Source organism: Acidocella sp. (assembly GCF_036489515.1).
Taxonomy (GTDB): Bacteria; Pseudomonadota; Alphaproteobacteria; order Acetobacterales; family Acetobacteraceae; genus Acidocella.
On the sequence record NZ_DASXFO010000068.1, the window covers coordinates 1 to 55,919 of the forward strand.

Consider the following 55,919-nt stretch of genomic DNA (forward strand, 5'->3'; position numbering starts at 1 on the left):
CCAAACCTCAACCAGACCATCATCAACATCCCGAAACCCAAACCAAAGCCCAGATCCCGAAACCAGCCCCACAGGTCACCCCGCAAAACCGGAAACGCCACCAACGTATCCCTTCCCAGCCTATTCAATTGTCAAACAGCAATTCCGTCCGCCCCAACCATCAGCCAATTAAAAAGGCACCGTTTCCGGTACCTCAAAGCAGCCGACGCTCAAAGCGTGGAGCGCCTTCTACAGCCCACCAACCCACACTGTCAACGACGGCTCATCCGCTGATGAGAGAGCCGTTTTTTGTTAGAAATCCAGGCCACAGCAACCAATCAACCCGGCGCAAAGGATTTTCTTCGCCGGCAAGCCGGCCATGCGTCCATCGCATGGCCGGCCGCCCATCCCCTCAAAATCCTCAAGGGTTACCTTGGCAACAGGCGCTTACGCCGCCTCCGCCAAATGTCCGTCAATGACCAAGCCCGCGTCGGATGCCGTCACCTGGACGGTGTCACCATCCTTCACCGCCCCCTCCAGAATGAGCCCGGCCAGCGGATTCTGCAGGTTGCGCTGGATGACGCGTTTCAACGGCCGGGCGCCGTAGACCGGATCATACCCCGCCTCCGCCAACCAGGCTCTCGCGCTTTCATCCAAGGCGATGCGAATGTTCCGATCGGCCAGCAAACGTTCCAGATGCTTCAGCTGGATCGACACAATGGTCGCCATGTCGGCCCGCTGCAGGCGGCGGAACAGCACGATCTCGTCCAGCCGGTTCAAGAATTCCGGCCGGAAATGCTCGCGCACCCGCGCCATTACCGCCGCCTCTGCCATACGCACATCCTCGCCCTCGGCCTGCGCTGCCAGAATGTCGCTGCCCAGATTCGAGGTCAGCACGATGATCGTGTTGCGGAAATCCACCGTCCGCCCCTGCCCGTCGGTCAGCCGCCCGTCATCGAGCACCTGGAGCAGGATGTTGAAGACATCCTCATGGGCCTTCTCGACCTCATCGAACAGGATCACCTGATAGGGCCTGCGGCGAACGGCCTCGGTCAGCACGCCGCCCTCATCATAGCCCACATAGCCCGGCGGCGCGCCGATCAGGCGGGAGACGGCGTGCTTCTCCATGAACTCGCTCATGTCGATGCGCACCATCGCCCGCTCATCGTCGAACAAGAACTCCGCCAACGCCTTCGTCAGCTCGGTCTTGCCCACGCCGGTCGGGCCGAGGAACAGGAAACTGCCGATCGGCCGGCTTGGGTCGTGCAGACCCGCCCGCGCCCGCCGCACGGCGTTGGAGACCGCCAGCAACGCCGCCTCCTGGCCAACCACGCGCTGCCGCAGATTATCCTCCATCTGCAGCAGCTTCGCCCGCTCGCCCTCCAGCATCTTTTCCACCGGCACACCGGTCCAGCGTGAGACAATGGCGGCGATGCTCTCCTCGGTCACCGCGTCATCGACCATCCGCTCATCGCTGTGCACCGAGAGTTTCTTCTCCAGCTCTGGAATTTTGCCGTAGAGCAGTTCCGAGGCTCGGGCGAGGTCACCCTTGCGCTGCGCCAGCTCGACATCATTGCGCGCCTGGTCGAGCTGTTCCTTCAGTCTCTGCGTCTCGGTCAGCTGGTCTTTTTCCGCCATCCATTTCGCGGTCAGCGTGTTGGATTTCTCCTCCAGCCCGGCCAGCTCCAGCTCCAGCTTCGCCAACCGCTCGGCGGAAGCCGGATCATCCTCTTTGCGCAGCGCCTCGCGTTCGATCTTCAGCTGGATCAGCCGGCGGTCCAGCTCGTCCAGCTCTTCCGGCTTGCTGTCCACCTGCATGCGCAGGCGCGACCCCGCCTCATCCACCAGGTCGATCGCCTTATCGGGCAAGAAGCGATCTGTGATGTAGCGATTCGACAAGGTCGCGGCCGCGACCAGCGCGGCATCGGTAATCCTCACGCCGTGATGCAGCTCGTATTTCTCCTTGATGCCGCGCAGGATCGAAATCGTGTCGGCGACACTCGGCTCGGCCACATAAACCGGCTGGAAGCGCCGGGCCAAAGCCGCGTCCTTCTCCACATGCTTGCGATACTCATCCAGCGTGGTGGCACCGACGCAATGCAGCGCGCCGCGCGCCAGCTCCGGCTTCAGCAGGTTGGAAGCGTCCATCGCCCCGTCCGCCTTGCCGGCGCCGATCAGCGTGTGCATCTCATCGATGAACAGAATCACCTCGCCTTGCGCGCTCTCGATCTCCTTGAGCACGGCTTTCAGCCGTTCTTCGAACTCGCCGCGGAATTTCGCACCGGCCACCAGCGCGCCCAGGTCAAGCGCCAGGACCCGCTTGTTCTTCAGCGATTCCGGCACGTCGCCATTGGCGATGCGCAGCGCCAGCCCTTCGACGATGGCGGTCTTGCCCACGCCGGGCTCGCCGATCAGCACCGGATTGTTCTTGGTCCGCCGCGCCAGCACCTGGATGGTGCGGCGGATCTCCTCGTCACGGCCGATCACCGGGTCGAGCTTCTGGTCGCGGGCCAGCTGCGTCACGTCGCGTGCGTATTTTTTTAGCGCGTCGAACTGCTGTTCCGCGGTGGCGCTGTCCACCTTGCGGCCCTTGCGCAACTCGTTCACCGCCTGCTCGAGCGCCTTGGGCGTGGCCCCCGCGGTCTTCAGGGCCCGTCCCGCCGGCGTGTCGCTGGCGGCGAGCGCCACCAGCAGCCGGTCCTGCGCCACATACTCGTCGCCCGCCTTGGCAGCACCTTGCTGTGCCGCATCGAGCACCCGCACCAGGTCCGGCGTGATCATCGGCTGGCCGGCCCCGGCCCCCTGCACTTTGGGGATGCGCGCCACCGCCGCGTCCACCGCCAGTTTTGCGCCGGCCGAGTCGCCACCCGCCATGCGGATCAGCCCGCTGGCGGCGCCCTCCTCATCGTCCAGGAACGCCTTCAGCAGATGCTCGGGCGTGATCTGCTGATTATATTCGCGCACGGCAATGGTCTGCGCTGCCTGCACAAAACCACGGGCCCGTTCCGTAAACTTCTCAAAATCCATGTCTGGTTCCTCGTTCTCAGGCAACCGCCCCGACCGCCCCTCACTAGGCAACGGCCAAAGCTTGCCAACCCGATATGGGCGAGGCCATGATTTGCCTCAAGAGGTTAGGACGTAATGCATATAGACTCCCTGTACCGCTATCCCGTGAAGGGCCTGACGCCGGAGCAGCTGAACCGCGCCCGCCTCACGCCGGGCCGCTGCCTGCCCTGGGACCGCGCTTTCTCCCTGGCGCAGGGCGATGCCGCATTCGACCCGAAGAACCCGGCCTGGGTGAAAAAAACGCATTTCATGTGCCTGGCGCGCAACGCCAAAGTCGCCGGGCTGAGCAGCCGCTTCGACGAGGCGACCGGGATTCTGGCCATAACCACGCCGGAGGGACAGCGCCTGAACGCGGACCCTCTCACCGCGGCCGGCCAGGACGCGCTGACCTCGTTCCTGACGGACTATCTGGGCGCGGAAGCGCGTTATGGCGCGGACGGCAAAGCCCCGCGCTTTCATCATTTCCCGAACCACAGCTTCTGCGACCACAAAACGCAGGTGATCAGCCTCATCGGCCTGGGCTCGCTGGCCGCGTTGGAGGCGGCCGCCGAGGCCCCGCGGGACAAAAGGCGCTTCCGCGCCAACATCTATATCGAAGATATCGAACCCTGGGCCGAATTCGCCTGGATGGGACGGCGCCTTCGCGTCGGCGAGACGGTCATGCAAGTGCAGGAGACAATCGACCGCTGCGCCGCCACCACGGTGAACCCCGACACGGCAGAGCGCGACGCCAACCCGGTCAAGGAACTGCAACAGCATTTCGGCCATATCGAACTCGGCGTGTTCGCCGAGGTTGTTCAGGGTGGCGAGATCAAGCCAGGGGATGAAATCACCCTGCTCGATTGAAAAAGAAAGTAGCCGCTTTTTGAAAAAAGCGGCGCAAAAACTTCTTTTATGCTGGGCCATGGGCGTTGTCGGCGACAACGCCCATGGCCCAAATTAATAAAGTTTTTTTGCTACTTTTTGTTCACAAAAAGTAGCCTTCCCTTCCTAAATCTCCGCCACCCGGCGCTCGCCGGGCGGATAGAATTTCAGGATCACCAGCATCAGCGCCATTGCCGGCAAGGCCGCGAAACTGGTGGCGATGAAGAACGGAATAAAGCCCAGGCCCGCCGCCATCACCCCGGACAGGCCGCCGATTGTGTGCAGAGCGAGCGGCGAGAGCGAGGACAGCAGCGCGTATTGCGTCGCCGTGTATTCCGGATTGCACAGCCCGGAGAGGTAGGTCAGGAACCCGGCATAGGCGAGCGCGCCGGCGAAGGACTCCACGACCGAGGTTGCCACCAGCATGGCGGGATGCCCGGGAAACAGCCCAAGCGCCGGATACATCAGCAAGGCCACGGTCTGGAACAAGGCGGTGACCAGCAGGGCCCGCCCGACGCCGAGGCGCGCCACCAAAACCCCGCCCAAAGCAGCACCGGCCAGGGTCGCGAGCAACGAGACCGGGCCATTCGCCACCGCGATCGCCGCCCTGTTGAAGCCGAGCGACGTGTAATACGGGGCGAGCATGCCGCCCGCCAGCGCCTCACCCAGGCGGAACGAGACGATGAAGGCGATCACCACCACCGCCCCCCGCCGCGACAGGAATTCCGCGAGCGGCACGCGCACCGCGGCGGTAAAGCGGGCGGCAAATCCCGCCGGCCCGCTCTGCCGCGTCACTTCCGGCTCCGCCGCCAAAAGCGTCGCCAGGGGGCCGATGAGCGCCAGGCAGGCCACCAGCAGAATCGCCACATGCCAACCGGTCCGCGCCGAAAGGGCGATGACGCCCGCACCCGAGACCAGCATCGCCCCGCGATAGCCCCAGATATAAGCGGCCAGCGCCGCGCCCTGCCGGCGCGGTGCAAAACTCTCGATCCGCCAGGCGTCGATCAGAATGTCCTGGCTGGCCGAGACGAACGCCACCACCGCGCCGATCGCCAGCGTCAGTCCGGCATGCCCCACCGGGTTGGACAGCGCCAGCGCCGCGATGCCGGCGACCAGCAGCACCTGCACGGTCAGCAGCCAGCCGCGCCGCCGCCCCAGCCACAATGGCGGCACCTCGTCAAAAACCGGCGCCCACAAAAATTTCAGCGTGTAGGCGAGGCCGATATTCGCCGTCAGCCCGATCACGCCCAGCGCCAGATGCGCCGAGGTCAGCCACATCGACAGCGTAAAGCCCGACAGCGCCAGCGGCAGGCCGGAGGCAAAGCCCAGGGCCGTCATCAAGCCAAGTTGCTTCATCCTGCTACTGGTTGGCCGGATCGTTGATATTGTCGGCCTTGCTGAACGTGCCGTTGACGATGTTGCCCTCGTCGCCCGGCATCATGCCCGGCAGGCAGGCGCCCTGCCATCGCAGCTGTGCCGCGATAGTGATCGGGCCGGACGGGAGTTTCAGCTGCGCCTGCAGCTGCACGTCCTGGGGGCTCGCATAGAACAGGGTTTCGTGGATCGTCATGTACTGTCCCTGGCCCCGGCAGGCGCCGTTGATGGCAAAATGCTGCCCGGCACCGGAAATGCGCAGATCCGTACAGGCACTCTCGCCGCTGGTGAAAAATTTCGCGTCATTGTCAGCATCGACACAGCTGACGGTCACGACATTGTCGGCATTGGGCAAAACCTTCCCGTCCGGGCCGCGCACGGTGGAGACGCTCTGCCACAATCCCGGTGCCCGCGCTGGCAAGGTCGCCGCACCGGCCGCCTGCGCCATGAGCGATCCCAAAACCGCCAGCCAGATTCTGCTCCGCATTTTTCTGCTCCCCGGCGTCTTCAGGCGCGGCTCACCTCTGACGCCGCACGACCACGCACTCAGTTCCGTACGCTGACATTCTCCGGCATTTCGATGTCGATCTCCAATGTCGACACCTGGCTACCACGGTCCAGTTTCACGTTCACCTTGTCGCGGTCGATCGCGATATGCTTGGCGATGACGGCCAGGATTTCCTCCTGCAGCACCGCCGCCAGATCGGCGCGACCGTTGAGCACACGTTCGTGCGCCAGCAGCAATTGCAGGCGCTCGCGCGCCACCGGCGCCGAACGCTTGCGCATAAAAAGGTCGAAAATGCTCATGCCATCGCCTTCCGTCCGAAGATCCGGCTCATCAACCCGCGGCGCTCGATCGGCGTCGTGACCTCGACCTTCTCGCCAAGCAGCCGGCGCGCCGCCTCGACATAGGCACGGGCCGGGGCTGAATCCGGATTGTTCAGCGTCACCGGGCAGCCCATGTTCGAGGCAGTCAGAACTTCCTGGCCTTCCGGCACGATGCCGAGCAGCGGAATCGCCAGAATTTCCAGCACGTCCTCCACCTTCAGCATCTCGCCGCGTGCGGCGCGGGCCGGGTCGTAGCGGGTGAGCAGCAGGTGTTTTTCCAGCTTATCGCCATTCTCGGCCTGGAGCGTCTTGGAGTCCAGCATGCCGATGATGCGGTCGGAGTCGCGCACCGAAGAGATTTCCGGGTTGGTGACGACCACCGCGATATCGGCGAAGCGCATCGCCATCATCGCGCCCTTCTCGATCCCCGCCGGGCTATCGCAGATGATCCAGTCGAATTTTTTACGCAATTCGGTGATGACCCGCTCCACGCCCTCTTCCGTCAGCGCATCCTTGTCGCGGGTCTGGGAGGCCGGCAGGATCGAGAGCGTCTCGATCCGCTTGTCGCGGATCAGCGCCTGGGCCAGCTTGGCGTCGCCCTGCACCACGTTCACCAGATCGAACACCACGCGGCGCTCAGCGCCCATGACCAGATCGAGATTGCGCAGGCCGACATCGAAATCGATGATCACCACGTTCTGCCCGGCCTTCGCCAGCGCCGCCCCCAGCGAGGCCGAACTCGTGGTTTTCCCAACGCCCCCTTTTCCGGACGTCACCACCAATACTTTAGACATTCTCTCTCCTCTTCCCGCGTGATGTACGGAACGCCCTATTCGAGCGGCGAAATTTTCAGACTATCTGTGTCGAGCTGGATCTGTACCGCGCGGCCATGGCGTTTGTCTCCCCAATGCTCGGCCATATCATAGATCCCGTCGATGGCGATCAGTTCAGCCATCAGCTTCTGGCAAAAAATCCGTGCCGCCCCCCCGGTGCGAATCCCGGCAATCGCCCGGCCCCTCAGGGAACCGTAGACATGGATCGAGCCCCCGGCAATCAATTCGGCGCCGGAGGAGACCGAACCGACGACGATGATATCTCCGTCCTCGAAGACAACCGACTGGCCCGAGCGGACCGGCCGGTCGATCAGCAGTGAGGGCAGCCTCGCCGGCGGTTCTTCCGCCACGGCAGCTTCCACCGGTTTTTCAGCGACGGCCTCGGCCGCTTCTTCTGGCTCGGAAGCGCCCGGCACAACAATTTCCCGGTCCGTCGTCGCCTGCGCCCGCATCTCGCGGCCTTGCTGCAGTTTCGGCAGGCGCTCCCACCCGGTCCCGGACAGACGTACGGGGTCGATCCCCTCCAGCCCAACGATGCGCAGATCCCGTGAGGCCAATGCATCGAGCACTTCGCCCAGATTCTGGCTCCCGTCATCAATCGCTGCCAGGTTGACGATGATCGGCCGGTCGACAAAAAAACCCGCGGAACGCAGCATCTGCTCGTCCAACGCCGCCAGCCAGGGTTCGAGCGGCGCCTCAGGGGCGACGATCAAAGCCATGAAACTACGGCCCCGAATCAGAACTTTGGGCAGTTTTAGCGTTTCGGTCGACACTCCCGAGGCCTAGCTGGAGCGGCTCCGTGGTGTCAATGACATTCGCCGCGCTTTGAAGCGTAGGAGGCGCAAAGGAAGACTTCTTTTTGTGAACAAAAAGAAGCAAAAAAACTTTGCTATGCTGGGCCACGGGCTTTGTCGCTGACATAGCCCATGGCCCAGCATAAAAGAAGTTTTTGCGCCGCTTTTTTCAAAAAGCGGCCACTTTCTTCGACGCCGGCGGATCGACCTCGACCGTCGTGGTCATGCCGGCCACCAGCTGGATCCCGGGCGGCACATGATCGAGTTGAATCCGCACCGGCACACGCTGCGCCAACCGCACCCAGGTGAAAATCGGGTTGACCGTGGCGAGCCCCAGTCGATTGGGCTGTGCATTCGGCACACCGATCGCCCGGGCGATGCTCGCCACATGCCCGCTGAGCACTTGGCGGTAGCCGAGCAGCTTGACCTTGGCCGGGTCGCCTACTTGGATCGCGTGCAGACTCGTCTCCTCGAAATACCCGTCGACCCAGTAGGAATCGGCGTCGACCACCGCGAGCTGGGAGGCGCCCACCTTGGCATAGTCCCCCAACTGGGCCTCCAGGTGCGTCACCCAGCCATTGGCCGGGGAGCGTATCTGCGTCCGCTCGAGATTGATTTGCGCCAGATCCAGCTGGACCTGCGCCTGCTGCAAGGTCGCTTCGGCCACCAGCACCGCGGTGTCGGCGCTCTGCTTCTGTTCCACCGGCACGGCCTGGTTGCTCAAATTCTGGCGCCGCGCCGCCTCGCGCTGCAGGTTCACGAGATCTGCCTGATCCTGCTGCACCACCGCCTGGGCCAGCTTGACCGCGATCTCATAATCCCTGGGGTCGATCACCATGAGCAGCTGGCCTTTATGCACATACTGATTGTCGTGCACCGGCAGAGCGACGATGATCCCGGCGACTTCCGGCGCCAACTGATCGACATAGGCCCGCACCGTGCCATCGCGGGTCCATGGCCCTTCCATATAGGCGTACCACATCGCCCAGGTCAGCGGCGCCGCAAGGAGCACTGCGATCAGGGTGATGAGCACGGGCAGGATCGCCCTGTGCCGGGGTTGCGGCTCGACATCCAGCATGCGGCGCAGATGCTCAGACGCAGCATCGCTCGCCGGCGTTGGATCGATTTTCAAGTGAGACGCGGCCATGAACCCCCTCGGGAAGCAACAAACAAAACCATCGACGACAGCACGATCATGTAGACGGCGAAGATGAACAGCCCCGGATGCCAGACGTAGCGGAGCAGGCTGAAGCGGTCGGCGATCCGGCGCAGGATGACGACGATGAGCCACGAGGCGCCGAGCATCGGCGCCATGGGCGCGACATACACGCCGAACAGGTTGATCTCGGTGAAGCTCACGGCCGTGCTCCTTGCGTAAAAAACCCACCATGCTGGGTCAGCGCCTCGGAAATCGCCAGAATGCTGGCCCGCGCCTTGAGGGATGCTTCTCCCGGACGTTCCACCGCCATCACCCCGACGCGGCGGTCGAGCACCGCCAGACGGTCGATCGCGAGCTTTGGTTTGCCGTCGATAAACGCGGCGAGGGCCGTCTCCAGCTCGGCTTGCAAGCCAAAGCGCGGCGCGGCGCGGCGTAGCCGGATGATCTCCTTGCCCACCGCCAGGGCCGCCAACAGCTGCGCGCGCTGCACCGGTTCGGCCAGATCCGGCAACACGTACAGGCGATGGAAAACGCGCCGCTCCCACCGCCCCGGGCTGGGCGCCGGCAGCACCGCCAGCCGGCGCAGATCGTGCAAGGTGAGAGACAGCAGCCGGCGCACACGCACCGCAGGCGGCACCGGCGGCACAAGCCGGCACGCCACCGTGGCGATGATCGTGCCACCGACAATGCTGACGACGTTGTTGAAAAAAATCGTGGCATCGTAAGACATGGCGTTGGCGACGCCGAGCAGGGGCAGGGACGTCAAGACCATGCCGGCGAACAGCGCGGTGTTGCGCAGCCGCGCCATGCACCAGCCGGCCGGCACCAGAAACAGCGCCAAAACCAGGCAGAGACCGCCAAATCCCGTCATATGCGGCAGCATCAGAAAATTGGCGGCGCCGGCGTAAAGGGCTGCCAGGATCGTGCCGATGGCAAATCCGTCGGCGGCGGGCCCCACCTGGTCTCCCCGTGGCGAAAACAGCAATACCGAGATCGCCCCGAACACCATCGCCTGCGGGCCGCCCGGCCAGGCGTTGAGCCCCCATAAAAATTCGATCGCCGCCAATGTGACAAACACCCGCAGCCCACTGACGAAACAAGGCAACAGGTCAGGAACACGCAAGTGCAACCATCCGGGACTTGGGCGCGACTGGCGCGGCACAGCCAGCAGCGCGAGGCCGTTCAAGGCCTGGTCCAACCCCAGAAACGCCTCGGCTGTCCAATCCGACAGCAGGCGTTGCGAGGCGGTCTCAGCCGCCCCCTTCAACTGCGCCTTTGCGCCCACCAGGCAGGATCTGCGCAACCGCACCGGATCGGCACGCCAAATTCCGGCATAGTTGGGGTGCGCCGCCGCGAACATCTCCGGGGGAATTACGTCCCGGATCAGCGCGGCCGCGCGCTCGCTTTGTTCCGGGGGCAGCACTTCAAGATGGCGGGCGACCACGCGCCATGCGGAGAGCGTCGAGAGCAACCCGCTGGTGGCGCGTTCAAGACGTGGCGAATGCGGGCGCAGATCCGACGACTCCCCCATCACCTCATCGACCGTGACATCCAGCGCGATGACACGCCGGGTCAGCTCCCGCCTTATCATCCGCGCCTCCGCCTCGCCGGGTCCCGCCAACAAAAATGCACCCAGAAAATGCCTGGAAATTTCCTGGGTAAGACCGGCCAGCTGGGTGGCCAGGCGCTGCCGCGCGCCACCGAAATCAGTGCCCGCCAGCACCACGCCGGCACTGGCGATGCCGATGCAGATCTCCGTCGCGCGCGTAACGGCGATGGTGAATGCATCGCCGTTAAAGCCTCCCGTAACGCCGATCTCACCCGCCGCGACAATGACTGCGGTATACCCCGCCAGCGCCGCCGCATACGAGGCGAAATTCCGCAATAGTCTTGAGGCAAATCCACAAGCCCCGCCCCATACCGCAAGGCCCAGCAGAAACCACAGACGCTGCTGCGGAAACAGCCCGGCGAGAACCACGACGGCGACAGCGCCGACCACCGTGCCGACCATGCGGAAATAGCCTTTGCGCAACGAGGCCCCGAGGCGCGGCTGACAAACCACGGCGGCACTCATGCCGGCCCAATAGGCGTCGTCGAGTTCCAGCTTGAAGGCGATGAACAATGCCAGGCAGACAGAAGCCCACAACCGCACGCCAAACAAAAAGCCGGGCGAGGTCAACGCTAGCGCCGCGCGACGCGGCAGGCGGATCGCCACGTTCATGCCCAGGTCATTCTCGGCGCGATAGAAAATATTTTACGTTCGATTGATTTGCCTGATGCAAAACGATCTTGGCAAAACACTCGGTCAGCGCCAATTCCGCTTTCCGAAGATAAAGGATTTCTCTTAATCAATCGACGATCAAAAAAACTGTGCAGAGGGCCGACGCAGCATAAGATTTTAAAAAGCGTCTGAGCGCCCATCGCTTTCGTCGGCATCATGCGCTCATAGCGCCTATCAGTCTGCATTTGGCCTGCAATTCAAGCATGGTTCACATGCTGGTAGCGTACGAAACGTCATTACGCAGCGGTTCTGGTAAGCGTTGGAACCTGCTCAGGCAAGGAAAGCGAAGGCTTCTTTTTGTGAACAAAAAGAAGCAAAAAAACTTTATGAATCTGGGCCATGGGCGTTGTCCCCGACAACGCCCGTGGCCCAGCATAACAAAAGTTTTTGCGCCGCTTTTTTCAAAAAACGGCCACTTCCCTCCTTTCAAGAAATTTTTCTTCTTCCGTGCAAAAAGCCTATCGCTCCCCACCATCTGCCATTAAGCTCAACGCGCTCAAGCCCGCGGTCAGCGGCATAGAAAGATAAAGAGGGAGGATTGTTCATGCCCAGGAAGGGCCCCGAGCATAGTGCCATTTTCGACTACATCATCGTCGGCGCCGGTTCGGCCGGCTGCGTGCTCGCCAACCGGCTGACGGAGTCCGGCAAGTACCGCGTGCTCCTGCTCGAAGCCGGCGGTCCCGATACCAACATGTGGATCCACATCCCCATCGGCTATGGAAAACTGTTCAAGGACCGGCGGGTCAATTGGATGTACGAGACCGAACCCGAGCCGGAGCTGAACAACCGTCGCATTTTTCAGCCCCGTGGTAAGGTGCTGGGAGGCTCGAGCTCGATCAACGGCCTCATCTATTTGCGCGGCCAGCGGCAGGATTGGGATCTTTGGCGCCAACTCGGCAATGCCGGGTGGTCGTTCGACGACGTGCTGCCCTATTTCAAGAAATCCGAGGATCACGTGCAGGGCGCCAACGGCTTTCACGGCACCGGCGGCGGCCTCGCGGTCTCCTACCCGCACCGGCACCCGTTATGCGACGCGTTCATTCAAGCCGGTGTCGAGACCGGCCTGCCGCAGCGTGAGGAGTTCAACGCCGGCGAGCAGGAGGGCGTCGGCTATTTTCCGATAACGTCGCGTAACGGTCGCCGTTGCAGCGCCGCCGTGGCGTTCCTGCATCCCGCCATGAAACGTCCCAACCTGACTGTGATCACGAACGCGCTGGCGCAAAAAATCCTGTTCGAGGGCAAACGCGCCGTCGGCGTACAGTTCAGCCATGCGGGGCAAGTCACCGCGGCTCGTGCCGCGCGTGAAGTGATTCTTTCAGGCGGCGCCATCAACTCGCCGCAGCTCCTGCAACTCTCAGGCTGGGGGCCAGCCGATCTGCTGCAACAGCACGGCATTCCGGTGATTGAAAATGCCCCAGGCGTCGGCAACAACCTGCAGGACCATTTGCAGGTGCGCATGGTTTTCAAATGCCGCCAGAAAGTCACCGTGAACGACGACTATCACCATCTCGGCCGCCGCGTCGCCGCCGGCCTTGAATACCTGTTTCACCGCCGCGGCGCGCTGACCACCGCCGCAGGATATGCCACGGCTTTTTTTAAAACAGATCCGCGTTATGAAACGCCCGATTGCGAGGTTCATTTCATTCCCTTCAGCACCGACAAGATGGGCGATGCGCTGCATCGCTTCTCCGGCTTCACCGCCTCGGTCTGCCAGCTGCGCCCCGAGAGCCGCGGCAGCATCCGCATCAAAAGCGCTGATCCTGCAATCCCCCCTGAGATCCGCATGAATTATCTGTCCGCAGAAGCCGACAGGCGCGTCAACGTAGACAGCTTGCGCATCCTGCGCGGCATCGTGAACGCGCCTTCCATGGCGGATTATCTGCTCGAGGAATACGAGCCCGGAGCCGGCATCACCGGCGATGACGACCTGCTCGCCTATTGCCGCGCCCGCGGCAGCACCATTTATCACCCCACCGGCACGTGCGCGATGGGCCCGAATTCCGGCGCGGTCGTATCGCCGGCACTGAAACTGCAAGGCGCCGAGGCCATCCGTGTCGTCGACGGTTCGATCATGCCACGTCTCATCTCCGCCAATGCCAACGCCTCGATCATCATGATCGGAGAAAAAGCGGCGGACATGATTCTGGCCGACGCGCACGGCAATTAGAGTGAAAGGAAGACTTCTTTTTGTGAACAAAAAGAAGCAAAAAAACTTTATTGATGCTGGGTCATGGGCGTTGTCGCCGACACCGCCCATGACCCAGCGTAGCAAAAGTTTTTGCGCCGCTTTTTTCAAAAAGCGGCTGCTTAAAAAACCCGCCTTGAACAGACTAAAAACATTCCAAAAGGGAGAAAAAATAACGATGAACACAACAAGATTCTCGGGTCGGACCGCGATTGTCACCGGCGGCGCGTCAGGCATCGGGCGGGGGATCGCCGAGCGGCTGCTGGCCGAAGGAGCGCGGGTGAGCCTGTGGGACGCCAACCCCGCCGTGGGAGATGTCGCGGCAGAGCTCAAGGCCCATCACAGCGTGCAGCTGGACGTGACTGATCCGCAGGCGGTGGCGGACGCCGCCGACGCGACCGCGCGGGCGCTGGACGGCATTGCCATTCTCGTCGCCAGCGCCGGCATCACCGGCCCCAACGTCCCGGCCTGGGACTATCCGATCGAAGCCTGGCAGCAGGTGATCGAAATCAACGTGAACGGGGTTTATTACTGCAACCGCGCCGTCATTGCGCATATGCGGCGCACCGGATACGGCCGCATCGTCAACATCGCCTCCATCGCCGGCAAGGAGGGCAATCCGAACGCCTCCGCCTACAGCACCTCCAAGGCAGCGGTGATCGGCCTGACCAAGTCCCTCGGCAAGGAACTGGCGGAAACGGAAATCCGCGTGAACTGCATCACCCCGGCCGCCGTCGCGACGCCGCTCTTCGAGCAAATGACCGAAGCACAGATCGCCTTCATGCTGTCGAAAATTCCGATGAAACGCTTCGGCCTGGTGCCGGAGGTCGCCGCCCTCGTAACCTGGCTGTGCAGCGAGGAATGCTCCTTCTCCACCGGCGCGGTGTTCGACATTTCCGGCGGCCGCGCCACCTATTGAAAGTAAGGCAAGCGGCCGCTTTTTGAAAAAAGCGGCGCAAAAACTTTTGGCGATGCTGGGCCATGGGCGCTGTCGGGGACAACGCCCATGGCCCAGCATGAATAAAGTTTTTTTGCTACTCTTTGTTCACAAAAAGTAGCCTTCCTTCTCTTCCCTAGGTTTTTTCCGGCTTGCCGATATGATGCTGCGTATACAGCTCAAGCCCGAGCCGGCCGATGAGGTCGAGCTGCGTCTCGAGAAAGTCGATATGGGCTTCCTCGTCCTGGATCAGGCTCTCGAACAGGTCGCGTGTCGCGTAATCCTTGACTCCGTGGCAATGAGTCGCGGCCTCCAGATAAAGAGTCCGGGCGGTGTTTTCGGCCTGAAGGTCATTCTCGACGACCTCCTTGGGGTTTTTTCCGATATGCAAGGCATCGAGCGTCTGCATGTTCGGAAAGCCGTCAAGGAAAATGATGCGGTCGATCAGCTTGTCGGCGTGATGCATTTCTTCAATCGCTTCTTCGCGCCACTTGGCAGCGAGCGCATTAACGCCCCAATTGTCGAGAATCCGGTAATGAAGCCAGTATTGATTGATTGCCGTAAGCTCATGGCGCAACGCGTCGTTGAGATATTCTATGACTTTTGTATCGCCCTTCATGCGGAAGCACTCCTGACGCGCAAGTCTTGTTTATAAAAACATTCCTCCTGGACCGCTCATCCGTCAAGCATTGTTTGGCGCGCTATGCTCCGAGAGAGGAAAGCCGCCATACAAACTTTTATGCTCCGCTGGGCTGTGGGCGTCGTCAGCGACAACGCCCACGACCCAGATGAGCAAAGTTTTTTTGCTACTTTTTGTTCACAAAAAGTAGCTTCCCTTTGCTTGGGCTCAGGCCGCCTTGACGCTCGCGCGCTCGGCGATACGGGCGCGCCAGGCCTTCAGATGCGCCAGATCGGCCGGCACTTCCACCTTGAGGAAATCAAACACGTTCAGCCCCGCGAACGCGGTGATGTCGGCCATCGAGAAGAAATCGCCCGCCAGGTACGGCTGCTTGGCCAGCACGCTGTCGAGGTAACGCGCCCCCTCGATGGCGCGCTTGCGCTGGTACTCGCCCCATTCCTTGTTCTGGTAGATCTCGATATCCGGGCCCAGGCCCGGCGTGGCGTGGTGCAGATAGGTGACGATGGCATCCAGCAGGCCGGCTTCGGCGCGGCGCTGCATCATGTGCACGATGCCGCGCTCGCGGGCGGTGCGGCCGGTCAGGCTCGGCTTGCCATCGAGATTGTCGAGATACTCGGTGATCGCGGTGCATTCCGAAATGCAGGTGCCGTCGTCGAGTTCCAGAACCGGAACCGCCGCGGTCGGGTTCTTCACCAGGAAGGCCGGCTGGCGATGCTCACCGCCGAGCACATCGACCTGGATGAACTCGGCCTTGTCCAGGATCCCTTTCTCGGCGAGCGCGATGCGCACGCGGGCGGGATTGGGGAACCCTTTATACTCATAAACCTTCATGATTAGTCCTGTCCTTAAGATCGGCGTTCTCACAAATCCCCGCGCCGGTGACCGGCGCGGGGATTTGTGCACTGCACATAAAGTGCATCCGGCAAGGTTCAAGCCACGTCTCGCCATGATTGGACGACTTCCCGCTATGCTTGCGCGGCCCTTGGCCCCGCCGCTAAAGGAACGGCGACCTTTTCGGGCCGACGGGAATGGCCTTCATTCACGCCCCCGGCAAAGCCAGCTTTGATCGGACTTTTCATGACGCCCAGCCAGACGCTGCCTACCCTCGTCACCCATAGCGGGAAGTTCCATTGCGACGAGGTGTTCGCCTATGCCGTGCTGCGCCTGGCGCTGGGCCGCGACCATATTTTGCATCGTACCCGCAAGCCTGAGCTAATCGAGAGCGGCGACATCGTCTGGGATGTGGGCAGCGTGTACGACGTGAGCGCGAACCGTTTCGACCATCACCAGCCGGGGGCCCCCACACGGGCCGACGGCACGCCTTTTTCATCCGCCGGGCTGATCTGGCAGGTTTACGGCGCCCGCGCCATCGCCACGCTACTGAATGAGGCGGACGCCCCCTTGGCTGCGGCAATCGCGGCGGAGCTCGATAACGGTCTGGTCAAGCGGATCGACGAGGTCGATAACGGCGTGTCCGTCGAGGGCCCGGTGAAGCGCGACTCCCTCGCCCTCGCGGCACTCATCGGCGACTTCAACCCAAGCTGGGACAGCCCGGAAGCGAACGGCCCGACCGCCGGCGACGCCGCCTTCCTCGAGGCGACGGATTTCGCGGAAGGCGTGCTGCGCCGCAAGGTCGACTTGTTGCGGTCACGGCTCCAGGCCGAGGCGGAGGTGCTTGCCGCGCATCAGGCCGGCGCCGACCCGCGGATTCTCGTCCTGGCGCGCGGCATGCCCTGGAAGAATGTGATTTTCAGCCACGAACTGCCCGTGCTGTTCGCGGTCTCTCCGGCCTCGAACGGCAACTGGATGGTCGATACCATGCCACCGGAACCGGGTTCGTTCGCGCAGCGCCTGCCGCTGCCGGAAGCCTGGGCCGGGTTGCAGGCCGAGGCGCTGGCCGCCGCCAGCGGCGTGGCCGATGCGGTGTTCGTGCATGTCCGGCGCTTTGTCGGTGGCGCGAAGTCACAAGCCGGGGCGATTGCGCTGGCGCAAAAGGCGATTGAAGCCGCCTAAAGAAAGCAGCCGCTTTTTGAAAAAAGCGGCGCAAAAATTTTTGCTCTGCTGGGTCATGGGCGTTGTCGCCGACAACGCCCATGACCCAGATTAATAAAGTTTTTTTGCTACTTTTTGTTCACAAAAAGTAGTCTTCCCTTAGCTACACTTGGACCAGCCGCACTGGTGGCAGGTCAGGCAGGCGCCCTCCTTTGTCACCCCCGGCTGCGCGCATTCGGGGCAGAGCATGCCGAGCGTGCCGGCGGCCGGCGCGGGGCTGTGGGCTTGGTGCGGCCCCTGCCCTTCAACGACCAGGAACCCGGTCTCGATCATGTGCTGCTCGATGATGCCGCCGAGGGCGGCGATTAGCGACGGCACGTACCGCCCGTTGCTCCACTGCCCGCCACGCGGATCAAAGATGCCCTTCAGCTCCTCGGCGACGAACGCCACCTCGCCGCCGCGGCGGAATACCGCCGAGATCATCCGGGTCAGCGCCACCACCCAAGCGAAATGCTCCATATTCGCCGAGGAGATGAACACCTCGAACGGCCGCCGTTGCCCGGCTTCCTCGATGTCGTTGATGGTGACGTACAGAGCGTGCTTGGCGTCCAGCCAACGCAGCTTGTAGGTGCTGCCGGTGAGCTTGGCCGGGCGCGGCATCGGCGCATGGTTCGGCTCCACCGGCACCGAAGTGGCCGCGGCCACCGCCTCCGCGTCATTCGCCGGCGCGGGCGTGACCGACAGAACCGAACCGGTGATCGCGTTCGGCCGATAGGTGGTGCAGCCCTTGCAGCCTTGGGCGTAGGCCTCACGATAAACTTCCTGGAACGCCTCGAAGCTGATGTCCTCGGGCACGTTCACGGTTTTCGAAATCGCGCTGTCGACATGGCGCTGCAGCGCCGCCTGCATGCGGATATGCTCGGCCGGGGTCAGGGTCTGCGCGGTCACGAAATGATCCGGCAGCGGCGCATCCGCGCCGAATCTCCGGCGGTAGGCCCGCACCGCATAATCCTCGACCAGCTCCTCCCGCTTCGACCCGTCCGGCTCGGTGACCTTGCGGACGAAACTATGCGCAAAGACCGGCTCGACGCCTGAGGAGACGTTATCGGCCAGCAGCGAGATCGTGCCGGTCGGCGCGATCGAGGTCAGCAGCGCGTTGCGGATGCCGTGTTCGCCGATCAGCGCGCGCACCTCGGCATCGAGCTCGCGCACCGTCTGACCGGCGAGATACGGCTCGGCGTCGAAGAGCGGAAACGCGCCCTTCTCCGCGGCGATCCGCGCCGAGGCCATATAGGCCGCGCGATTCACCTGCCGCGCCCAGCGTTCCGCCGCCTGCTCCGCCGCTTCCGACCCATAGCGCAGCCCCACCATCATCAGCGCATCGGCGAGGCCGGTCAGGCCCAGCCCGATCCGGCGCTTGGCCATCGCCTCCTGGTGCTGCGCCTCGAGCGGGAAGCCGGAAGCGTCGATGGTGTTGTCCATCATGCGCACCGCGACCGCGACCAGTTCCTCAAGCGCCGTTTCGTCGACATGGGCGGCGGGCGTGAACGGCTCGCGCACCAGCGTCGCCAGGTTGATCGAGCCCAACAGGCAGGCGCCATAGGGCGGCAGCGGCTGCTCGGCGCAGGGATTGGTCGAATGGATGGTCTCGCAATAATACAGGTTGTTGCGGTTGTTGATGCGGTCGATGAACAACACGCCCGGTTCGGCATAGTCGTAGGTCGCGCGCATGATGCTGTCCCACAGCGCGCGGGCGCGTAGCGTGCGGTAGGTGACGCCGCCGAACACCAGGGGCCAGTCGGCATCGGCCTCGACCGCCGTCATGAACGCATCGGTCACCAGCACCGACAGATTGAAGTTGCGCAGCCGCCCGGGCTCGCGCTTGGCGGCGATGAACGCCTCGATATCGGGATGGTCGCAGCGCATCGTCGCCATCATCGCGCCGCGCCGCGCCCCGGCCGACATGATGGTGCGGCACATCGCGTCCCACACATCCATGAACGAGAGCGGGCCGGAAGCATCGGCGCTCACCCCCTTCACCACCGCGCCTTTCGGCCGGATGGTGGAGAAATCGTAGCCGATGCCCCCGCCCTGCTGCATGGTCAGCGCGGCCTCGCGCAGATGCGCGAAAATCTCGCCGAGATCGTCCTCGATGTCGCCCATGACGAAGCAGTTGAACAAGGTGACGCGCCGGTCAGTCCCCGCGCCGGCGATGATCCGGCCGGCCGGCAGAAACTTGAAATCCTCCAGGGCGGCGTAAAACCGCTCTTCCCACAGCTCCGGCTGCGCCTCGACGGCGGCCAGCGCGCGGGCGATCCGGCGCCAGCTATCCTCGACGGTGCGATCGATCGGCGTGCCGTCGGCCTGCTTCAGGCGGTATTTGTCCGCCCAGATCTGCCGCGAGATCGAGGCGATCCGTTCATGGGCAGGAATTTTGGGCCGTTCGGCAATCACGTTCATCATACCTATCCTGTTTCTTGACCCGCCGGAGGGGCGGCCCTGGGCGATCCGCACTTACCTGCCCGCCGGAAAAGCTCGCTTATGGCATAGGAAGGAGAAGATTTCGATTCGCTCCTTTTATGCCTTTCCGGCCCAAAAATTACAACATTTTGTGTTAGTGTTCGCAACTGCACACTAAATGAAGAAATTTCCATGACACCCAGCCGCGCCGTCGGCGGTTAAGCCGCGTTTCCGGCGTCTGCAGACATATGACGTTTTCATGCCTCCCCTTGGCGTCCCGCAGCCACCGCTTTATGGGGCCGGCAGAACTGAAGGACGTTCATGATGAACCAGAGCCGGCCGAAAATCGCGGAAACCATCATCGACCCCAGCGTCTCCTTGCGCGAGGCTGTCATCGGGGTGCATTGCGAGGTTCTGGAGCGCTCCCATGTCGAGCACGCATCGCTCGGCGACTTCTCTTATCTTGGTCCGGACTGCATCGTCGCCGATGCCGAGATCGGTAAATTCTGCGCCATCGCCGCACGGGTGCGGATCGGCGCGCCGAACCATCCGATCGACCGGCCCTCACTGCACCGCTTCACCTACTGCCCGGACTATTACAGCTCGGCCCCCCGCGACACGACATTTTTCGCCGCGCGCCGGGACGATCGCGTGCGCATCGGCCATGATGTGTGGATCGGCCATGCCGTGACCGTTCTGCCGGGCGTCACCGTCGGCGACGGCGCGGTGCTGGCGGCGGGCGCCGTCGTCGCCAAGGATGTGGCACCCTACACCATCGTCGGCGGCGTGCCGGCCAAGCCGATCCGCGAGCGCTTCTCCCGCGACATCGCCGCAAGGCTCGCACGCATCGCCTGGTGGGACTGGCCGTTCGAGACGATCATGCAGCGCCTCGCCGATTTCCAGACACCGGACATCGAAGCGTTCTGCGCGCGGTGGGAAGCGTAAAGAAAGGAAGACTACTTTTTGTGAACAGAAAGCAGCAAAAAAACTTTATTACTTCTGGCCATGGGCGTTGTCGCTGACACAGCCCATGGCCCAGCACAAAAGAAGTTTTTGCGCCGCTTTTTTCAAAAAGCGGCTACTTACTTACGCCGGGCGCAGCACGTGCACCGCGCGCTTCTCGATCATGTCGCTCACCGAAGCCGCATAGGCCGCCATGTGCGGCGCTTTGGCATGCGCGCTCAGCGCCTCGGCGCTTTCCCATTTCTCCACGACCACGAACGTGTCCGGGCCGAACGCCACCTGGCCAAGCCCCTCGGCATCGACCACGGGACCATATTCGATGCAGCCGGCTTCGGCATGCACGTTGGGGATGTTTTTATGGAACGCGGCCAGCACCTCGGCGCGTTTTCCGGGCTTCGTGGTGATAAAGGCGAGCACATGGATCATTGTCATTAACTCCTATGGTTGTAGCGAGCCTATTGCAGCGCCTGCCGCAGGACAACCGGCCAACGACCGGCGCCGGTCGTCCAGCTTGCCTCACAGCATGAACTACGCTTTGAGACCGGCCGCGCGAAACCAAAGGAACAGCACATGAGCGACCAACCCGCCCTGCAAGCGGTGATCTTCGACTGGGCCGGCACGATGGTCGACCATGGCAGCCGGGCGCCCATGGGCGCCTTCGTCAAAGCCTTCGCCACCTTTGGCGTGACCATCACCATCGCCGACGCGCGCGGGCCGATGGGCATGGCCAAACGCGATCACATCCGCATGGTTGGCCAGGCACCCGCCGTCGCCGCGGCCTGGGAGCAAAAATTCGGCCGTCCCTTCGGCGAAGCGGATATCGATGCCATATTCGAGGTGTTCGAGCCGATGAACATCGCCTCGGTCCGCGATCATGCGGATTTCATCCCCGGCGCGCTCGAGACCCTCGCGCAGCTCAAGGCGCGCGGCCTGCGCATCGGCTCCACCACCGGCTACACGCGGCCGATCATGGAGGCGCTAATGCCGCTTGCCGCCGCGCGCGGCTTCGCCCCGGAAATCGTCGTCTGCGCGGGCGACCTGGCCGCCGGCCGGCCGAGCCCGCTGATGATGTGGCACGCCATGGCGCAGATGGGCATCTGGCCGGCGCAAACGGTGGTGAAGGTGGACGACACCCTGCCCGGCATCGGCGAGGGTGTGGCCGCCGGCACATGGACGGTGGGCGTCACCCTCTCGGGCAATATGGTCGGCCTCTCGGCGGAAGAACTGGCCGCCCTGCCCGAGGCGGAACGCAACGCGCTACGCGAGCAGGCCAGCGCCGCCATGCTCGCCGCCGGCGCGGACATCGTCATCGACTCGGTGGCCGACCTGCCCGGCGCCATCGAAGGGATTTCCGCCGCCCTCAAAGCGGGCAAACGCCCCGGCCACGCCTAGGAAGCAAGGCTACTTTTTGTGAACAACAAGTAGCAAAAAAACTTTATTAATGCTGGGCCATGGGCGTTGTCGGTGACAACGCCCATGGCCCAGCGGAGCAAAAATTTTTGCGCCGCTTTTTTTAAAAAGCGGCTGCTTGCCTTTAAACAGTGTTGAACAGCGCCATGAAGCCGAAATCCATATGCGACTGCATATGGCAGTGGAACAGCGTCTTGCCCGTCAGCCCCGGCGTGAAATCAATGTCCAGGGTCTGATAGCCGCCGATCATCGCGACATCCTTGCGCACGCCGGAGGTGGGGTGGCCCGCGATGTTCGTGATCTCGAACGTCGTCCGGTGCATATGGATCGGATGGGTGCTGGGGTTGGCGTTTCTCATGCGCAGGCGGTAGCGCGTGCCGCGCTTGACCGTGAACATGGTCGGCATGGTCTCCATGTCGAAGGCGACGCCATTGATGGTCCAGCGGTTGAAGCCGCCATCCGCGCCGCGGTTCCGGGCGAAGACCATCTCGAGGATTTCATCCGGCTTTTGCACCTGCCCATGGGGATCGGCAAAGTACCGGTAGTCCCAGGCGAACGAGGTGGGCGCGCGCCACACCGGCTTGCCGCTGGCGCCGGCATACTCGACGACGATGCCCATGCCGAGATTGCGCGAGCCGTCATCCGTATCGCCCATGACCCAGACGCCCGGCTGCTTCATCTCGACGATGGCGCTGACGCGCTCGGCGGTGCCAAGCCACAGCACGGGCACCTCAGCCTGCGTCGGCACCGGATTGCCGTCCAAGGCCACGACCCTGAACGTATGCCCCGGCAGATACAGGCTTCTGATTTCCGTAGCGCTGCCGTTCACGATGTGGAACATCACGCGCTCGCCGGGCTTCACCTTGATGGGGTCGCCAAAGCCAAGCTGCCGCCCGTTAATGGTATAGACATTATACGCCAGATCGTAGGGCTTCACACCCGAGGCGATAGAGGGTGCATCCGCGGCTTTGCTGGCGGTCTTGAGGGCGGGAACGATATCCGTCGGGTACAGGAAGGTCGGGCCGGGCGGGCCGTCCTGCGTGGTAAAATAAGGCGAGAATTCCTTGAGCATCAGGAACACTTCGCGGTCATAGGCGCCGGGCTCATTGCGCGGGTCGATATAGACGGTCCCGACCTCGCCCGTGTACTGGCCCATGTTCAGGTTGGCGCCGGCGGTCAGATGCGTATGGTAGAAGCGCAAACCCGCCGGGGCCGGCGTGAACACCTGGCGGCGCATGCCCTGCGCGGGGATATAGGGCGTACCTTCCTCGATCGCGCCGTCGACCACGTCGGGGAGGTACTGGCCGTGCCAGTGAAACTGTTCCGGCGTATCGGTGTTGTTGTAGATGTCGACGGTGGTTTGCTGTCCTTCCTTGAAGCGGAGCAAGGGACCGGGAAAACCACCATTGTAGCAGGTCGTCGACAAAAAGCTGTTCGGCGCGTACTCGATCAGGCCGGTGCCGATTTGGATCGTATAATCCGCTTTTCCGCCGACCGGAGAGGTCGTTGATGACGCGAACGGCCCTGATGCCGGCGCCACCTCCCGAGCGGGCGTCATGCCCGCCATCGGCGACGGATCGGGCGACATGGACATGGCGGCGTGCGTCACTTCAGGAATGGTGCTGCCCAGCGCCGCCAAGCTTCCGAACTTCAAAAAATCGCGCCGGTCTACAGACATAGACTTAAGTCCTTTTAACACAAACAGCCGACATATTCAGGCCCCTGTTTTCAAGAGACTGCGGCATCCGGAATAACGGTCTCCAGATATTGAAGTTCCAGCGGCACGACAAATAAGATGTATGCATTCCGATTATGCCGGACATTCACACCCTGTGATGTTCTGTTCTGTCTCCGCCTTCGGGGTTTGGCCACAAACGCCCCTCCGCCGTCACAGCACCCTTGCTTCATAAAAATCTCGACAATCGGCTCTTTCACAAATCCGCCGGTTTTGATAAGCCTACCTCCACGCATCAAGTTTTCACCTCACACCTGATCCGTTTTCAGGACCCACACCAATCTTCACTGATCGGGTTGGCATTGCCGAATAATCCCCCCTTGATTGCAAACAACTCTTTGATTGCAATTGTCGATGATGACGAGTCCGTTCGCGAGGCCATCAAGGGCCTTCTGCGCTCCATGAAGTTCACCGCAGAGACGTTTTCGTCCGCCGAAGACTTCCTCCGCTCCGCCCATGTTAACCGCACCACTTGCCTGATTGCCGACATTAATATGCCCGGCATGAGCGGGTTCGATCTCTATCGCCATATATCGAATCTCAGCCGGCGCATTCCGATGATTCTGATTACCGCCTACCCGAACGATGGTGTTCGCGCGTCTCCCCCGGGAGCGGGAATTTTTGGCTATCTGATCAAGCCTTTCAGTGACGATGACCTACTCAAATCCTTGAGATTTGCCTTTTCCGCCGCCCCTGATCGCGACGATGCGCCATGACCGGCCAGGCCCGCTCATTGCCAATCTCATACAAAACCATCACATCACCATCTTATACCTTCGTATCGGTGTCGCTTTATCAAACGCGGTGATATTGTTGGGTTAGATCAATCATTCTCCAGGCTGGCTTCTCGGATGGAGGGAAGCGGCTGCTTTCCTAATCATGCTCCAGCAAAAATTTTCATCAGCGTGCGCAGTCGCTGCGGTGAAGGCATGAGACGTTTGTCCGACCGGAGCCGATCAGCGTCGAAGCCGGCCTCGGTGCTGGCTTCCGATTTATTTCCACAGAGGTTCCATCCGCCACTAATCACAACGGGTCTTTATGATAATATAATCAAATATGATTAGCTTATCACTCTATGTCTTCCAGTTGAGGTATCAAGGTGAAATCTCCCCTTCCCGCCGCCGCGCCGCAGCCGGAGCCGCGCGGCGAGCGCCGGAAGCGCGAGACACGCTCCCGGCTGCTGGAAGCGGCCCTGCGGCTGATGGCGGAGAAAGGGATGGGCGGGGTGGCGATCAACGAGATCACCCAAGCCGCGGATGTCGGCTTCGGGTCGTTTTACAATCATTTCGAGTCCAAGGAGGCAATCTACGCGGCGTTGCTGGATTGGGGTTTTGAGGAGTTCGGCGAGACCCTCGCCCGCCTCGTTCGCGACGTGACCGACCCTGCCGAGGTCATTTCCGTCTGCGTCCGCCACACGCTGTTGCGGGCCCGGCGTGAACCTTCCTGGGGGCAATTCCTCGTACGCGAGGGCTTTTCGGCAAAGGGGCTCGAACGCGGCCTCGGCCTGCGGCTGCTGCAGGACATCGAGACCGGCGTGAAGACCAAGCGCTTTCCTATCGACGACCTCCTGATGATGTGCACGTCGGTGGGGGGAACGGTGCTCACCGCGGTCTCCATCGAGCTGCAATTCGGGTCTTCCCCGGGAACGCTGCCGGCGGGATTGAAACGGCGAGGTTTCAGCGTGGAGGGATTACCCGAACGCGCCGCGGCGACCGTGCTGCGCACGCTGGGCCTCGGCCAAGCCGAAGCGGAAGCCATCGCCCGCCGCAGGCTGCCTGATCTCAGCTAAGCGAAGGGAAGGCCTACTTTTTGTGAACAAAAAGTAGCAAAAAAACTTTATTTATGCTGGGCCATGGGCGTTGTCACCGACAACGCCCATGGCCCAGCATAAATAAAGTTTTTGCGCCGCTTTTTTTAAAAAGCGGCTGCTTTCCTTCACGTTTTAACGACAACCGCAAGGCGTGAAGAGGCCGTCGGGTGGCGCGTTTGTCGCATTTGTGATTACGCCCTCGCCATCGCAAGTGATACTATCATCAGCTATGATATAAATGTCACATCGATAAGCCGCAGCCAATTCTCTCGCCTTCCAACGATTAAGCCCAGTAAAGCAAATTTTACCGCATCAGGCGGCAAAATTTGTAAATTTGCCTCTTTATGCGAATAAAATACCCTCTGGAAGCGCCCGGGCTGGGACGTGCGGGCGGGAAGAACGAGAGGAGCGAGGTCTACCCGAGGAGTCAAGAATGAAGGAGACGTCAGCGAACGTTATCGTCATTGATGATGATCAGAGCGTTCGGGAAGCCCTCGGGAGCCTGCTACGATCCGTCGGCTTCCAAGTGAAACTGTTCAGCTCAGTTGACGAATTTCTGCGAACAGGGCCGCCCCAAGGACCCACTTGCCTGGTCCTCGACGTGCGCCTGCCCGGACAAAGCGGCCTCGAACTGCAACGCGAACTCGCGACGACGAGCAACCAGTTGCCGATCGTCTTCATCACCGGGCATGGAGACATTCCAATGTCTGTGCAGGCGATGAAAGGTGGGGCGATCGAGTTCTTGACGAAACCGTTCCGGGACCAGGATCTGCTGGACGCCATTCAACTTGGGCTGGCCCAGCATCAGGCATGGTTCGAGACTGAACAAGCGCTCGCAGCCCTGCAGAAGCGCTTCCTGACTCTAACGCCCCGTGAGCGCGAGGTCATGGCCCTGGTCGTGGAGGGCCGGCTCAACAAGCAGATCGCCGCGGCGCTCGGGGTCAGTGAAATCACCGTGAAAGTCCATCGCGGCCAGGCGATGCGGAAAATGGGCGCGCCGTCGTTGGTCGATCTCACCAGGATGGCAGACAAACTGACGCTCCGGCCGGAAAAGGTCAAAACCCATTAAAAGGTAAGCGGACGCTTTTTGAAAAAAGCGGCGCAAAAATTTTTGTTATGATGGGCCATGGGCGTTGTCGGCGACGAAGCCCATGGCCCAGCATAACAAAGTTTTTTTGCTACTTTTTGTTCACAAAAAGTAGCCTTCCCTTCACTTGCCTCCGACACGGTTTACACAAAAGCTGGTGCCCTTATGAAGCATACACTGTCACACCCCGGAGGCGCTTGCCATGGACACGTCGTCGACAATCCCCTCGCCTCTTGCGGCCCATATTGCCTCCGTCATCGAATCCATGCTGCGCCGGGCCCGGGCTTGCACCGACGACAAGGCCGCGATGCGCGTGTATCTCGAAATCCTGCGCATCGATGCGACGCATCACCCCGCCTTGCGCGAAATTGGCCTTCTTGCCCTGATGAACGGCCACCGCACGGCGGCCAGGACGGCCTTTCAGCAAGCCGCTCAATATTATCCGGATGACCTCACCGCGCGGGTCACGCTCGGCAATATGGCGATTGAGGATGACGATCTGCCGGCCGCCCGTAGCCATTATCACGGCGCCCTGGCGCAAGACCCCGCATGCGCCCAAGCCCACCAGGGCATGGCCCGCGCTTTAACCCTCTCGGGTGACGCCGCCGCCGCACAACCGCATTGGGAGCTGGGGTTTTCCGGACATGCCGTGGTCAGCCGTCATTATCGCGGCATCGAGCCGGGTCTCGACGTGCTGTTCCTGGCCGCTTCGCGCGGTGGCAATGTGCGGCTCCGCCCCTGGATGGATGACCGTATGTTCGCGGTCACCGTCATCTATGCCGATTATTATGACATGGCCCAGCCTCTGCCGGCGCACCGGCTGGTGGTGAACGCCATCGGCGATGCGGATTTGTGCGGGGAGGCGCTGATCAAAGCGCAGGCCATCGTCGCGCGCAGCGCAGCACCGGTCATCAATCATCCCGCGCATGTGCAGGAAACGGGGCGCGTCGCGATATCGGAACGCTGCACCGGCATCGAGGGGCTGATCGTCCCCCGCATTTCGCTGACATCACGGACAGCCCTGCTTACGGCGGCGCCAACAACCTTTCCGCTGCTTCTGCGCGCGCCCGGATTTCATACCGGTCAGCATTTCGTGCGGGTTGAGGCGCCAGAAGACCTGGCGCCAGCCATGGCGCAACTTCCCGGCGACGCGCTTTTCACGATCGAATATCTGGATGCCAGCGGCACCGACGGCATGACCAGAAAATACCGCGTCATGTTCATCGATGGTGCGATCTATCCCTGGCACCTGGCGCTCGCCACCGATTGGAAGGTCCATTATTACACCGCCGCGATGACCGATTCCCTTCCCCACCGCGAGGAAGAAAGACGGTTTCTCGACAACATGCCGGAGGTCCTGGGCCCTCGCGCGATGGCGGCACTGCAAACACTCCAGCGTACCCTGGCGCTCGATTATGCGGGCGTCGACTTCGCCCTGGCGCCGGATGGTTCCGTGCTGCTGTTCGAGGCCAACGCCACGATGGCCATGAACGCCCCACCACCGGACCCCATCTGGGATTATCGGCGCGCAGCTGTCGCCACCGCGCAAAAGGCGGTCGCGGCGATGCTGAAGAAAGCGGCCACTTTTTGAAAAAAGCGGCACAAAAACTTTTATTATGCTGGACCATTGGCGTTGTCACCGACACCGCCCATGGTCCAGATTAACAAAGTTTTTTTGCTACTTTTTGTTCACAAAAAGTAGCCTTCCCTTTCCCTTGCCTGAAGCCATGCCGCTCTAACCACTGCCGCTGGAATGGTACCGGATCTGGCTTGCAAATCGCGGCGGCGATACAAGCTGGAGTACGGCTCGTCACCCTGAACCCAAACAACAACAGAAAGGAATGTTCATGAAAAAAATCTTCCACCCTGCGCTCGCCGCTTCGATGGCCCTGCTCGGCGGCATTGCCGTCGCGGCGCCGGCCGCCCCCCTGCCGGTGCGCGGCACCATCACCGCCGTGAACGGCTCGACCCTCGCGATCACCGAGACGTCCGGCGCCAAAGTATCGGTACAACTCGCGCCGAACGCCGCGGTCGTCGATCTCCTCCCCAGCTCACTCGCGGACGTTAAGGCCGGCAGCTATATCGGTACCGCGGCAATCCGGGAGCCAAGCGGAACGTACCGGGCGATGGAACTGCAGGTGTTCCCCGAGAGTATGCGCGGCGTTGGTCTGGGCACCCGCCGCTGGAATCTCAAGCCGCACAGCACGATGACCAACGGCACCGTCGGCGGGCTCACCAGCGCCGGCGGCACGGTCAGCGCAGTCAACGGATCGGGCAACCTGACGCTCACGGTCAATGACGGCAAGAGCACCAAGACCGTGCTGGTTCCGGCCGGTGTCCCGGTCGTCACCTACGCCCCGGGCACCACCGCCGATCTGCAGCCGGGCGCGCATGTGATCTTCTTCCCCACCAAGGCGGCGGGCGGAACATTGACGACCAGCCGGATCAATGTCGGCAAAAACGGGCTCGTCCCACCGATGTAAGTCGGCACCGGAGGGTATGGCCATGGGCATTGTCGCCGACACCGCCCATGACCCAGCATAACAAAAGTTTTTGCGCCGCTTTTTTCCAAAAAACGGCTTCTTTCTTACTTAACCTTCAGCGGCAGCCCCGCCACCATCAGCACGACATGGTCAGCCTGCGCCGCCAATTGCCGGTGCAGGCGCCCGGCTTCGTCGCGAAAACGGCGCGCAAGGGCATTTTCCGGCACGATACCAAGCCCCACCTCGTTAGAGACCAGCCAGACCGGGTTTTTGGTCCGCCGTAGGGTCGCCAGCAACGCGTCCGTCTCCGTCGCCACATCCTGCCCCGCGAGCATCAGGTTGCTCAGCCATAAAGTCAGGCAATCAACCACCACCACGTCATCCGCGCCCACGCTTTCGAGCGCCTGCGGCAGGTCGAGCGGGGCTTCCACCGTCCGCCACGCATCGCCGCGTTCCCGGCGATGTTGTTCGATCCGCTGCCGCATCTCATCGTCAAACGCCTGGCCGGTCACGATCATCACCAGCCGCCCGGCGGGGAGCCCATGCGCCTCTGCCTGCACCTCTGCCTTCGCCTGGGCAAAACCGCTTTTGCCTGAGCGCGCGCCGCCGAGCACGAGTGTCAGAGCCATGGGATCCTCCAGATTGACCGTGCCGTCCTCTACCCACTACAACATCCCGGCGATAGGTTCCTCGAAAGAGGATGAAAACGGGAATTGGGTGCGACGCCCAGGCTGCCCCCGCAACTGTAAGCGAGGAGTTCTGACGCCATCACGCCACTGGGCTCCGGCCCGGGAAGGCGCGTCAGGGTGATCATCCGCGAGCCAGGAGACCTGCCTGCCGCTGTCGTCTTTCGTCCGGCCGGGGTGCGCCGCGCGAACGGGTGGTTCTCCCGGATGGCGATGTGTTGCCGCGCCGTTGCGCGGCAGGTCGGTCAATGCGGGAGATGACGATGTGCGGCGTGCAATCCGGTAGCGGCGAATGAGCGGCGCAAATTATTACCGCCATGGCGGCCGCGTGGACGAGGCCGCTAAGCAGTTCCCCGACGCGACCTTGCCGTGGATCGATCTCTCCACCGGCATCAACCCGCACGCCTGGGCCGGCCCGCGCGCGGATTTCGCAGCCCTGCGGCGCCTCCCGGACCCGGCCGAGACCGCCGCGTTGGAAAAAGCCGCTGCCGCCGCCTTCAACGTCGCCGATCCAGCGATGGTGGTCGCCATCCCCGGCGCGGAAGCCGGGCTGCGCCTCCTGCCCGGCCTCACCGGCGCCGCCAGTGTCGGGATTCTGCTCCCCACCTATGGCGGCCACGCCGAAGCCTGGGCCACGGCCGGCCGTGAGATCCGCGCCGCTTCACTGGAAGCACCGCCCGACACCGCCGCCCTCGTCATCGTCAATCCCAACAACCCGGATGGAAGAACCGTCCCCCCCGACCATCTGCGCAGCCTGGTGACGGAGACCCGTCTGCTGATCGTCGACGAATCCTTCGGCGAGGTCACGCCGGATCTCAGCGTGGCGCCGCACGCGCATGACCGGCTGATCGTGCTGCGCTCGTTCGGCAAGTTTTATGGCCTGGCCGGCGTGCGGCTGGGCTTCATCATCGCCGGCCCCGCGATCATCGCACAGGTCCGCGCCGCCTTCGGCGACTGGCCGGTCTCCGCCGAGGCCCTCGCCGCCGGCACGGAAGCCTATGCAAACCACGCCTGGGCGGAGGCCACCCGCGCCCGCCTGCGCCAGGAATCTGAGCGGCTGGATCTCATGCTCGGCCGTGCCGGGCTGGCGTTGCTGGGCGGCACCACCTTGTTCCGCCTCTGCGCCACATCGCACGCCGCAAGCTGGTTCACGCACCTGGCGCGCCACGGTATTCTGATCCGGCCCTTCGCGCAGCAGCAAGACTGGTTGCGCTTCGGCCTGCCTGGCACGGAGGCGGAATGGACGCGGCTGGAAGCCGCATTGCAACAGGGGCTCTCATGACCGACGAAACCGAACGCAACCGTCTCCACGCCGCCGAGCGCAAAGCCGTCAGGGCCGCGCGCGAGGAGATGATGCAGACCAAAACGAAAACCGGCGGACTGCTGATGGTGCATACCGGTGCCGGCAAGGGCAAAACCACCGCCGGCTTCGGCATGGTCGCGCGCGCCCTCGGCTGGGGCATGCAGGTAGGTGTCGTGCAATACATCAAGGGCAAATGGATCACCGGCGAGCGCCGTTTCTTTGCCCGCTTCCCCGACCAGGTCCGCTTCGAGATCATGGGCGAAGGCTTCACCTGGGACACCCAGGACCGCGCCCGCGACGTCGCAGCCGCCGAAGCCGCCTGGGCCAAATCCCTGGAAATGATCGCCGACCCTGGGCTCGATTTCGTCCTGCTCGATGAGCTGAACGTGGCCCTGCGCTATGACTATCTCGATCTCGGCACGGTCGTGGCAGCGCTGAAAGACCGGCCGCGCGACAAGCATGTCTGTGTCACCGGCCGCGACGCCAAGCCGGAACTCATGGAGATCGCCGAGCTGGTGACCGAGATGAGCCTGGTGAAGCACCCGTTTCAGCAGGGCATCAAAGCCCAGCGCGGGGTCGATTTTTGATTTTTTCCCCGTTCCTCGACCCCTGGCGCACGCTGGCCGCGCTGGTTCTTGAGGCGGCGGTCGGCTACCCCGACCGGCTGCACCGGCTCATCCCCCACCCGGTCACCTGGGCCGGGCGCGGCATTTCAGCCCTTGAGCAAAGCTGGAACCGGCCGGACTGGCCCGCCGCGATCCGCCGGCTGCTCGGTGTGGTCACTCTGGTCCTGATCGCCGGCAGCGCCGCGCTAGCCGGCCTGCTCATCGATTTTCTGCTCCCGAACAGCCTCTTGTTCGCGCTGATAACGGTATGTCTGGCGACCACCGGCCTCGCCCAGCGCAGCCTCTACACCCATGTCGCTGCTGTCAGCGCGGCGCTGGAGCAAGACGACCTGCCGCGTGCGCGGCAGGCGGTCAGCAAGATCGTGGGCCGCGATGTCTCCGCTTTGGACCGGACCAAAATTGCCGCAGCAGCACTCGAAAGCCTGGCGGAGAGTTTTTGCGACGGCGTGATCGCCCCCGCTTTCTGGCTGCTCACCTGCGGCCTGGCCGGGCTGTTCGCCTACAAGGCGATCAATACGGCGGACAGCCTGATCGGCCATCGCGAGCCCCGCTGGCGCGCCTTCGGCTGGGCTTCGGCCCGCACCGACGATCTGTTCAACCTGATCCCCGCCCGCCTCGCCGGCTGCCTGCTCGCCGCGGTTTCCGGCGGCGGCTGGCGCGTGATGTGGCGCGACGCCAGAAAACACGATTCCCCCAATGCCGGCTGGCCCGAAGCCGCCATGGCCGGGGGGCTGAAAATCCGCCTCGGCGGCCCCGTCGCCTATGACGGCGCGCCGCACCCACGCCCGTGGTTCGGCGACGGCACGCTGCCGGACGCCGCCACGTTGCGCCGCGGCTTGGGCGTCTATCTGCGCGCCTGCTTCCTGTTCTGGATTTTGCTGGCGGCGGGAGGTCTCACATGGCGGCACTGATGATCCAGGGCTGCGGCTCGGATGTCGGCAAATCCACCCTGGTGGCCGGGCTGTGCCGCCTGTTCACCAATCGCGGCCTCAAAGTCCGGCCGTTCAAGTCGCAGAACATGTCCAACAACGCGGCGGTCACCGCCGATGGCGGGGAGATCGGCCGTGCCCAGGCGCTGCAGGCGCTGGCCTGCCGCACGCCGGCCAGCGTGCATATGAACCCCGTGCTGCTCAAGCCGCAAAGCGAGACCGGCGCGCAGCTCATCGTGCGCGGCCAAATGGTGGGCAACCGCAGCGCCGCCGGCTACCAGGCCCGCAAGGCCGAACTGCTCGACATCTGCCTGGAAAGCTTTCGTAAACTGGAAGCCGAATGCGACCTCGTTTTGGTGGAAGGCGCCGGCAGCCCGGCCGAGACCAATCTGCGGCGCGGTGACATCGCCAATATGGGCTTTGCCCGCGCCGCCAATGTCCCCGTGGTGCTCACCGGCGACATCGACCGCGGGCATGTCATCGCCGCCTTGGTCGGCGCACATGCGGTACTGGATGACGACGACCGCGCGATGATCAAGGGGTTCCTGATCAACAAGTTCCGTGGCGACCCGGCTCTGTTCGCCGCGGGCCGCACGGAGATCACGCGTCGCACCGGCTGGCGGGATTTCGGCATGGCCCCGCACCTCGCCGCCGCCCGCCGCCTGCCCGCCGAAGATGCGGTCGCCCTGGACCAGCACCGCGCCTCTGCGGGCGGGCGGCGCAAAATCATCGTCGTGCCGCGCCTCTCCCGCATCGCCAATTTCGACGATTTCGATCCGCTGCAACACGAGCAAGCGGTGGATTTCCGCTTCATCCCTCCAGGCACCGCCTTGCCGGGCGATGCCGATCTCGTCCTCCTGCCCGGCAGCAAAGCCACCCTCGCCGACCTCGCCATGCTGCGCTGCGAAGGCTGGGACATCGACATCGCTGCCCATGTGCGCCGCGGCGGCCGGGTGCTCGGCCTGTGCGGGGGCTACCAGATGCTGGGGCGGCGCATCGCCGATCCAAACGGTGTCGAAGGGCCCCCTGGGCAAGCCGAAGGCCTAGGCCTGCTAAACGTTGAAACCACGCTGACCGGGAGCAAAATCCTCACTGCGACGAGCGGCCATCTGGCCGCCGACAACGCCCCGTTCGAAGGCTACGAAATCCATATCGGCCGCACCCAGGGGCCGGACACGGCGCGCCCCTTCCTGCACACACAAACCGGTCCGCAAGGTGCGATGTCCGCGGACGGAAGGATCGCCGGCTGCTATGTCCATGGCCTGTTCCAGCAAGGCACGGCCCGCGCCGCGATTCTGCAAAGCCTGGGGGCAAGCTCGACCTCCACAAATCATGGCGCGATCGTGGAAACGGCCCTCGACGAAATCGCCGCCGTGCTGGCCGAACGCCTCGACATAACAGGCCTCGCCGCCATCGCGGGCCTAAAGGAAGACTTCTTTTTGTGAACAAAAAGAAGCAAAAAAACTTTGTTATGCTGGGCCATGGGCGTTGTCCGCGCCGACGCCCATGGCCCAGCATAACAAAAATTTTTGCGCCGCTTTTTTAAAAGCGGCCACTTGCTTTTAAGGAAAACGTCATGACACCGCCCTACACGATTCCGGCTCTGGACCGCGCCCTCGAACCCGCCTTGCGAGCAAAATTGGACGGGTTGGCCAAACCCCCCGGCTCGCTCGGGCGCATGGAGGCCCTGGCTTTGCAGCTCGGCCTGATCCAGCAACGGCTCGACCCGGTGGTGCAGCGCGCCGTTTTGTTCGTCTTCGCCGGCGATCACGGCCTCACGCAGGAGGGCGTTTCGAGCTATCCCGCCAGCGTCACCGTCGCCATGGTGCAGAGCTTTCTGGCGCAACGGGCGAGCGCTAATGCTTTCGCCCAGGCCACGGATACCGAAGTGCGGGTTGTGGATGCCGGGGTAGCCGCGGAACTGGCGCCGCATCCCGCTTTGCTGGACGCCAAAATCGCCCTCGGCACGGCCAATGCGGCGCGCGAGCCAGCCATGACCCTGGCCCAATGCGAGACCGCGCTGGCGCGTGGCGCCAAAATCGCCGCGGACGCCGCAGCGGAAGGTTTTGACGTCATCGCGCTGGGCGAAATGGGCATCGGCAACACCTCGTCGGCCGCGTTGCTCATGCACCGCCTCGCCCCCGCCCCACTCGCAGCCTGCGTCGGTGTCGGCACCGGGCATGACGAAGCCGGCCTTGCGCGCAAGCAGGCGGCGCTGGCGCACGCCGCCGCCCGCACCGACGCCTCCGACCCGCTCACCGTACTGGCCGAGTTCGGCGGTTTCGAAATCGCGATGATGGCCGGCGCGATCCTGGGTGCCGCGCGGGCGAACATTCCGGTCATCGTCGACGGCTTCATCGCCAGCGCCGCCGCCCTAGCCGCCGTCCGCCTGGCCCCGGAAGTTCTGCCCTATTGCATTTTCGCCCATTGCTCAGCCGAGGCCGGCCACCGGCTGATGCTGGAGTCCCTGGGCGCGTCCCCGCTGCTGGATCTCGGCCTGCGCCTGGGCGAAGGCACGGGTGGCCTGCTCTGCGTGCCGCTGCTCCGCGCCGCCGCCCGCATCCTCACCGACATCGTCAGCCTGGAAGATGTCCTGGCGGGAAGGCTCTAGGAAGCAAGGACTTCTTTTTGTGAACAAAAAGAAGCAAAAAAACTTTGTTAGTTTGGGCCGTGCTGGTTCCACGGCCACGGGCCCAAAGTCACAAAAGTTTTTGCGCCGCTTTTTTCAAAAAGCGGCTTCTTTCTTCTCATCTAACATGGCGCTGCTGCTTTGCGGCGTGCAGTTTCTCACCCGCATTCCGGTGCCCCCTCAGCCGGGTTTCAGCGTGGACTGGATCAACCGCAGCGCCCGCTATTTTCCACTCGTCGGCCAGTTCGTCGGGCTGCTCGCGGCCCTGGTCCTGCTGCTGGCCGCTAACCTCTGGTCGGGCTGGATCGCCGGCCTGCTGGCGCTGCTTACAGCCACGCTGATCACCGGCGCGCTGCATGAGGACGGCCTCGCCGACACCGCCGATGGCCTGGGCGGCGGCCGCGATGCCGCGCACCGCCTGGCGATCATGAAAGACAGCCGGATCGGTGCCTACGGCGTGCTGGCGCTGGGATTTGGCACGGGCCTGAAACTCCTCAGCCTCGCCAGCCTCTCGCCCTGGGTCGCGGCCTTCAGCCTGATCGCCGCGCATGGCGTGGCGCGCGCCGCCACCGTGACGGTCATGCATGTTCTGCCTTATGCCGGCGACGAGGCCTCGGCCAAGATCAGTACCCGGACTAGGCCTCCCGGTGTGGGCGAGGTGTTCGTCGCCCTCGCATTCTGCGCCTGGCCACTGTTACTCCTCAACAGCGCCAACGCCATGCTGGGCATCGCGATCTGCGCCGCCGTCACCATCGTGATGGCCCTGACCGCGCGCCGCCTCATCGGCGGCCAGCGCGGCGATATTCTGGGCGCGGTCGAGCAGCTCTGCGAAGCGGGCTTCCTGCTCGGCTGCGCGGCACATTTGAAAGCAGCCGTTTTTTGAAACTGATCATCTGCCCACTCGCCCAGCTCAAAATCGGACTCGCCGCGAACCCCTCGCATGTGCTGAGCCTGATCTCTCCGGATGCCGACGCGCCCGACATCAAATCGGCGCACCGCCTGGTCCTGCGCTTCAACGATATTTCGGCGCCCCGGGCCGGGCTGACCGCCGCCAGCCCGGCCGATATCGAAACCCTGATCGCCTTCGTGCGCTCCTGGGACGGAACCGCGCCCCTGCTGGCGCATTGCTGGGCCGGCATCAGCCGCTCGACCGCAGCTTCCTATATCATCGCCTGCCTGCATCACCCGCCCGGCACTGAGCAGGACCTCGCGCAGCAGTTACGCCGCATCGCCCCGCAGGCCACGCCAAACCCCCTGATGATCGCCCTCGCCGATGAAATTTTGCGCCGCGACGGGCGGATGGTTCAGGCCATCGCCGGAATCGGGCGCGGGCGTGAAGCGGCGTGCGGTGAGCTTTTCGCAGTTGAGCTCAGATAAAAAAGAAAGCAGCCGCTTTTAAAAAAAGCGGCGCAAAAATTTTTGCGATGCTCGGTCATGGGCGGTGTCGGTGACAACGCCCATGACCCTCCTAACGGTCGACCAGAACCTCTTCCAGCTTGTGCCGATGCTCCCACCCCACGCGCTCCAGTTCCGGGACGGTATGGGTTTCCGCGGGCCGTCCCAGGCACAGATAGGCGATCAACCGCCAGCCTTCGGGCACGTTCAGCGCCTGCGCGATCCCCTCGGGATCCAGGATCGAAACCCAACCCATGCCGATGCCCTTGGCCCGCGCCGCCAGCCAGAGCGTGTGCACGGCGGTGACCACGGAATATTCCGCCATCTCGGGCATCGTGCGCCGGCCGAGGCCACGCCCGCTCCCGGTCGCGCCGTCGCAGAACACCGCGAGTTGCACCGGCGCCTCGTCCAACCCCGAGAGCTTCAGCCGCGCGTAGAGTGCGGCGTCCGCACCCTGATACCCGCCCAGCGCGTCGGCGTTGCAGCGCGCGAAATTCTCCCGCACCGCTGCCCGCGCGGCATCGCTGCGGACGCGCATGAACCGCCAGGGCTGGCTTAAACCCACCGAAGGTGCGAGCTGCGCCAGCCGCAGCAGTTCCAGCAGCTCCGCCTCGGGAATTTCGTCCCGGCGAAAATGGCGGACATCGCGCCGCCAGCGCAGCAGCTCGGTCAGCAGGGGAAAAAATCCCGGCTCGGCAAAATCTGGTTCCATCCTACCCTCGATCTGATGCGTCGTGGCGCGCAATGGCGTGAAAGAACGTCCCGCTCACCTGGCCGCGTTGTCCTCCCGCGGGGCTGAGCAACTTTCCGGCTGCGTCCCGCAATTCCGCGAACGGCGTGTCTACGCCGGCTGAGACCAGCGAGGCATAGTGAAACTCATGGCCCCTGATCACTGTCCCCTGCGGCCCGAAGGGGCCATCCGCCAGCGTCACCGCCTGACGATAGCCGAGATTCATCCGCCGTTTCGCAAAACTTGTTTCATGGCTCAGCAACCCGGTCATTAGGTGCCATTCGCCGTCGGCACTTTGTAAATTCACGCCCAGCACCATGTAGCCGCCACACTCCCCATGGACCGGCCGCGTCGCGGCAAACCTCGCCAGGCCAGCCCTAAAATTTTGCGCCGCCGCCAGCTTGCCCGCGTGCAGTTCGGGGTACCCGCCGGGCAGCCAGCAACTGTCACAATCCTCCGGCGGCGCTTCATCGGCGAGCGGCGCAAAAAAGATGATCTCGCTGCCCGCGCGGCGCCAGCCTTCCAGCACATGGGCATAGATGAAGCTGAACGCGGCGTCGCGCGCCATGGCGATACGCTGCCCCGGCGGCCGCAATGCTTCTGGTCCACCCACCCCGGCCGCGAGCGGCTGCGCCAGCGCGAATATGCCGGGCACGTCCAGAGATTGCTCGGCAAGGTCAGCCAGCCGATCGAGATGCCGGCGCAGGTCCGGATGCTCCAGCGCCTGCACCAAGCCGAGATGGCGTTCCGGCACGGTGATCGTCTCGTCACGCTTGATCGCGCCGAAAATCTTGATGCCGGCGCGCGCCATCGCGTCCACGACTCCTGCCTGGTGCCGCTCGCTCGCCACGCGGTTCAGCACCACCCCGGCGATGTCCACGCCCGGCTGATGCAAGGCGAACCCCCGCGCCACCGCCGCGGCACTCTGTGAATGGCCCGAAACGTCGAGGATCAGCACCACCGGCAGGCCGAACCGCGCCGCGAGATCCGCCCCAGCACCTGTGCGCCCCTCCGGCCCAGCCACGCCGTCGAAAAGCCCCATGGAGGATTCGATGACCAGAATGTCGCCCCCCGCGGCATAGTCCGCGACGGTGCCGAGCTGCGCCGGCGCCATCGCCCAGCTGTCGAGATTGAAGCTTGGCCATCCCGTCGCCACGGCATGAAAGGCCGGGTCGATGTAATCCGGCCCGGATTTCGCCGCCCGGACGTTGAGCCCGCGCCGCCGCGCCGCCGCCAGCAAGGCCAGCGTCAGCGTGGTTTTGCCGCTGCCCGAACGCGGCGCGCCGATGATGAGTCCGCACGTGCTCATTTTTCTGCTCCTCCGGCGCGGTGACAGGCGACCCTGTGCTGCCTATGCTTGGCGCCATGGAGCCGACACCGAAGCTGCGCCACGGCTGGACCACCGGCGCGTGCGCGACCGCCGCCGCCAAGGCGGCTTATGCCGCCCTCCTCACCGGCAGTTTCCCCGATCCTGTCGAGATTTTGCTCCCGGGTGGCCGGATGACCAGTTTCGCCCTGGCCGAATGGGAGCTGACCGAAACCCACGCCGCCGCCGGGGTGGTGAAGGATGCGGGGGACGATCCGGATGTCACCCATGGCGCGCTGGTGCGCGCGCAGCTCAGCCGGGGGGCGGCCGGGAGCGGCATCACCTTCCGCGCCGGCCCCGGTGTCGGCACGGTGACGCGGCCCGGCCTCGCCATTCCCCCCGGCGAGCCCGCCATCAACCCGGTGCCGCGGCAGATGATCCGCGCCGCAATCGAAGAGCTCGCCACGCGCCATCACGCGCCCGGCGACGTGGTGGTGGAAATCTCCATCCCCGACGGCGAAACGCTGGCGCAGCGGACCTTGAACGGACGGCTCGGCATCACCGGCGGCCTGTCGATTCTCGGAACCACGGGCATCGTGGTGCCGTTTTCCTGCTCGGCCTGGATCCATTCGATCCATCGCGGCATCGATGTCGCGCGCGCCAGCGGCATGACGCATATCGCCGGTTCCACAGGCAATACCTCCGAGAAAGCGGTCCGCGCTTTGCATGGTCTGCCCGACATGGCGCTGATCGAAATGGGCGATTTCGTCGGCGGCATGCTGAAATATCTGAAATCCCATCCCGTGCCGCGCATCACCATTGCCGGCGGCGTCGCGAAAATGACCAAGCTCGCACAAGGGCGCCTCGATCTGCACTCCAAACGCGGCGAAGTCGATTTTCCCGGCCTCTCCACTTTGGCCGAGCGTGTCGGCTGTGGCCCCGACATCGCGGCGCAGATTGGCCAGGCCAATACCACCGCCCATGCCTTCGAACTGGCGCGCACGCATGGCACGCTTTTGGGCGATGCCATCGCCGCGCAAGCGTGGGAAACCGCTGCGAGCGTGCTGGAGGGGAGCGGCGCAGAAATGGAGATCGTGGTGTTCGACCGCGCCGGCGCGTTGGTCGGCCGCGCGCCGTTCGCGCCGGTTGAGGCTCACGCGCGGAACCGCCGCGTGTAGTCGGGATCGTAGAGCGCGCTCTCCCGGAAATCCTCCGGTGCGAGCGCCCTGCCCACCAGGATCAAAGCGGTCCGCTCGACGCCCAGCCCCTCGAGGCGGGAGCAGATATCGCCGAGGCGCCCCTGCACCATTTGCTCATCGGGCCAGCTGACGCGCACCATCACCGCCACCGGGCAATCCGCACCGTAGAACGGCTCAAGCGTGGCGACGATCTCCTCCAAACGATGGATTGCCAGATGGATCGCCAGAGTGGCCCCCGTCACGGCGAAGGCGGCGAGACTCTCCGCCGGCGGCATTGCCGAAGCGCGGCCCGAAAGCCGAGTCAGCACAACGCTCTGCGCCAATTCCGGCACGGTCAGTTCCCGCCCCAAGGCAGCGGCCGCGGCTCCGAAGGCCGGCACGCCGGGGGTCAGCGTATAGGCGATGCCATGGCGCTGCAGCCGGCGGACCTGTTCGGCGACCGCGCTGTAGATCGAAAGATCCCCGGAATGCAGCCGCGCCACGTCCTGCCCCAGCCCTTCCGCGCGCAAAAATTCCGCCTCGATCTGGTCGAGGTCGAGCGAAGCGGTGTCGACCAGCCGCGCGCCCGGCGGACAATGGGCCAGCAGCGCCGAGGGAATGATGGAACCGGCATACAAACAGACCGGGCACCGGGCGAGCAGGTCGCGCCCGCGTAGGGTGATCAAATCCGCCGCCCCCGGCCCGGCGCCGATGAAATGAACCGTCACAGCGAATCTCCCGCCAGCGCACACGTCGTTTTTTGGTCCGTCAAACGCGCCACCAGCAAGCGGCTTTCTGCGCCGGCACCAGCCAAGGCGCAGGCTTCCGCGACGCTAGCCAGCCCCAATTTCCGCGCCGCCACCGGCGAGCGCGTGGCGCAACGATTCTGCGCCGCCTCCAGCGCCGCGCGGTCAACCAGCAACAACGGTAGGCGCAAAAACTGTGCCGCTTCATGCAGCACCGCGGCGTCCCCCTTGAAATCCGGCGCCGCCAGCGCCTGCGCCACATGCCCGGCCTCGCGTTGCGCGCGCTGGACCAGCGCCACGATCTCCTCCGCCGCAGCGCCGGACGAGAAACCCACCCCGGCGACGATCATGGTTTGGTCGCCGCCCATTGGGTGACCGTCAAGGCCGGACGAAAACCATGCAGGCTGCCGATGTTATCAAGCCGTTCCACCGCGAGCCGGGTCAGCGTACCGCCAAATTTTTCCCGCGCGGCGAACAAAGCCCCCTCGGTTTCGATCACCACCGCATTCGCCACCATGCGCCCTCCCGACCGCAAGGCCGCCCAGGCGGTGTCGATCACGCCGGGCAGATGCGCGCCGCCGCCCAGAAACACCGCATCGGGCACCGGCAGGCCGGCCAGCGCCTCCGGTGCGCGGCCGTGCACCACGTGGAGCCCCGGCACACCCAGCGCCGCCGCATTGCGGGCGATGCGCGCGGCGCGGACCGCATCCCCCTCAATCCCATAGGCCATGTTGTCGGGGTGGCGCAGCATCCATTCGATCGCCACCGATCCCGAGCCGCTTCCGACATCCCACAACACCTCGCCGGCACAGGGGGAAAGGGCGGCAAGCGTCACGGCGCGGATCTCCCGCTTGGTGATCTGCCCGTCATGCTCAAACAGTTCGTCCGGCAGCCCCGTGGTGAGGGGAATGATTTTTGCGCCGGCGTCGGCGACCAGCTCGATCGCCACTAGGTTGAGCGGGCCGCATTCCGTTATGTCTCGAAAATTTTCCGCGGTGGTCGTTCTGATCCTCTCGCGCGGGCCACCCAGAGCCTCCATCACATGCAGCACCGAGCGCGCAAAACCCCGCTCGCATAAGTACCCAGCGACCGCCTGCGGTGTGGTCTCGTCGGCTGACAGGACCAGAATCCGACGGCCGGGCTGCAGCAGCGGCGCCAGCCGCGCCAAAGGCCGGCCGCAGAGCGAGATGCTCGCAGTCTGCCGCATCGGCCAGCCCAGGCGCGACAGCGCCAGCGAGAATGAAGAGGGCGCGGGCAGAGACAAAAATTCGTCCACCGGCACGCGTTCGGCCAGCATGGTGCCGACGCCGTCGCAAAACGGATCGCCCGAGGCCAGCACCACAACGGGAAGCGGGCGCTGCGCCAGGATGGTGTCCATCGCCCCCGCCATCGGGCTGGGCCAGGGCATCCGCCGCCCGGTGATCAAGGGGTCGGCCAGCGCCAGATGCCGCTTGCCGCCGACCACCAGATCCGCCGCCCGCAGCAACAGCTGGGCCGCCGGGCTCAGCCCCTCGACACCGTCTTCGCCAATGCCCAATATGGTCAGCCACCGCCCCGGCGGCATTTTTTTGGTCCCGGCCCCGCTATCCATGTCACCACTCAAATTTTTGGTCCTCGGCGGCACCTCGGAAGCCTCCGCCCTCGCCGGTCTTCTGGCTAGCGACATCCGGTTCAGTGCAATGCTGTCGCTCGCCGGACGCACCGCCGCCCCGGTTCTGCCAGCGATCGCCTGCCGCATCGGCGGCTTTGGCGGCGTGGCCGGCCTCACGCAATATATCTCGGACCATGCCATCCAGGCGCTGGTCGTGGCCACGCATCCCTTCGCCGCACAAATCCGCCAAAACGCCGTCGCAGCAGCGGGGGGAGCAAGAATCCCGATGCTGATGATCGAGCGCCCTTCCTGGCAAACGCAGGAAGGTGATCGCTGGACCGAGGTGGCGGACATGGAACAGGCCGCCGCCGCTCTCGGACCTGCCCCACGCCGCGTGCTGCTGACCATCGGCCGCAAGGACTTGCTCCCTTTCGTCGCCGCGCCCTGGCACGACTACGTCATCCGCAGCGTCGACGCGCCGCCGCCCGAGTTTTTGCCCCCAAGCGCGAAAATCATCACGGCACGGGGTCCGTTCACGCTGGAAGATGACCTGCGGATGCTCCACGAGGAGCGCGTTGCAGTGATCGTCACCAAAAATTCCGGCGGCACGGCCACGCAGTCCAAGCTGGTCGCGGCGCGAAAACTCGAGCTTCCGGTGATCATGGTCGCGCGTCCCCCCTGGCCGAATGTGACCGGGCTGGATGCGGCCCGCGTTCCGGATGCGGCGGGCGCGTTGCGCTGGCTCGAAGCCCGTCACGACGACGCCGCGTCCTCGGCGAAACGCGGGGTATAGACCCAAGGAGACCGCCCCGGCCGCTCGATCCGCCTTGTCGCCGCGGTGCCGACCATCACCAGCGTGCGCATGTCGGCACGCGCCGGGTCCGCCGCCGCCAGATCGAAAACATGTATTTGTTCTTCCGGTCGGCTGACGGCGGTGGCGAACACCACCGGCGTGTGCGGCGGCAGACTCTCCCGCAGCACGCCGAAAGCCTCGGAGAGCTGCCAGGGACGCGCGCGCGACAGCGGGTTGTACAGCGCCATCACCAAACCGGTCTCGGCGGCGGCACGCAGCCGCCGCAACACCAGCTTCCAGGGTTTCAGATTGTCCGAAAGCGAGATCGCGCAAAAATCATGCCCGAGGAAGGCACCGATCCGCGCCGCCGCCGCGAACATCGCGGAAATGCCCGCCACCACCTCGACATCCAGTTCCCGCCAGGCCGGATCGCCCTGGTCGATCGCCTCGAAGACCGCGCTGGCCATGGCGAACACGCCGGCATCCCCGGAGGAGACCACCGCCACCGCCCGCCCCTGTGAGGCCAGGGTCAACGCCAGGCGGGCCCGGTCCAGCTCCTCGCGGTTGTCGGAGGCGTGCCGGACCTGCCCCGGTGCTTGGGCCACACGGTCCACATAAGGAAAGTAGCCCACCAGGTCCGTGGCCTGGGCCAGCGCCTCGGTGGCCTGCGGTGTCTGCATCGCGGCGTCACCCGGGCCGAGGCCGACAATCCATAATTTGCCGCTCATCTTGCCCCCTGCCGGCCCGGCACGAGCACCATGGAGAAATAGGGGGCCGTCCCTTCCTCCCGCTCCGACAGGCGCAGGATCCTCTCGCCTGCCATCGTGCCGCGCTCGACATAGAAAGCCCGCTCGAACATGCCGGCGCCCCGCAGGACACGGCAGATTTTCGGCAGATGGCGCCCAACCTTCATGATCACCGCCGCGTCGCAGAGTTGCAGGCGTTCCAGCAGGCGCGCCTCGTCCAGTGTCGCGGGGAGAACGCTGAGCACGTCGTCGCCATGGGTCATCGGCCGCCCGGCGCGGCTCCAGCAACCGCTCATGCCGGCAACACCCGGCACCACCTCCGTTGCATGCTCCGCCCCCAGCCGGTCGAACAGATACATCGCGGACCCATAAAGGAACGGATCCCCCTCGCACAGCAGCGCGATTTTTTGGCCGGCCCGCAGCCTGGCCGCGAGCTGCTCGGCGCAGTCGTCATAAAAAGCGCCCATCTCAGCGAGGTAGCGCGGGTCCTCCACAGGCAGCTCGGTGGTGAAGGGATATTCGAAGCGCAGTTCCTCGGCATCTTCCCGCAACTGGCCGTCGACGATGCTCCGCGCATGGCCAATGCGGCCACGCTTGGCGAAAAACGCCACCACCGGCGCACTGCCCAGAATCCGCGCGGCTTTCACCGTCATCAGTTCAGGGTCGCCCGGCCCGAGCCCGAGGATAAACAATTTCGCCGTCATTCCGCCGTGCTCGCCAGCGCGTTCACCGCCGCCGCCGCCATGGCGCTGCCGCCGCGCCGTCCCTGCACGATGAGGAACGGCACGCGCCCGTCGACCGCCAGCGCCGCCTTTGATTCCGCAGCACCGACGAAGCCGACGGGAATGCCGATGATGGCGGCGGGCTTCGGAGCGCCGGCGTCGAGCAGCTCCAGCAGGCGAAAGAGCGCCGTCGGCGCGTTGCCGATGGCGACCACCGCACCGTCCAGCCGCGCGCCCCAGAGATCGAGCGCCGCCGCCGAGCGCGTGTTGCCGATCTGGGCGCTAAGCGCCGGCGTCTCCGCCGCGCGCAAGGTGCAGATCACCTCGTTGTTCGCGGGCAGACGCGCTTTGGTGATGCCATGCGCGACCATCTCGGAATCGCACAGAACAGGTTTACCCGCCAGCAGCGCCGCCCGCGCCGCGGCGACGAAACCGGAGCCGAACCGCACGTCGCCGGGCAGGTCGACCATGCCGCAGGCATGGATCATGCGCACCACCACGCCCGCTTCCTCCGGCGCAAAGGCGGACAGATCGGCTTCGCGGCGAATCGTCGCGAAGGATTCCGCGTAGATCGCGGCACCGTCGCGAATGTAAATTTTTGGGGCGCTCATCGGCAAAAATGTCTTTCGGTCATCCAGTGAATAGCGTCTGGCAGAGAGACGCCGGCACGCTCGGGTAGGGCATCGGCACGCTTATCACAAACGATATCGAATCTGTCTTCCCATCCTGTCGCGACCAGCGTGACCGCCGCCCCGCCGGGCGCGGCGCAGCCCTTGCTGCACCCCGAGACGTGCAGCACCCCCACCCCGGCCCAAAGCGGCGCCAGCCCGGCCGCGACCGCGCGGACATCGGCCAAGGCACTCGGACAGGAAGGCCGCCCGGCGCAGGCTTTGATTCTGGTCCGCTTGTCGGACGGATCGATGATAAAATTTTGACCCCGCGCCGCTTCGGCGAGGCCGGCAGGATTATCGCCGGTGCCCAGCAGCACCAGGGTTCCGGCGCTGGTGGTTCGCAACCTCCCATTACCGAAACGCTCCGCCAGATCCGCCGCGTGTCGGAGCATGTCGGCCGTTTGCGCGTCGAAAGCCAGGCCCAGCCCGAACGCACCCGGCATCGTCCCCACGCCGACGATGGGTTGGACCTCGGTCGGGACCAAACTAGGCATCTTCAGCCCGGCTATGGCGCAAAAAACGTCCGGGCCGGTGGCGGCCAGCAAATCGCGCAGGCGCCTGGGGCGCGGGGTCAGGTCGCCGGCCTGCCGCAAGAACGCATGCGTCAGCGCCTGCGCCACGGCAACGGGATCGGCCGCCGGCACGGAACAATGCCCCGGCAGAACCACCAGCGGCGCATCGCCGCCGGGCAGGATGCAAAGATCGGCGACCTCCGCCACTTCGCCCACCGCGTAGCCGAATTTCGTCGGCAGCGCCTGCAGGCTGTCGTCCTGTTCCAGCCACGCCTCGAGCTGCCGCGCGAACCCCATCATTTCAGCTCCGAGCCCAGGCGCGACTATGATGTTCCGGCGCCGCTCTGCGGCCGGATCGGCGCTGGCGAGCCCGGCCTCAAGCATGGTTACGGCAAACGGGGCGACACTTTCCGGGGCAAAACCGCGCGCCTGAAAATTCGCCCGGTTGGTGATCTCGATCCGCCCCGAGCCGTATTTCCGCGCCGCATCGCCAAGAGCCCGCAACTGCGCCGCGCTGATCCCCTCCACGCGCGGTTTGACCCGGACGAGCAGACCGTCGCCGGCCGCCATCGGCTCGAACAGGCTGGGACACCAGCCTTTGATTTTTGCGCCGCTCATGGCTCGGCCAACTTTGCTGCCACGCTGTTGCGCCGGTTGCGCCACAACCCGCGTTCAAGCGCGTTCTGGAAACGCGTCCGCATCGCCCGATGAGCCTCCGGATTGGCCTCGCGGAGAAAAAGTTCGACCTCCGGGGTGCCCAAGGTCGCGTCGAACAGCAGGTCGAATTGCGCATCGAACCGGGTCGGGACCGTGGCGGCGAAGGCATACAGCCCTTCCAGCGCCCGGCTGATTTCGGCGGCACCGCGATAATCATGCCGCATCATGCCCGCGATCCAGGCCGGATTGGCCGCCCGGCCACGCACCACGCGCGCGATCTCCTCATGCAGCAGACGCACGCGCGGCGCGTCATGACGGGAAGTGTCGACATGATACAAAGCCGGCGCCGCCCCCAAAGCCGCCGCCGCCGCCGCGAAACCACCTTCAGCGGCGGCGAAATCCGGCCCGTCCAGCAGATCGATCTCGGCATGGTCTTGCTGATGGATAAAGCCATCCGCGCCGGCCACCCGCGCTGCGAATTGTTGGGCGTCGCTCACCCCGTCCAGCCCCTGCCCATAAGCGTAGGCGGCGAGATAGGTTTCCGCGATCTCAGCCTGGTCCGCGCCGGCTGCGGAACGCAGCAACTCGGAAACGCCGGTACCATAAGCGCCCGGCGCCGGCCCAAAGATCCGGGCCGTGGCGGCGCGCAGTTCCGCCCCTTGCAGGCCGCGTGCGGTGCCGGCCAGCGCGTTCCAGTCCGCCGGCTCATCGCGCGCGGCGAGGCTTTGCACCGCCATGTCGAACATCAGCAGCTGCGTCTCGAACGCATCGCGGAACAGGCCGGAGATGCGCAAGGTGACATCCACACGCGGTCGGTCCAGCACCGCCAAAGGCAGAATTTCCACGCCGCTGATCCGGTTTGACTCTGCTCCCCATACCGGCGTCACGCCCATCAGAATGAAGGCGAGCGCCAGATCTTCTCCGCCGGTGCGCAAGGCGGCGCTGCCCCAGAGGTCGATTACCAGGCGTCGCGGCCAGTCCCCCTGCTCCTGCAGATGGCGGCGGACCAGAAAATCGGCGGTCTTGCGCGCCAGCACCATGGCGGCGCGAGTCGGCACGGCGCGGGGGTCGAGGCTGTAGAGATTGCGGCCGGTGGGCAGCACATCGGCCCGACCACGGCTCGGGGCGCCGGCTGGGCCGGGGGCGACGAATCTTCCCTCCAGGGCGGAGAGCAATCCCGCCCCCTCGGCTTGGGCCGAGGCGTCGAGCGCCACGGCCAGCCGGGCGGGATCGGCGCCCGGTGCCCCCGCCTGGATCGCCGCCAACAGCGCGTCCCGCCGCTCCGGCGCCGGGGGGCGGCCGAACACGTGCAGCCCGTCGCGGATCTGCAACTCCTTCACGTCGCACAAATACGCATCCAGCCGCGCCAGCTGGTCATCCGCCGGCATCTCGCGCGCGCAACCGCTTTCCTCCAGCAACCCCGCCGCCGCCGCTTGGGTTAGAATCTCGTCGCGCAGCATTTCGGTGCGGCGCTTATCCAGCCCGTCCGCCGCCGCGTAGTCGTCGATCAGCCGTTCCAGCTCCAACGCCGCGCCATGGCTGCCGGCGGCTTTCAGCGGCGGCGTCAGATGGCCGAGCACGACCGCGCCCAGGCGCCGCCGCGCCACCGCCGCCTCGCCGGGATTGTTGACGATGAACGGGTAGATCACCGGCAGGCCACGACAGAGCATCGTGGGAAAGCAGGTTTCATGGTCAGGGGCGAGCGCCTTGCCCGGGAGCCACTCCAGCGTGCCGTGCGCGCCCAGATGCACTGCAGCATGGATGTTTTCCCGGCAACGGAGCCACAGGTAAAACGCGACGTAGGCGTGGCGCGGCGGCAGATCCGGATCGTGATAACTTGCTTTGCGGTCCCGCGCGCCGCCGCGATCGGGCTGCACCGCGACGATGAGATTCTTAGCCCGCAAATAGGACAGCGCGAACCAACCGTCCCGGACGGCGTTATCCTGGTCCGGCGCGCCCCAGGCGGCGCAAACGCGCGCCCTCATGTCGGACGGCAATTCCGCGAACAAGGCGTGGTAGTCAGCTAAAGATAGAAAGGGCGTAGGCGCGAGTTGGCGCAGGGAAGCGGCAATACCGGTCGTCGACACATCGTAGCCCGCTTCGTGCAGCAGCGTAGCGATCGCCTCCAGGCTCGCGAAACTGTCGAGGCCCACGGCATGGCCGATCTGCCCCTGCGCCCCGGCAGCGCCTGGATAATCTGACAGCACGATGGCAATGCGCCGCGCCGCAGCCGGGGAAGCGGCGAGCCGGATCCAGCCTTCGGCGCGATCCGCGGCCAAAGCAATCTGCCCTGCTGCGGGTCTATGGATGGTGCGCGCGAATTCCAGCGCCGCGATCCGCTCGCCCGGCGTTTTAAACGAGATGGCGGTGGTCGAGAGCCGCCCATCGCATTCGGGCAACACGATCTGCATCGCCATATCCGCGGGCGACAGGCCGCGCGTCGACTCCCGCCACGCCTCCTGCGTCGATCCCGCCAGGATCAGTTGCAGCACCGGGCAGCCGGCTGCATCCAGCGGCGAGCCGTCCTGGCCGCGTGCGGAAAACGCAGTCGCGTTCAACACCACGGCGGGCCACCAGAGGCGGAGTTTTTCGGCGGTAAAGGCGGCAGCTTCGGGGGATTTCAGGCTGTCGACGTATAATCCGCGGCAGCCTATTCCGCGGCGCAAAAGTTCTGCCGCCAGCGCCTCGAGCGGCGCGATATCGCCTGAGAGCAGGTGGGAACGATAGAACACAATCACCGCAAGTAGCGCCTCCGGCGCGGGCACCGCCTGCGGCACCTCCGCGGACGGCGCATAAAAATCATGCAGGCCGCAGCGGGGCATCGGCGCCGGCGCCTGTTCGGGCCGGGCGCCGAGCCCGGCCAGCGCCGCGCCGAGACGCAACGCGTTCGCGAGATTGGCCGGCCCGCCCTCGCGAAAATAGAAATCGAGCGCCGCGCGGGTTTCGGCACCCACCGTGCAGAAATCCTGCAGCCGCGCGTCATCCTGCGCATCGCCCGCGAGCACCGCGAGAGAGATGCCCCGCGCGCGGCAAAGTGCGAGCAGCTCCTCGCAGCCGTAACGCCAGTAATCGACGCCGCCGAGCAGCCGCACGATCACCGTTTTCGCACAGCTCAGAACCTGTTCCGCGTAGAGATCGACCGAAAGCGGATGCCGCAGCTGCGCGAGATTGGCCAGCCGCAACCCCGGCCGCCCGGCGCCCATATCGCGCCAGGCCATGGCAGCCGCCCCGAGATCCGCGTCGGAGAAGGACAGAAGCACAAGATCCGCCGGGCTGTGCCCCAGATCGACGGCCGCTTCCGCCTCGTCCAGGTTACGCTGCTCGCGGAACAGGATGTGCATGCCGGCCTATCCGGTGATGAGGGCTGCGATGCTCGCGCGATCCATGCCCGTACGGCCGATCACCACGAGATGTCCCTCCCGCGCCTCATCCGCCGCCCAGGGGCGCGAGAAATTCTGCCGGAAACGCGCCCCGACGCCCTGGATTTCCAACCGCAGCGGTTTGTCCTGAACCGCGACAAAGCCCTTGATGCGCAACACGTCATGGGAAGAAGCCGCCGCCTCGAGGCGCCCCAGAAACTCCGCAGGCGCTGCGATTTCCGCAACCGGCACCACGAAACTTTCAAAATCATCGTGCTCGTGCGCACCGTCCTCGGCATCGTGATGCGAGGGCCGCGCCGCCAGATCGTCCTCAGCACCCGCCTCCAGGCCGAGCAGGATTTCCCGGCCGAGTTTCCCGTTTGTCGCCGCAACCACTTTGACCGCGCGCGGAAGAATCTCGTCGATCATCTGCTTGACCCGCGCCAGCTCGTCCGCGCTCAGCAGATCGGACTTGTTCAGGACCACGAGGTCGGCAGCGCGGACCTGGTCCTCGTAGACTTCCGCCAACGGGTTGTCGTGGTCGAGCGACGGGTCCGCCGCCTGCTGGCGGGCCACTTCCTCCGGATCGTCGGCGAACCGTCCCGCCGCCACCGCCGGCCCGTCCACCACGGCGACGACCCCGTCCACGGTCAGGCGCGAGCGGATGCTCGGCCAGCCGAACGCCTTGATCAGCGGCTTCGGCAGTGCCAGGCCGGAGGTCTCGATGATGATGTATTCCGGCGGATTCGGGCGGCCCAGCAGCGCTTCGATGGTCGGCACGAAATCGTCCGCGACCGTGCAGCACAGGCAGCCATTGGAGAGCTCGACGATATCCGTCTCGTCGCAGCCCTCGAACCCGCAAGTCTGCAAAATCTCGCCATCGACGCCGCGCGAGCCGAATTCGTTCACGATCACCGCGAACCGCCTTCCGCCAGCCGTCTCGAGAATGTGGCGCACCAGCGTGGTTTTCCCCGCGCCGAGAAAGCCGGTGATGATGGTGGTGGGGATTTTCGCAGCGTGGAGGCTCATGTGGTCTCTTTCGGGTGAGTTTCGATCAGATCCAGCCCATAGGCGGGAAAACGGCTGAGGATGGCCTGCGCCAACGAGGGCGCCCGGCGCGAGGGCATCACGGACCCGGTCGGCGAAGCGCCGTAGCGGCGCGCGTAATCGAGAATATCCGCGGCGTGCTGGGGCTGCAGGTGACCGAGCAGATAGCCGAATGGTTTGCCCGGCATGAAAACCGCCGCCGTGCAGCCGTGATCGCAGGCGGCCAGACAGGAAACCGGGCGCAATTCCACGTCCTGCGTGCCGGCGAGGCTTTCCTCCAGCGCCCAATAGAGGCGTTGCCCCGGGCACTCTTCGGCGTCGCTGGCGGCTTTGCAGGTCACGCAGACATGCAGCACGGTAGACAAAGGATTCGGCACAGCTCCCCCAATGCACGCATAACGCGTAAGGCCGGGGCGCGGACCTGCGACAACAGAATGCCGGGCGACGAACCCGGCACAAGAACTTGGCCTGGGCGCCCCGCCTGGCCAGCTTTAGACGTGATGGCAGGTCTCCTGGCTGGCGGATCGAACGCTCCCGTCAGCCTTCCCGGAACGGGTCCAGTGGCCAAAAGACGAGGGCTTTCCGCTTACAGTTGCGGGGGCAGCTTCGGCATAGGGCCCGTAAGCCCGCACCGAATTCCCTATTCACCTTCACGAAGAAGGACCATCGGCGCCGACCGTATGCGACGGCCTCGCTTGCTGTCAACGAAGGAGAAGAAGACTACTTTTTGTGAACAAAAAGTAGCAAAAAAACTTTATTATGCTGGGTCATGGGCGTTGTCCCCGACATCGCCCATGACCCAGCGGAGCAAAAATTTTTGCGCCGCTTTTTTAAAAAGCGGCCACTTTCTTTCCTCTAAGGGGCCGCCAGCGGCGCAGGAGCAGCGCATTGGAAACAACGCTGACGCTGGAGAACGCCATCGCGGCGCCGGCGATGACCGGGCTTAAGTGACCGGATGCCGCGAGCGGGATGCCTATGATATTGTAGACGAAAGCCCAGAACAGCCCTTGGCGGATCTTGCCGAAGGTTCTGCGGGAAATGTCGAGCGCATCGGCGACCAAAGCGGGGTCGCCGCGCATCAGTGTCACGCCGGCGGTGTGCATCGCAACATCGGAACCGGTGGCCATGGCGATGCCGAGATCCGCAGCGGCGAGTGCCGGCGCGTCGTTGACGCCGTCGCCGACCATGGCGACGATGCGGCCCGCCTGGCGCAGCGCGTTGACCGCTTCGGCCTTGTCCTCGGGCAGGATTTCCGCCCGGACGTCGTCGATGCCGAGTGCATCGGCCGCCATTTTGGCGCTACCGGCATTATCGCCGGTCAGCATCACCACATGCAGCCCCCGCGCCCGCAGCGCCGCGACGGCCGACCGGGCGGAGGGTTTGATGGCGTCGCCAAAGGCGATCAGGCCGAGGATGCGCGATGTTTCTGGTCCTGCCTCAACCAGCCATGACACGGTGCGCCCTGCTTCCTGAAGCAGCACAGCACGTGCGGCGAGTGCGGCGGGCTCGAGCCCATTCTCCTCAAGCACACGCCGCGATCCCAGGACCAGATGACGGTCCTCGACGATCGCCGCCATGCCGCGACCCGGCAGCGCTTTCGCGTCCCGGGCTTGGGGAACCAGAAAACCTTCGGCTTGCGCGCGGGCGCGCACCGCCTTGGCCAGCGGGTGCTCGCTGCCCTGCTGGACGCCGGCAGCGAGGCGCAGAATTTCGGCTTCCTTCAGGCCTTCCTCGGGTTCGACGGCGACGATCGAGGGCGCGCCTTCGGTCAGAGTGCCGGTCTTGTCGAACGCCACCGTGTCGACTCGCTGCGCGGTTTCCAGAGTTTCCGCATCCTTGATGAGGACGCCGTGCTGCGCCGCCACCCCGGTGCCCGCCATCACCGCGGTGGGGGTGGCAAGACCCAGGGAGCATGGGCAGGCGACGACCAGCACCGCGACCGCAGCAAGGATCGCCGGCTCGATCCTGCCGGTGGCAAACCACCAGCCGAGGAAGGTGAGCACGGCAAGGCCGAGCACGGCGGGGACAAAGACCGCCGCCACACGATCGACCTGCTTCTGGACCGGCGCTTTCGCCGCCTGGGCGCTTTCGACCAGCCGGACGATCCGGGCGAGAGCCGCTTCCGCCCCGACCGCGCTTGTTTCGACCAGCAGCACACCTTCGCCGTTGATCGCCCCGCCGATCACCCGATCGCCCAGGAGTTTCGGCACCGGCAGGCTCTCGCCGGTCAGCATCGATTCGTCCGTGGCGCTCGTGCCTTCGACGATGACGCCGTCGACCGGAATGCGTTCGCCCGGCCGAACCACGACCAGATCGCCGACCGCGACGCGGGCGACAGGGAGCTCGGCTTCGGTGCCATCCGCCGCGCGCACGCGCGCCTGTTCGGGACGCAGCGCCGTGAGGGCGCTCAAAGCCGCACCGGTCTGGCGTTTGCCGCGGGCTTCCATCCATTTGCCGACCAGGACGAGCGTGATGACCATCGCCGAGGAGTCGAAATAAAGGGACGGCATGCCGCCCATGACCCAGGCGCGGATCAACAGATAGAGGCTGAGGCCATAGGCGGCCGAGGTGCCGAGCGCCACCAGCAAATCCATGTTTCCGGCGCCGGCGCGGGCCGCCTTCCAGCCGGCGCGATAGAAGCAGAAGCCCAGCCAGAACTGCACCGGTGTTGCCAGCGCCAGTTCGGCCCAGCCGGGCAGCATCGCGGATGATCCGGCGAGATGCAGGATCATCACGCCGAACAGCGGGGCCGTGAGCAGGGCCGAAATCCCGACATGAATGAGCGCGCGCCGCGCTTCCTGGTCCTTGCCGTCATTCGCCGTGCTGTCGTTATCGACAGGTCGCGCCGCGTAGCCGGCGCGCTCCACCACGGCGATCAGCGCCGCCTCATCAATGCCGATCCCTTCCACGCGGGCGATTTCGGTGGCGAGATTGACCTGCGCCTCGGTCACACCAGGCACTCGGCGCAACGCGCGTTCCACCCGGCCCACGCAGGAGGCGCAGGTCATCCCCCCAATCGCCAGCTCTACCTGCTTTGCCGTCACGCCATAGCCGGCCTTGGTCACGGCCGCCGTAACCGCTTCGATCTCAGCGGCATCGGTCGTGAAGGTCACACGCGCCTGGTCGGTGGCGAGATTGATCGAGACATCGGCCACGGCGGGCAGACGCCGGATGGCGCGCTCGACCCGGCCCACACAGGAGGCGCAGGTCATCCCTTCGATGCCGAAATCCACAGTCGCGCCACGGACCACGCCGTCCTTGACCTCCTGTCTCTCAAGCAAACCGATTCCACTCATGTCAGGCTCCTGAATTCAATCCGTACGGCATGCGACCGTGCATTTGAGCTGCACCCTCCCATGATGGGAAGGTCAAGCCTATTTTTGTCCACCGGCTCCTTGACCTTCCCATCATGGAAACATTTATCCGCGCACCGTGGGCGGTCCTGGCGGAGCAGCTTTTCCGCTGACGCCGGACTCCACCGGACTGGAGAAGATCCTCCGTCCGGGATCAGGCGATGGAGATGCGTATGCTGGAACTCAAAGTTGCAGGCATGACCTGCGGACATTGCGCCAAAGCGGTAACGGAAGCGGTGCATTCCGTCGCCCCGGAGGCACATATTGCGGTCGATCTGCAACAGGGCCTGGTCAAAATCGAGGCCAGAACCTCAACAATCCCGGCCGCAGCCGTGATCAAGGCGATCGAGGAGGAGGGCTACAAGGTCAACCATTAGGCGGAATATGCCGCCCCCGGCAACGCGGCGTTACTGACAGTTTGTGCGCTCCTGAATGCTGGGCCATGGGCGTTATCGCCGACACACCCATGGCCCAGTGGAAAAAAGTTTTTGTGCCGCTTTTTTCAAAAAGCGGCCGCTTTCCTACATCCGAGAAACTGGCCTTGCGCATGATCGATGTGGAGCCATCACGCTCTAACCTTAAGCATCGGCCGTTGCCTGGCGTTGGTTCCGGCGCCGCGATAGTATTCGCCGATTTTTTCATGTGAGGGATATCAAAATGCGTTGGACGAAAGCAGTCTGGATCCAGGCGTTGGCCTTGTCGATTGCAACACTGGGCGGTCAAGTTGTCCAGGCGGCGGCGATGACAACGCCGGGGGCCGCTCCCGGTACGCCATCGTGGCAGAGCTATTTCAGAACCAATTCTCTGGATTTTCCGGCGGTCTTCCGGGCCCGTCACCCCGGACCGGGCTGGCTTCTGCAACATCGCGCGGCGCTCCACCTGACGCCGGCACAGATTTCGGCTGATCAACGGCTCGTGACCGGGATGGTGCAGGCGGCGCGAACCAGTGTCACTGCATTGCAGGCCACCTATGCGAAGTACCAAGCCGATGCCGGCGTGACGGCCCCGGCACTTTCGACCATCACCGCCGATGTCGAGGCCGTAGGCCGTGCGGAAACGCGCGTCGGCTTGGCGATGGTCCCCTACCATCTCAAGGCCTATGCGCTGCTGACACCGACACAAAAGTCGATCTACCAGACTTTGGTGGCCACGCCGGCGACGCCCTAGCCGCACACGTCGGGCGTTGGGAGAGAAGAAAGTAGCCGCTTTTTGAAAAAAGCGGCGCAAAAACTTTTGTTATGCTGGGCCACGGGCGGTGTCGACGACAACGCCCGTGGCCCAGTATAAATAAAGTTTTTTTGCTACTTTTTGTTCACAAAAAGTAGCCTTCCCTTTCTTCCTCGTCAGCGCATAGCGGTTTACGCCCTCGGCCTGTTGGTATAAGTGCGCCGACCGCTCCGGCCGCCGAGGACCCATGATTCGTCTTGACAACATCAGCAAACATAACGGCCGGCAACTGGTCTTCATCGAGGCCTCGGCTGCACTGCAAAAGGGCGAGAAGATCGGCCTGGTCGGCCCGAACGGCGCCGGCAAGACCACGCTCTTCCGCATGATCATGCGCCGGGAGGAGCCCGACGAGGGCCAGATCCTGGTCGATCGCGGCGTCAGCGTCGGCTTCTTCAGCCAGGATGTGGGGGAAATGGTGGGCCGCAGCGCCGTCGCCGAGGTCATGGAGGGCGCCGGCGCGGTGGCCGAAGTGGCCGCCGAACTGGCGACGCTGGAAGCCGCCATGGCAGACCCGGACCAGGCCGACCAACTCGACAGCATCATCGAACGCTTCGGCGAAGTGCAGGCCCGCTTCGAAGAGCTGGGCGGCTATGCGCTGGATGGCAAGGCACGGGAAGTTCTGGACGGCTTAGGCTTCAGCCAGGAGATGATGGACGGCGATGTCGGCCGGCTCTCCGGCGGCTGGAAAATGCGCGTGGCACTCGGCCGCATTCTGCTCATGCGCCCCGATGTCATGCTGTTGGACGAGCCGAGCAACCATCTCGACCTCGAAAGCCTGATCTGGCTGGAGCAATTCCTGGCTGGCTATGACGGCGCGCTGCTGATGACCTCGC

The 55,919-nt window shown here is 64.4% G+C and carries 54 protein-coding genes and 2 riboswitches (1 of these 56 running past the window's edge); of the genes, 25 read left to right on the forward strand and 29 right to left on the reverse strand.

Annotated elements, in window-relative coordinates; all coding sequences use genetic code 11:
• Positions 1–426: 426 nt before the first annotated feature.
• Positions 427–3,006 carry an ATP-dependent chaperone ClpB gene (gene clpB, locus VGG47_RS10840; RefSeq protein WP_331538357.1) on the reverse strand — a complete coding sequence of 860 codons (2,580 nt, stop codon included), beginning with the start codon at positions 3,004–3,006 and terminating at the stop codon, positions 427–429.
• A gap of 114 nt (positions 3,007–3,120) precedes the next feature.
• On the opposite strand from clpB, the gene VGG47_RS10845 reads away from it, so the two are divergent.
• Positions 3,121–3,891, forward strand: coding sequence for an MOSC domain-containing protein (locus VGG47_RS10845; RefSeq protein ID WP_331538359.1), 771 nt, complete (start codon positions 3,121–3,123; stop codon positions 3,889–3,891).
• Positions 3,892–4,035: 144 nt separating this feature from the next.
• Here VGG47_RS10845 and VGG47_RS10850 read toward each other — a convergent pair whose 3' ends face one another.
• From VGG47_RS10850 to VGG47_RS10890, 9 genes are all read right to left on the reverse strand, one after another.
• On the reverse strand, positions 4,036–5,250 hold the full coding sequence (locus VGG47_RS10850; RefSeq protein WP_408841909.1) for an AmpG family muropeptide MFS transporter: 1,215 nt from the start codon (positions 5,248–5,250) through the stop codon (positions 4,036–4,038).
• Between the two features lie 19 nt (positions 5,251–5,269).
• The gene (locus VGG47_RS10855; protein ID WP_331538361.1) at positions 5,270–5,770 is read right to left on the reverse strand and encodes a DUF3617 domain-containing protein; all 501 of its coding nucleotides are present in this window, start codon (positions 5,768–5,770) and stop codon (positions 5,270–5,272) included.
• Positions 5,771–5,829: 59 nt separating this feature from the next.
• Complete coding sequence (minE, locus tag VGG47_RS10860) at positions 5,830–6,090, reverse strand: cell division topological specificity factor MinE (protein ID WP_331538363.1); 261 nt, start codon at positions 6,088–6,090, stop codon at positions 5,830–5,832.
• Positions 6,087–6,905, reverse strand: a complete 819-nt coding sequence (gene minD / locus VGG47_RS10865) for a septum site-determining protein MinD (protein ID WP_331538365.1) — start codon at positions 6,903–6,905, stop codon at positions 6,087–6,089. The genes minE and minD overlap by 4 nt, the downstream gene beginning before the upstream one ends.
• A 35-nt stretch (positions 6,906–6,940) precedes the next feature.
• Positions 6,941–7,663, reverse strand: coding sequence for a septum site-determining protein MinC (gene minC / locus VGG47_RS10870; RefSeq protein WP_331538367.1), 723 nt, complete (start codon positions 7,661–7,663; stop codon positions 6,941–6,943).
• Between the two features lie 244 nt (positions 7,664–7,907).
• Positions 7,908–8,885: a biotin/lipoyl-binding protein gene (locus VGG47_RS10875; RefSeq protein WP_331538369.1), complete on the reverse strand. Its 978-nt coding sequence runs from the start codon at positions 8,883–8,885 to the stop codon at positions 7,908–7,910.
• A complete protein-coding gene (locus VGG47_RS10880) occupies positions 8,867–9,097 on the reverse strand; it encodes a DUF1656 domain-containing protein (RefSeq protein ID WP_331538370.1) in 231 nt (76 codons plus the stop codon). The genes VGG47_RS10875 and VGG47_RS10880 overlap by 19 nt, the downstream gene beginning before the upstream one ends.
• The gene (locus VGG47_RS10885; RefSeq protein WP_331538372.1) at positions 9,094–11,118 is read right to left on the reverse strand and encodes an FUSC family protein; all 2,025 of its coding nucleotides are present in this window, start codon (positions 11,116–11,118) and stop codon (positions 9,094–9,096) included. Before VGG47_RS10885 ends, VGG47_RS10880 begins: the two co-directional genes overlap by 4 nt.
• Complete coding sequence (locus VGG47_RS10890; RefSeq protein ID WP_331538374.1) at positions 11,115–11,336, reverse strand: hypothetical protein; 222 nt, start codon at positions 11,334–11,336, stop codon at positions 11,115–11,117. The genes VGG47_RS10885 and VGG47_RS10890 overlap by 4 nt, the downstream gene beginning before the upstream one ends.
• A 54-nt stretch (positions 11,337–11,390) precedes the next feature.
• On the opposite strand from VGG47_RS10890, the gene VGG47_RS10895 reads away from it, so the two are divergent.
• The 3 genes from VGG47_RS10895 to VGG47_RS10905 all read left to right on the forward strand — a co-directional run bounded on the left by VGG47_RS10895 (position 11,391) and on the right by VGG47_RS10905 (position 14,282).
• Complete coding sequence (locus VGG47_RS10895; protein WP_331538376.1) at positions 11,391–11,663, forward strand: hypothetical protein; 273 nt, start codon at positions 11,391–11,393, stop codon at positions 11,661–11,663.
• 59 nt (positions 11,664–11,722) lie between these two features.
• Positions 11,723–13,345 carry a GMC family oxidoreductase gene (locus VGG47_RS10900; RefSeq protein ID WP_331538378.1) on the forward strand — a complete coding sequence of 541 codons (1,623 nt, stop codon included), beginning with the start codon at positions 11,723–11,725 and terminating at the stop codon, positions 13,343–13,345.
• Positions 13,346–13,541: 196 nt separating this feature from the next.
• Positions 13,542–14,282 (forward strand): SDR family NAD(P)-dependent oxidoreductase, encoded by a 741-nt coding sequence (locus tag VGG47_RS10905; protein ID WP_331538380.1) that lies wholly within the window; start codon positions 13,542–13,544, stop codon positions 14,280–14,282.
• 154 nt (positions 14,283–14,436) lie between these two features.
• On the opposite strand, the gene bfr is transcribed toward VGG47_RS10905, so the two are convergent.
• Both bfr and VGG47_RS10915 read right to left on the reverse strand, forming a co-directional pair.
• Positions 14,437–14,919, reverse strand: a complete 483-nt coding sequence (gene bfr, locus VGG47_RS10910; RefSeq protein WP_331538382.1) for a bacterioferritin — start codon at positions 14,917–14,919, stop codon at positions 14,437–14,439.
• A gap of 228 nt (positions 14,920–15,147) precedes the next feature.
• On the reverse strand, positions 15,148–15,771 hold the full coding sequence (locus tag VGG47_RS10915) for a glutathione S-transferase family protein (RefSeq protein WP_331538384.1): 624 nt from the start codon (positions 15,769–15,771) through the stop codon (positions 15,148–15,150).
• Between the two features lie 246 nt (positions 15,772–16,017).
• On the opposite strand from VGG47_RS10915, the gene VGG47_RS10920 reads away from it, so the two are divergent.
• Positions 16,018–16,953 (forward strand): MYG1 family protein, encoded by a 936-nt coding sequence (locus VGG47_RS10920; RefSeq protein WP_331538386.1) that lies wholly within the window; start codon positions 16,018–16,020, stop codon positions 16,951–16,953.
• 138 nt (positions 16,954–17,091) lie between these two features.
• On the opposite strand, the gene VGG47_RS10925 is transcribed toward VGG47_RS10920, so the two are convergent.
• Complete coding sequence (locus VGG47_RS10925) at positions 17,092–19,395, reverse strand: adenosylcobalamin-dependent ribonucleoside-diphosphate reductase (protein WP_331538387.1); 2,304 nt, start codon at positions 19,393–19,395, stop codon at positions 17,092–17,094.
• Between the two features lie 321 nt (positions 19,396–19,716).
• On the opposite strand from VGG47_RS10925, the gene VGG47_RS10930 reads away from it, so the two are divergent.
• Positions 19,717–20,337, forward strand: coding sequence for a DapH/DapD/GlmU-related protein (locus VGG47_RS10930; protein ID WP_408841934.1), 621 nt, complete (start codon positions 19,717–19,719; stop codon positions 20,335–20,337).
• A 141-nt stretch (positions 20,338–20,478) separates the two neighbouring features.
• Here the strand turns inward: VGG47_RS10930 and VGG47_RS10935 are convergent, their stop codons facing one another.
• Positions 20,479–20,787: a putative quinol monooxygenase gene (locus VGG47_RS10935; protein WP_331538391.1), complete on the reverse strand. Its 309-nt coding sequence runs from the start codon at positions 20,785–20,787 to the stop codon at positions 20,479–20,481.
• Between the two features lie 138 nt (positions 20,788–20,925).
• Between VGG47_RS10935 and phnX the strand changes: the two genes are divergently transcribed.
• Positions 20,926–21,747 (forward strand): phosphonoacetaldehyde hydrolase, encoded by an 822-nt coding sequence (phnX, locus tag VGG47_RS10940; RefSeq protein ID WP_331538393.1) that lies wholly within the window; start codon positions 20,926–20,928, stop codon positions 21,745–21,747.
• A gap of 142 nt (positions 21,748–21,889) precedes the next feature.
• Here the strand turns inward: phnX and VGG47_RS10945 are convergent, their stop codons facing one another.
• A complete protein-coding gene (locus VGG47_RS10945; RefSeq protein ID WP_331538396.1) occupies positions 21,890–23,443 on the reverse strand; it encodes a multicopper oxidase family protein in 1,554 nt (517 codons plus the stop codon).
• Between the two features lie 221 nt (positions 23,444–23,664).
• Between VGG47_RS10945 and VGG47_RS10950 the strand changes: the two genes are divergently transcribed.
• The 5 genes from VGG47_RS10950 (at position 23,665) to VGG47_RS10970 (ending at position 28,880) form a co-directional block, all read left to right on the forward strand.
• Positions 23,665–24,216 (forward strand): response regulator transcription factor, encoded by a 552-nt coding sequence (locus VGG47_RS10950; protein WP_331538398.1) that lies wholly within the window; start codon positions 23,665–23,667, stop codon positions 24,214–24,216.
• Between the two features lie 383 nt (positions 24,217–24,599).
• Positions 24,600–25,289 (forward strand): TetR/AcrR family transcriptional regulator, encoded by a 690-nt coding sequence (locus VGG47_RS10955; RefSeq protein WP_331538400.1) that lies wholly within the window; start codon positions 24,600–24,602, stop codon positions 25,287–25,289.
• Positions 25,290–25,743: 454 nt separating this feature from the next.
• Complete coding sequence (locus tag VGG47_RS10960) at positions 25,744–26,379, forward strand: response regulator transcription factor (RefSeq protein WP_331538402.1); 636 nt, start codon at positions 25,744–25,746, stop codon at positions 26,377–26,379.
• Between the two features lie 220 nt (positions 26,380–26,599).
• Positions 26,600–27,988: a hypothetical protein gene (locus VGG47_RS10965; RefSeq protein WP_331538404.1), complete on the forward strand. Its 1,389-nt coding sequence runs from the start codon at positions 26,600–26,602 to the stop codon at positions 27,986–27,988.
• 256 nt (positions 27,989–28,244) lie between these two features.
• Positions 28,245–28,880: a hypothetical protein gene (locus tag VGG47_RS10970; protein ID WP_331538407.1), complete on the forward strand. Its 636-nt coding sequence runs from the start codon at positions 28,245–28,247 to the stop codon at positions 28,878–28,880.
• 104 nt (positions 28,881–28,984) lie between these two features.
• Here the strand turns inward: VGG47_RS10970 and cobU are convergent, their stop codons facing one another.
• Positions 28,985–29,509, reverse strand: coding sequence for a bifunctional adenosylcobinamide kinase/adenosylcobinamide-phosphate guanylyltransferase (gene cobU, locus VGG47_RS10975; protein ID WP_331538410.1), 525 nt, complete (start codon positions 29,507–29,509; stop codon positions 28,985–28,987).
• 37 nt (positions 29,510–29,546) lie between these two features.
• Positions 29,547–29,732: riboswitch (cobalamin riboswitch) on the forward strand.
• Between the two features lie 126 nt (positions 29,733–29,858).
• Here cobU and cobD point away from each other — a divergent pair.
• The 7 genes from cobD to VGG47_RS11010 all read left to right on the forward strand — a co-directional run bounded on the left by cobD (position 29,859) and on the right by VGG47_RS11010 (position 36,430).
• Positions 29,859–30,848 (forward strand): threonine-phosphate decarboxylase CobD, encoded by a 990-nt coding sequence (cobD, locus tag VGG47_RS10980; protein ID WP_331538412.1) that lies wholly within the window; start codon positions 29,859–29,861, stop codon positions 30,846–30,848.
• Positions 30,845–31,456: a cob(I)yrinic acid a,c-diamide adenosyltransferase gene (cobO, locus tag VGG47_RS10985; protein WP_331538414.1), complete on the forward strand. Its 612-nt coding sequence runs from the start codon at positions 30,845–30,847 to the stop codon at positions 31,454–31,456. Before cobD ends, cobO begins: the two co-directional genes overlap by 4 nt.
• Positions 31,453–32,406 (forward strand): adenosylcobinamide-phosphate synthase CbiB, encoded by a 954-nt coding sequence (gene cbiB / locus VGG47_RS10990; protein ID WP_331538417.1) that lies wholly within the window; start codon positions 31,453–31,455, stop codon positions 32,404–32,406. Before cobO ends, cbiB begins: the two co-directional genes overlap by 4 nt.
• Positions 32,394–33,869, forward strand: coding sequence for a cobyric acid synthase (locus VGG47_RS10995; RefSeq protein WP_331538419.1), 1,476 nt, complete (start codon positions 32,394–32,396; stop codon positions 33,867–33,869). Before cbiB ends, VGG47_RS10995 begins: the two co-directional genes overlap by 13 nt.
• Positions 33,870–34,000: 131 nt before the next feature.
• Positions 34,001–35,035: a nicotinate-nucleotide--dimethylbenzimidazole phosphoribosyltransferase gene (cobT, locus tag VGG47_RS11000; protein ID WP_331538420.1), complete on the forward strand. Its 1,035-nt coding sequence runs from the start codon at positions 34,001–34,003 to the stop codon at positions 35,033–35,035.
• A gap of 145 nt (positions 35,036–35,180) precedes the next feature.
• Positions 35,181–35,936 (forward strand): adenosylcobinamide-GDP ribazoletransferase, encoded by a 756-nt coding sequence (gene cobS, locus VGG47_RS11005; protein ID WP_331538422.1) that lies wholly within the window; start codon positions 35,181–35,183, stop codon positions 35,934–35,936.
• Positions 35,933–36,430 (forward strand): tyrosine phosphatase family protein, encoded by a 498-nt coding sequence (locus VGG47_RS11010; RefSeq protein WP_331538424.1) that lies wholly within the window; start codon positions 35,933–35,935, stop codon positions 36,428–36,430. Before cobS ends, VGG47_RS11010 begins: the two co-directional genes overlap by 4 nt.
• A 91-nt stretch (positions 36,431–36,521) precedes the next feature.
• On the opposite strand, the gene bluB is transcribed toward VGG47_RS11010, so the two are convergent.
• Together bluB and VGG47_RS11020 are read right to left on the reverse strand one after the other, a co-directional pair.
• The gene (bluB, locus tag VGG47_RS11015; protein ID WP_331538426.1) at positions 36,522–37,160 is read right to left on the reverse strand and encodes a 5,6-dimethylbenzimidazole synthase; all 639 of its coding nucleotides are present in this window, start codon (positions 37,158–37,160) and stop codon (positions 36,522–36,524) included.
• Between the two features lies 1 nt (position 37,161).
• Positions 37,162–38,487, reverse strand: coding sequence for a cobyrinate a,c-diamide synthase (locus VGG47_RS11020; RefSeq protein ID WP_331538428.1), 1,326 nt, complete (start codon positions 38,485–38,487; stop codon positions 37,162–37,164).
• Positions 38,488–38,531: 44 nt separating this feature from the next.
• Here VGG47_RS11020 and VGG47_RS11025 point away from each other — a divergent pair, with 44 nt between their 5' ends.
• Positions 38,532–39,662, forward strand: a complete 1,131-nt coding sequence (locus VGG47_RS11025; protein WP_331538532.1) for a cobalt-precorrin-5B (C(1))-methyltransferase — start codon at positions 38,532–38,534, stop codon at positions 39,660–39,662.
• Here VGG47_RS11025 and cobM read toward each other — a convergent pair.
• The 3 genes from cobM to cbiE are packed head-to-tail and all read right to left on the reverse strand — an operon-like array spanning position 39,638 to position 41,972.
• Entirely contained in the window at positions 39,638–40,390 is a 753-nt protein-coding gene (gene cobM, locus VGG47_RS11030) for a precorrin-4 C(11)-methyltransferase (RefSeq protein ID WP_331538431.1), read from the reverse strand. The genes VGG47_RS11025 and cobM overlap by 25 nt on opposite strands.
• The gene (locus VGG47_RS11035) at positions 40,387–40,776 is read right to left on the reverse strand and encodes a cobalamin biosynthesis protein (RefSeq protein ID WP_331538433.1); all 390 of its coding nucleotides are present in this window, start codon (positions 40,774–40,776) and stop codon (positions 40,387–40,389) included. The genes cobM and VGG47_RS11035 overlap by 4 nt, the downstream gene beginning before the upstream one ends.
• The gene (gene cbiE / locus VGG47_RS11040; protein ID WP_331538435.1) at positions 40,755–41,972 is read right to left on the reverse strand and encodes a precorrin-6y C5,15-methyltransferase (decarboxylating) subunit CbiE; all 1,218 of its coding nucleotides are present in this window, start codon (positions 41,970–41,972) and stop codon (positions 40,755–40,757) included. The genes VGG47_RS11035 and cbiE overlap by 22 nt, the downstream gene beginning before the upstream one ends.
• 25 nt (positions 41,973–41,997) lie before the next feature.
• Here cbiE and VGG47_RS11045 point away from each other — a divergent pair, with 25 nt between their 5' ends.
• Positions 41,998–42,792: a cobalt-precorrin-6A reductase gene (locus VGG47_RS11045; RefSeq protein ID WP_331538437.1), complete on the forward strand. Its 795-nt coding sequence runs from the start codon at positions 41,998–42,000 to the stop codon at positions 42,790–42,792.
• Here the strand turns inward: VGG47_RS11045 and cobJ are convergent.
• From cobJ to VGG47_RS11085, 8 genes are all read right to left on the reverse strand, one after another.
• Positions 42,753–43,520 carry a precorrin-3B C(17)-methyltransferase gene (gene cobJ / locus VGG47_RS11050; RefSeq protein ID WP_331538439.1) on the reverse strand — a complete coding sequence of 256 codons (768 nt, stop codon included), beginning with the start codon at positions 43,518–43,520 and terminating at the stop codon, positions 42,753–42,755. The genes VGG47_RS11045 and cobJ overlap by 40 nt on opposite strands.
• Positions 43,517–44,242, reverse strand: coding sequence for a precorrin-2 C(20)-methyltransferase (locus VGG47_RS11055; protein ID WP_331538441.1), 726 nt, complete (start codon positions 44,240–44,242; stop codon positions 43,517–43,519). The genes cobJ and VGG47_RS11055 overlap by 4 nt, the downstream gene beginning before the upstream one ends.
• On the reverse strand, positions 44,239–44,871 hold the full coding sequence (locus VGG47_RS11060) for a precorrin-8X methylmutase (RefSeq protein WP_331538443.1): 633 nt from the start codon (positions 44,869–44,871) through the stop codon (positions 44,239–44,241). The genes VGG47_RS11055 and VGG47_RS11060 overlap by 4 nt, the downstream gene beginning before the upstream one ends.
• Positions 44,868–46,061 carry a hypothetical protein gene (locus VGG47_RS11065; protein WP_331538445.1) on the reverse strand — a complete coding sequence of 398 codons (1,194 nt, stop codon included), beginning with the start codon at positions 46,059–46,061 and terminating at the stop codon, positions 44,868–44,870. The genes VGG47_RS11060 and VGG47_RS11065 overlap by 4 nt, the downstream gene beginning before the upstream one ends.
• A complete protein-coding gene (cobN, locus tag VGG47_RS11070; protein WP_331538447.1) occupies positions 46,058–49,441 on the reverse strand; it encodes a cobaltochelatase subunit CobN in 3,384 nt (1,127 codons plus the stop codon). Before cobN ends, VGG47_RS11065 begins: the two co-directional genes overlap by 4 nt.
• 6 nt (positions 49,442–49,447) lie before the next feature.
• Positions 49,448–50,488: a cobalamin biosynthesis protein CobW gene (gene cobW, locus VGG47_RS11075; protein ID WP_331538449.1), complete on the reverse strand. Its 1,041-nt coding sequence runs from the start codon at positions 50,486–50,488 to the stop codon at positions 49,448–49,450.
• Complete coding sequence (locus VGG47_RS11080) at positions 50,485–50,883, reverse strand: DUF1636 domain-containing protein (protein WP_331538451.1); 399 nt, start codon at positions 50,881–50,883, stop codon at positions 50,485–50,487. The genes cobW and VGG47_RS11080 overlap by 4 nt, the downstream gene beginning before the upstream one ends.
• Before the next feature lie 108 nt (positions 50,884–50,991).
• A riboswitch (cobalamin riboswitch) is annotated at positions 50,992–51,189 on the reverse strand.
• A 147-nt stretch (positions 51,190–51,336) separates the two neighbouring features.
• Complete coding sequence (locus VGG47_RS11085) at positions 51,337–53,802, reverse strand: heavy metal translocating P-type ATPase (RefSeq protein ID WP_331538453.1); 2,466 nt, start codon at positions 53,800–53,802, stop codon at positions 51,337–51,339.
• A gap of 230 nt (positions 53,803–54,032) precedes the next feature.
• Here VGG47_RS11085 and VGG47_RS11090 point away from each other — a divergent pair, with 230 nt between their 5' ends.
• From VGG47_RS11090 to VGG47_RS11105, 4 genes are all read left to right on the forward strand, one after another.
• Entirely contained in the window at positions 54,033–54,236 is a 204-nt protein-coding gene (locus tag VGG47_RS11090) for a heavy-metal-associated domain-containing protein (protein WP_331538455.1), read from the forward strand.
• 65 nt (positions 54,237–54,301) lie between these two features.
• Positions 54,302–54,505: a hypothetical protein gene (locus tag VGG47_RS11095; protein ID WP_331538457.1), complete on the forward strand. Its 204-nt coding sequence runs from the start codon at positions 54,302–54,304 to the stop codon at positions 54,503–54,505.
• 11 nt (positions 54,506–54,516) lie between these two features.
• Entirely contained in the window at positions 54,517–55,026 is a 510-nt protein-coding gene (locus VGG47_RS11100) for a hypothetical protein (RefSeq protein WP_331538458.1), read from the forward strand.
• A gap of 247 nt (positions 55,027–55,273) precedes the next feature.
• Positions 55,274–55,919, forward strand: partial view of an ABC-F family ATP-binding cassette domain-containing protein gene (locus VGG47_RS11105; RefSeq protein WP_331538460.1) — the start only. 977 nt of this gene lie beyond the right edge of the window; the window shows 646 of its 1,623 coding nt (coding positions 1–646); it begins with the start codon at positions 55,274–55,276; its stop codon lies beyond the right edge, outside the window.

What these genes read in the sequence shown, in the direction of transcription:
- clpB (WP_331538357.1), bottom strand. Translation starts at nt 3,006, where the DNA reads ATGGATTTTGAGAAGTTTACGGAACGGGCCCGTGGTTTTGTGCAGGCA.
- VGG47_RS10845 (WP_331538359.1), top strand. Translation starts at nt 3,121, where the DNA reads ATGCATATAGACTCCCTGTACCGCTATCCCGTGAAGGGCCTGACGCCG.
- VGG47_RS10855 (WP_331538361.1), bottom strand. Translation starts at nt 5,770, where the DNA reads ATGCGGAGCAGAATCTGGCTGGCGGTTTTGGGATCGCTCATGGCGCAG.
- minE (WP_331538363.1), bottom strand. Translation starts at nt 6,090, where the DNA reads ATGAGCATTTTCGACCTTTTTATGCGCAAGCGTTCGGCGCCGGTGGCG.
- minD (WP_331538365.1), bottom strand. Translation starts at nt 6,905, where the DNA reads ATGTCTAAAGTATTGGTGGTGACGTCCGGAAAAGGGGGCGTTGGGAAA.
- minC (WP_331538367.1), bottom strand. Translation starts at nt 7,663, where the DNA reads ATGGCTTTGATCGTCGCCCCTGAGGCGCCGCTCGAACCCTGGCTGGCG.
- VGG47_RS10875 (WP_331538369.1), bottom strand. Translation starts at nt 8,885, where the DNA reads ATGGCCGCGTCTCACTTGAAAATCGATCCAACGCCGGCGAGCGATGCT.
- VGG47_RS10885 (WP_331538372.1), bottom strand. Translation starts at nt 11,118, where the DNA reads ATGAACGTGGCGATCCGCCTGCCGCGTCGCGCGGCGCTAGCGTTGACC.
- VGG47_RS10890 (WP_331538374.1), bottom strand. Translation starts at nt 11,336, where the DNA reads ATGATGCCGACGAAAGCGATGGGCGCTCAGACGCTTTTTAAAATCTTA.
- VGG47_RS10895 (WP_331538376.1), top strand. Translation starts at nt 11,391, where the DNA reads ATGCTGGTAGCGTACGAAACGTCATTACGCAGCGGTTCTGGTAAGCGT.
- VGG47_RS10900 (WP_331538378.1), top strand. Translation starts at nt 11,723, where the DNA reads ATGCCCAGGAAGGGCCCCGAGCATAGTGCCATTTTCGACTACATCATC.
- VGG47_RS10905 (WP_331538380.1), top strand. Translation starts at nt 13,542, where the DNA reads ATGAACACAACAAGATTCTCGGGTCGGACCGCGATTGTCACCGGCGGC.
- bfr (WP_331538382.1), bottom strand. Translation starts at nt 14,919, where the DNA reads ATGAAGGGCGATACAAAAGTCATAGAATATCTCAACGACGCGTTGCGC.
- VGG47_RS10915 (WP_331538384.1), bottom strand. Translation starts at nt 15,771, where the DNA reads ATGAAGGTTTATGAGTATAAAGGGTTCCCCAATCCCGCCCGCGTGCGC.
- VGG47_RS10920 (WP_331538386.1), top strand. Translation starts at nt 16,018, where the DNA reads ATGACGCCCAGCCAGACGCTGCCTACCCTCGTCACCCATAGCGGGAAG.
- VGG47_RS10925 (WP_331538387.1), bottom strand. Translation starts at nt 19,395, where the DNA reads ATGATGAACGTGATTGCCGAACGGCCCAAAATTCCTGCCCATGAACGG.
- VGG47_RS10930 (WP_408841934.1), top strand. Translation starts at nt 19,717, where the DNA reads ATGAACCAGAGCCGGCCGAAAATCGCGGAAACCATCATCGACCCCAGC.
- VGG47_RS10935 (WP_331538391.1), bottom strand. Translation starts at nt 20,787, where the DNA reads ATGACAATGATCCATGTGCTCGCCTTTATCACCACGAAGCCCGGAAAA.
- phnX (WP_331538393.1), top strand. Translation starts at nt 20,926, where the DNA reads ATGAGCGACCAACCCGCCCTGCAAGCGGTGATCTTCGACTGGGCCGGC.
- VGG47_RS10945 (WP_331538396.1), bottom strand. Translation starts at nt 23,443, where the DNA reads ATGTCTGTAGACCGGCGCGATTTTTTGAAGTTCGGAAGCTTGGCGGCG.
- VGG47_RS10960 (WP_331538402.1), top strand. Translation starts at nt 25,744, where the DNA reads ATGAAGGAGACGTCAGCGAACGTTATCGTCATTGATGATGATCAGAGC.
- VGG47_RS10965 (WP_331538404.1), top strand. Translation starts at nt 26,600, where the DNA reads ATGGACACGTCGTCGACAATCCCCTCGCCTCTTGCGGCCCATATTGCC.
- VGG47_RS10970 (WP_331538407.1), top strand. Translation starts at nt 28,245, where the DNA reads ATGAAAAAAATCTTCCACCCTGCGCTCGCCGCTTCGATGGCCCTGCTC.
- cobU (WP_331538410.1), bottom strand. Translation starts at nt 29,509, where the DNA reads ATGGCTCTGACACTCGTGCTCGGCGGCGCGCGCTCAGGCAAAAGCGGT.
- cobD (WP_331538412.1), top strand. Translation starts at nt 29,859, where the DNA reads ATGAGCGGCGCAAATTATTACCGCCATGGCGGCCGCGTGGACGAGGCC.
- cobO (WP_331538414.1), top strand. Translation starts at nt 30,845, where the DNA reads ATGACCGACGAAACCGAACGCAACCGTCTCCACGCCGCCGAGCGCAAA.
- VGG47_RS10995 (WP_331538419.1), top strand. Translation starts at nt 32,394, where the DNA reads ATGGCGGCACTGATGATCCAGGGCTGCGGCTCGGATGTCGGCAAATCC.
- cobT (WP_331538420.1), top strand. Translation starts at nt 34,001, where the DNA reads ATGACACCGCCCTACACGATTCCGGCTCTGGACCGCGCCCTCGAACCC.
- cobS (WP_331538422.1), top strand. Translation starts at nt 35,181, where the DNA reads ATGGCGCTGCTGCTTTGCGGCGTGCAGTTTCTCACCCGCATTCCGGTG.
- bluB (WP_331538426.1), bottom strand. Translation starts at nt 37,160, where the DNA reads ATGGAACCAGATTTTGCCGAGCCGGGATTTTTTCCCCTGCTGACCGAG.
- VGG47_RS11020 (WP_331538428.1), bottom strand. Translation starts at nt 38,487, where the DNA reads ATGAGCACGTGCGGACTCATCATCGGCGCGCCGCGTTCGGGCAGCGGC.
- VGG47_RS11025 (WP_331538532.1), top strand. Translation starts at nt 38,532, where the DNA reads ATGCTTGGCGCCATGGAGCCGACACCGAAGCTGCGCCACGGCTGGACC.
- VGG47_RS11035 (WP_331538433.1), bottom strand. Translation starts at nt 40,776, where the DNA reads ATGGGCGGCGACCAAACCATGATCGTCGCCGGGGTGGGTTTCTCGTCC.
- cbiE (WP_331538435.1), bottom strand. Translation starts at nt 41,972, where the DNA reads ATGCCGCCGGGGCGGTGGCTGACCATATTGGGCATTGGCGAAGACGGT.
- VGG47_RS11045 (WP_331538437.1), top strand. Translation starts at nt 41,998, where the DNA reads ATGTCACCACTCAAATTTTTGGTCCTCGGCGGCACCTCGGAAGCCTCC.
- cobJ (WP_331538439.1), bottom strand. Translation starts at nt 43,520, where the DNA reads ATGAGCGGCAAATTATGGATTGTCGGCCTCGGCCCGGGTGACGCCGCG.
- VGG47_RS11055 (WP_331538441.1), bottom strand. Translation starts at nt 44,242, where the DNA reads ATGACGGCGAAATTGTTTATCCTCGGGCTCGGGCCGGGCGACCCTGAA.
- VGG47_RS11060 (WP_331538443.1), bottom strand. Translation starts at nt 44,871, where the DNA reads ATGAGCGCCCCAAAAATTTACATTCGCGACGGTGCCGCGATCTACGCG.
- VGG47_RS11065 (WP_331538445.1), bottom strand. Translation starts at nt 46,061, where the DNA reads ATGAGCGGCGCAAAAATCAAAGGCTGGTGTCCCAGCCTGTTCGAGCCG.
- cobN (WP_331538447.1), bottom strand. Translation starts at nt 49,441, where the DNA reads ATGCACATCCTGTTCCGCGAGCAGCGTAACCTGGACGAGGCGGAAGCG.
- cobW (WP_331538449.1), bottom strand. Translation starts at nt 50,488, where the DNA reads ATGAGCCTCCACGCTGCGAAAATCCCCACCACCATCATCACCGGCTTT.
- VGG47_RS11085 (WP_331538453.1), bottom strand. Translation starts at nt 53,802, where the DNA reads ATGAGTGGAATCGGTTTGCTTGAGAGACAGGAGGTCAAGGACGGCGTG.
- VGG47_RS11090 (WP_331538455.1), top strand. Translation starts at nt 54,033, where the DNA reads ATGCTGGAACTCAAAGTTGCAGGCATGACCTGCGGACATTGCGCCAAA.
- VGG47_RS11095 (WP_331538457.1), top strand. Translation starts at nt 54,302, where the DNA reads ATGGGCGTTATCGCCGACACACCCATGGCCCAGTGGAAAAAAGTTTTT.
- VGG47_RS11100 (WP_331538458.1), top strand. Translation starts at nt 54,517, where the DNA reads ATGCGTTGGACGAAAGCAGTCTGGATCCAGGCGTTGGCCTTGTCGATT.